Origin of the sequence: Corynebacterium sp. AOP40-4SA-5 (genome assembly GCF_052377355.1) — a bacterium.
Lineage (GTDB): Bacteria > Actinomycetota > Actinomycetes > Mycobacteriales > Mycobacteriaceae > Corynebacterium.
The window spans coordinates 114,374-171,750 of record NZ_JBQSWS010000006.1; the positions used below are offsets into that span (position 1 = coordinate 114,374).

Annotated in this window: 48 protein-coding genes and 3 tRNA genes (2 of these 51 running past the window's edge); 32 read left to right on the forward strand and 19 right to left on the reverse strand. The window is 69.3% G+C overall.

Features of this window, described 5'->3' with window-relative positions; genetic code table 11:
* Positions 1-772: the 3' portion of a TetR/AcrR family transcriptional regulator gene (locus ACT3S3_RS05425; RefSeq protein WP_301444111.1), read on the forward strand. The gene continues 23 nt to the left of window position 1, outside the view; the window shows 772 of its 795 coding nt (coding positions 24-795); its start codon lies beyond the left edge, outside the window; the stop codon is at positions 770-772.
* Between the two features lie 110 nt (positions 773-882).
* Here ACT3S3_RS05425 and ACT3S3_RS05430 read toward each other — a convergent pair whose 3' ends face one another.
* Positions 883-3,288 carry an ATP-binding cassette domain-containing protein gene (locus ACT3S3_RS05430; protein WP_444626407.1) on the reverse strand — a complete coding sequence of 802 codons (2,406 nt, stop codon included), beginning with the start codon at positions 3,286-3,288 and terminating at the stop codon, positions 883-885.
* Between the two features lie 45 nt (positions 3,289-3,333).
* On the opposite strand from ACT3S3_RS05430, the gene ACT3S3_RS05435 reads away from it, so the two are divergent.
* Positions 3,334-4,074 carry an SDR family oxidoreductase gene (locus ACT3S3_RS05435; protein WP_301443824.1) on the forward strand — a complete coding sequence of 247 codons (741 nt, stop codon included), beginning with the start codon at positions 3,334-3,336 and terminating at the stop codon, positions 4,072-4,074.
* A 30-nt stretch (positions 4,075-4,104) separates the two neighbouring features.
* Here the strand turns inward: ACT3S3_RS05435 and ilvD are convergent, their stop codons facing one another.
* The 3 genes from ilvD to ACT3S3_RS05450 form a co-directional block, all read right to left on the reverse strand.
* Positions 4,105-5,952, reverse strand: coding sequence for a dihydroxy-acid dehydratase (gene ilvD, locus ACT3S3_RS05440; RefSeq protein WP_444626409.1), 1,848 nt, complete (start codon positions 5,950-5,952; stop codon positions 4,105-4,107).
* 219 nt (positions 5,953-6,171) lie between these two features.
* Positions 6,172-6,768, reverse strand: a complete 597-nt coding sequence (locus ACT3S3_RS05445; protein ID WP_441578898.1) for a PH domain-containing protein — start codon at positions 6,766-6,768, stop codon at positions 6,172-6,174.
* A gap of 96 nt (positions 6,769-6,864) precedes the next feature.
* Positions 6,865-8,658, reverse strand: a complete 1,794-nt coding sequence (locus ACT3S3_RS05450; protein ID WP_301443545.1) for a mechanosensitive ion channel domain-containing protein — start codon at positions 8,656-8,658, stop codon at positions 6,865-6,867.
* Positions 8,659-9,027: 369 nt separating this feature from the next.
* On the opposite strand from ACT3S3_RS05450, the gene ACT3S3_RS05455 reads away from it, so the two are divergent.
* The 3 genes from ACT3S3_RS05455 (at position 9,028) to ilvC (ending at position 12,569) form a co-directional block, all read left to right on the forward strand.
* Positions 9,028-10,896, forward strand: a complete 1,869-nt coding sequence (locus ACT3S3_RS05455; protein ID WP_301443546.1) for an acetolactate synthase large subunit — start codon at positions 9,028-9,030, stop codon at positions 10,894-10,896.
* Positions 10,896-11,402 carry an acetolactate synthase small subunit gene (gene ilvN / locus ACT3S3_RS05460; protein ID WP_301443547.1) on the forward strand — a complete coding sequence of 169 codons (507 nt, stop codon included), beginning with the start codon at positions 10,896-10,898 and terminating at the stop codon, positions 11,400-11,402. The genes ACT3S3_RS05455 and ilvN overlap by 1 nt, the downstream gene beginning before the upstream one ends.
* A gap of 153 nt (positions 11,403-11,555) precedes the next feature.
* Positions 11,556-12,569, forward strand: coding sequence for a ketol-acid reductoisomerase (ilvC, locus tag ACT3S3_RS05465; protein ID WP_301443548.1), 1,014 nt, complete (start codon positions 11,556-11,558; stop codon positions 12,567-12,569).
* 64 nt (positions 12,570-12,633) lie between these two features.
* Here ilvC and ACT3S3_RS05470 read toward each other — a convergent pair whose 3' ends face one another.
* The gene (locus ACT3S3_RS05470) at positions 12,634-13,326 is read right to left on the reverse strand and encodes an NADPH-dependent F420 reductase (protein WP_444626411.1); all 693 of its coding nucleotides are present in this window, start codon (positions 13,324-13,326) and stop codon (positions 12,634-12,636) included.
* A gap of 204 nt (positions 13,327-13,530) precedes the next feature.
* Between ACT3S3_RS05470 and ACT3S3_RS05475 the strand changes: the two genes are divergently transcribed.
* Positions 13,531-14,505 carry a cation diffusion facilitator family transporter gene (locus ACT3S3_RS05475; protein ID WP_301444034.1) on the forward strand — a complete coding sequence of 325 codons (975 nt, stop codon included), beginning with the start codon at positions 13,531-13,533 and terminating at the stop codon, positions 14,503-14,505.
* Here ACT3S3_RS05475 and ACT3S3_RS05480 read toward each other — a convergent pair.
* Positions 14,502-15,866, reverse strand: a complete 1,365-nt coding sequence (locus ACT3S3_RS05480; protein WP_301444036.1) for a CitMHS family transporter — start codon at positions 15,864-15,866, stop codon at positions 14,502-14,504. The genes ACT3S3_RS05475 and ACT3S3_RS05480 overlap by 4 nt on opposite strands.
* A gap of 280 nt (positions 15,867-16,146) precedes the next feature.
* Here ACT3S3_RS05480 and serA point away from each other — a divergent pair, with 280 nt between their 5' ends.
* From serA to ACT3S3_RS05495, 3 genes are all read left to right on the forward strand, one after another.
* Positions 16,147-17,742, forward strand: a complete 1,596-nt coding sequence (gene serA, locus ACT3S3_RS05485) for a phosphoglycerate dehydrogenase (RefSeq protein ID WP_441578839.1) — start codon at positions 16,147-16,149, stop codon at positions 17,740-17,742.
* A 171-nt stretch (positions 17,743-17,913) separates the two neighbouring features.
* Positions 17,914-18,459, forward strand: a complete 546-nt coding sequence (locus tag ACT3S3_RS05490) for a MarR family winged helix-turn-helix transcriptional regulator (RefSeq protein WP_444626413.1) — start codon at positions 17,914-17,916, stop codon at positions 18,457-18,459.
* Positions 18,456-19,676, forward strand: coding sequence for an MFS transporter (locus ACT3S3_RS05495; protein ID WP_444626415.1), 1,221 nt, complete (start codon positions 18,456-18,458; stop codon positions 19,674-19,676). Before ACT3S3_RS05490 ends, ACT3S3_RS05495 begins: the two co-directional genes overlap by 4 nt.
* 64 nt (positions 19,677-19,740) lie before the next feature.
* Here the strand turns inward: ACT3S3_RS05495 and ACT3S3_RS05500 are convergent, their stop codons facing one another.
* Positions 19,741-21,129, reverse strand: coding sequence for a glycosyltransferase 87 family protein (locus ACT3S3_RS05500; RefSeq protein WP_301443864.1), 1,389 nt, complete (start codon positions 21,127-21,129; stop codon positions 19,741-19,743).
* Between the two features lie 174 nt (positions 21,130-21,303).
* On the opposite strand from ACT3S3_RS05500, the gene ACT3S3_RS05505 reads away from it, so the two are divergent.
* Complete coding sequence (locus ACT3S3_RS05505) at positions 21,304-22,359, forward strand: 3-isopropylmalate dehydrogenase (protein WP_301443863.1); 1,056 nt, start codon at positions 21,304-21,306, stop codon at positions 22,357-22,359.
* 157 nt (positions 22,360-22,516) lie between these two features.
* Here ACT3S3_RS05505 and ACT3S3_RS05510 read toward each other — a convergent pair whose 3' ends face one another.
* Together ACT3S3_RS05510 and ACT3S3_RS05515 are read right to left on the reverse strand one after the other, a co-directional pair.
* Positions 22,517-23,164: a response regulator transcription factor gene (locus ACT3S3_RS05510; protein ID WP_301443844.1), complete on the reverse strand. Its 648-nt coding sequence runs from the start codon at positions 23,162-23,164 to the stop codon at positions 22,517-22,519.
* Entirely contained in the window at positions 23,161-24,162 is a 1,002-nt protein-coding gene (locus ACT3S3_RS05515; protein WP_441582066.1) for a sensor histidine kinase, read from the reverse strand. The genes ACT3S3_RS05510 and ACT3S3_RS05515 overlap by 4 nt, the downstream gene beginning before the upstream one ends.
* A 384-nt stretch (positions 24,163-24,546) precedes the next feature.
* On the opposite strand from ACT3S3_RS05515, the gene ACT3S3_RS05520 reads away from it, so the two are divergent.
* Entirely contained in the window at positions 24,547-25,239 is a 693-nt protein-coding gene (locus ACT3S3_RS05520) for an ABC transporter ATP-binding protein (RefSeq protein ID WP_301443846.1), read from the forward strand.
* Positions 25,236-27,092: a hypothetical protein gene (locus tag ACT3S3_RS05525; RefSeq protein ID WP_444626417.1), complete on the forward strand. Its 1,857-nt coding sequence runs from the start codon at positions 25,236-25,238 to the stop codon at positions 27,090-27,092. The genes ACT3S3_RS05520 and ACT3S3_RS05525 overlap by 4 nt, the downstream gene beginning before the upstream one ends.
* Positions 27,093-27,218: 126 nt before the next feature.
* Here the strand turns inward: ACT3S3_RS05525 and ACT3S3_RS05530 are convergent, their stop codons facing one another.
* The 3 genes from ACT3S3_RS05530 to ACT3S3_RS05540 form a co-directional block, all read right to left on the reverse strand.
* Positions 27,219-28,760, reverse strand: coding sequence for a hypothetical protein (locus tag ACT3S3_RS05530; RefSeq protein ID WP_301444045.1), 1,542 nt, complete (start codon positions 28,758-28,760; stop codon positions 27,219-27,221).
* 64 nt (positions 28,761-28,824) lie between these two features.
* On the reverse strand, positions 28,825-30,888 hold the full coding sequence (locus tag ACT3S3_RS05535; protein WP_444626419.1) for an oxidoreductase: 2,064 nt from the start codon (positions 30,886-30,888) through the stop codon (positions 28,825-28,827).
* The gene (locus ACT3S3_RS05540) at positions 30,885-31,523 is read right to left on the reverse strand and encodes a PadR family transcriptional regulator (protein WP_301443892.1); all 639 of its coding nucleotides are present in this window, start codon (positions 31,521-31,523) and stop codon (positions 30,885-30,887) included. Before ACT3S3_RS05540 ends, ACT3S3_RS05535 begins: the two co-directional genes overlap by 4 nt.
* 134 nt (positions 31,524-31,657) lie before the next feature.
* Between ACT3S3_RS05540 and ACT3S3_RS05545 the strand changes: the two genes are divergently transcribed.
* From ACT3S3_RS05545 to ACT3S3_RS05555, 3 genes are read left to right on the forward strand one after another with little or no spacing between them, the layout of a single operon-like run.
* Entirely contained in the window at positions 31,658-33,655 is a 1,998-nt protein-coding gene (locus ACT3S3_RS05545; protein ID WP_444626421.1) for a DUF294 nucleotidyltransferase-like domain-containing protein, read from the forward strand.
* A 2-nt stretch (positions 33,656-33,657) separates the two neighbouring features.
* Complete coding sequence (locus ACT3S3_RS05550) at positions 33,658-34,329, forward strand: exonuclease domain-containing protein (protein WP_301443890.1); 672 nt, start codon at positions 33,658-33,660, stop codon at positions 34,327-34,329.
* 60 nt (positions 34,330-34,389) lie between these two features.
* Positions 34,390-35,196 (forward strand): fumarylacetoacetate hydrolase family protein, encoded by an 807-nt coding sequence (locus ACT3S3_RS05555; RefSeq protein WP_441578844.1) that lies wholly within the window; start codon positions 34,390-34,392, stop codon positions 35,194-35,196.
* Positions 35,197-35,228: 32 nt separating this feature from the next.
* On the opposite strand, the gene ACT3S3_RS05560 is transcribed toward ACT3S3_RS05555, so the two are convergent.
* Together ACT3S3_RS05560 and ACT3S3_RS05565 are read right to left on the reverse strand one after the other, a co-directional pair.
* Complete coding sequence (locus tag ACT3S3_RS05560; protein WP_444626423.1) at positions 35,229-36,371, reverse strand: isochorismate synthase; 1,143 nt, start codon at positions 36,369-36,371, stop codon at positions 35,229-35,231.
* A 53-nt stretch (positions 36,372-36,424) separates the two neighbouring features.
* Positions 36,425-37,198, reverse strand: a complete 774-nt coding sequence (locus ACT3S3_RS05565) for an SDR family oxidoreductase (RefSeq protein ID WP_301443924.1) — start codon at positions 37,196-37,198, stop codon at positions 36,425-36,427.
* A 75-nt stretch (positions 37,199-37,273) separates the two neighbouring features.
* Here ACT3S3_RS05565 and ACT3S3_RS05570 point away from each other — a divergent pair, with 75 nt between their 5' ends.
* The 5 genes from ACT3S3_RS05570 to ACT3S3_RS05590 all read left to right on the forward strand — a co-directional run bounded on the left by ACT3S3_RS05570 (position 37,274) and on the right by ACT3S3_RS05590 (position 40,805).
* Positions 37,274-38,020, forward strand: coding sequence for a TIM barrel protein (locus tag ACT3S3_RS05570; protein WP_301443923.1), 747 nt, complete (start codon positions 37,274-37,276; stop codon positions 38,018-38,020).
* A gap of 11 nt (positions 38,021-38,031) precedes the next feature.
* A complete protein-coding gene (gene gltX / locus ACT3S3_RS05575; protein WP_441582068.1) occupies positions 38,032-39,531 on the forward strand; it encodes a glutamate--tRNA ligase in 1,500 nt (499 codons plus the stop codon).
* A gap of 151 nt (positions 39,532-39,682) precedes the next feature.
* Positions 39,683-39,754 (forward strand) — tRNA-Gln (locus ACT3S3_RS05580).
* 36 nt (positions 39,755-39,790) lie between these two features.
* Positions 39,791-39,863, forward strand: a tRNA-Glu gene (locus ACT3S3_RS05585).
* Between the two features lie 129 nt (positions 39,864-39,992).
* On the forward strand, positions 39,993-40,805 hold the full coding sequence (locus ACT3S3_RS05590) for a histidine phosphatase family protein (RefSeq protein ID WP_444626424.1): 813 nt from the start codon (positions 39,993-39,995) through the stop codon (positions 40,803-40,805).
* Positions 40,806-40,842: 37 nt separating this feature from the next.
* Here the strand turns inward: ACT3S3_RS05590 and ACT3S3_RS05595 are convergent, their stop codons facing one another.
* A complete protein-coding gene (locus ACT3S3_RS05595; protein WP_301444085.1) occupies positions 40,843-41,862 on the reverse strand; it encodes a winged helix DNA-binding domain-containing protein in 1,020 nt (339 codons plus the stop codon).
* A gap of 117 nt (positions 41,863-41,979) precedes the next feature.
* Between ACT3S3_RS05595 and ACT3S3_RS05600 the strand changes: the two genes are divergently transcribed.
* Positions 41,980-42,052, forward strand: a tRNA-Glu gene (locus tag ACT3S3_RS05600).
* Between the two features lie 141 nt (positions 42,053-42,193).
* Here ACT3S3_RS05600 and ACT3S3_RS05605 read toward each other — a convergent pair.
* On the reverse strand, positions 42,194-42,337 hold the full coding sequence (locus ACT3S3_RS05605; protein ID WP_301443720.1) for a hypothetical protein: 144 nt from the start codon (positions 42,335-42,337) through the stop codon (positions 42,194-42,196).
* A 119-nt stretch (positions 42,338-42,456) separates the two neighbouring features.
* Complete coding sequence (locus ACT3S3_RS05610) at positions 42,457-43,209, reverse strand: IclR family transcriptional regulator (protein WP_301443719.1); 753 nt, start codon at positions 43,207-43,209, stop codon at positions 42,457-42,459.
* 113 nt (positions 43,210-43,322) lie between these two features.
* Between ACT3S3_RS05610 and leuC the strand changes: the two genes are divergently transcribed.
* The 3 genes from leuC to ACT3S3_RS05625 are packed head-to-tail and all read left to right on the forward strand — an operon-like array spanning position 43,323 to position 46,350.
* Entirely contained in the window at positions 43,323-44,825 is a 1,503-nt protein-coding gene (leuC, locus tag ACT3S3_RS05615; protein WP_441582069.1) for a 3-isopropylmalate dehydratase large subunit, read from the forward strand.
* A gap of 7 nt (positions 44,826-44,832) precedes the next feature.
* Positions 44,833-45,420: a 3-isopropylmalate dehydratase small subunit gene (leuD, locus tag ACT3S3_RS05620; RefSeq protein WP_301443718.1), complete on the forward strand. Its 588-nt coding sequence runs from the start codon at positions 44,833-44,835 to the stop codon at positions 45,418-45,420.
* 21 nt (positions 45,421-45,441) lie between these two features.
* Positions 45,442-46,350 (forward strand): VOC family protein, encoded by a 909-nt coding sequence (locus ACT3S3_RS05625; protein WP_301443717.1) that lies wholly within the window; start codon positions 45,442-45,444, stop codon positions 46,348-46,350.
* A gap of 22 nt (positions 46,351-46,372) precedes the next feature.
* Here ACT3S3_RS05625 and ACT3S3_RS05630 read toward each other — a convergent pair whose 3' ends face one another.
* Positions 46,373-47,440, reverse strand: coding sequence for an NUDIX hydrolase (locus ACT3S3_RS05630; RefSeq protein WP_444626426.1), 1,068 nt, complete (start codon positions 47,438-47,440; stop codon positions 46,373-46,375).
* 217 nt (positions 47,441-47,657) lie between these two features.
* Here ACT3S3_RS05630 and ACT3S3_RS05635 point away from each other — a divergent pair, with 217 nt between their 5' ends.
* Positions 47,658-48,695 (forward strand): NAD(P)H-dependent glycerol-3-phosphate dehydrogenase, encoded by a 1,038-nt coding sequence (locus ACT3S3_RS05635; protein WP_301444183.1) that lies wholly within the window; start codon positions 47,658-47,660, stop codon positions 48,693-48,695.
* A gap of 36 nt (positions 48,696-48,731) precedes the next feature.
* Entirely contained in the window at positions 48,732-49,829 is a 1,098-nt protein-coding gene (locus ACT3S3_RS05640; RefSeq protein ID WP_301444182.1) for a D-alanine--D-alanine ligase family protein, read from the forward strand.
* Positions 49,830-50,014: 185 nt separating this feature from the next.
* Here the strand turns inward: ACT3S3_RS05640 and ACT3S3_RS05645 are convergent, their stop codons facing one another.
* Entirely contained in the window at positions 50,015-50,992 is a 978-nt protein-coding gene (locus ACT3S3_RS05645) for a DUF3515 domain-containing protein (RefSeq protein WP_301441859.1), read from the reverse strand.
* Between the two features lie 104 nt (positions 50,993-51,096).
* Here ACT3S3_RS05645 and ACT3S3_RS05650 point away from each other — a divergent pair, with 104 nt between their 5' ends.
* The 6 genes from ACT3S3_RS05650 to ACT3S3_RS05675 all read left to right on the forward strand — a co-directional run.
* Positions 51,097-52,089 carry a thiamine-phosphate kinase gene (locus ACT3S3_RS05650; RefSeq protein ID WP_301441858.1) on the forward strand — a complete coding sequence of 331 codons (993 nt, stop codon included), beginning with the start codon at positions 51,097-51,099 and terminating at the stop codon, positions 52,087-52,089.
* The gene (locus ACT3S3_RS05655; RefSeq protein ID WP_444626428.1) at positions 52,082-52,831 is read left to right on the forward strand and encodes a uracil-DNA glycosylase; all 750 of its coding nucleotides are present in this window, start codon (positions 52,082-52,084) and stop codon (positions 52,829-52,831) included. Before ACT3S3_RS05650 ends, ACT3S3_RS05655 begins: the two co-directional genes overlap by 8 nt.
* A complete protein-coding gene (locus ACT3S3_RS05660; protein ID WP_301441856.1) occupies positions 52,825-54,453 on the forward strand; it encodes a DAK2 domain-containing protein in 1,629 nt (542 codons plus the stop codon). Before ACT3S3_RS05655 ends, ACT3S3_RS05660 begins: the two co-directional genes overlap by 7 nt.
* Entirely contained in the window at positions 54,454-56,751 is a 2,298-nt protein-coding gene (locus ACT3S3_RS05665) for an ATP-dependent DNA helicase RecG (RefSeq protein ID WP_301441855.1), read from the forward strand.
* Between the two features lie 105 nt (positions 56,752-56,856).
* Positions 56,857-57,069, forward strand: a complete 213-nt coding sequence (locus ACT3S3_RS05670; protein WP_301441854.1) for a biotin/lipoyl-containing protein — start codon at positions 56,857-56,859, stop codon at positions 57,067-57,069.
* 6 nt (positions 57,070-57,075) lie between these two features.
* A protein-coding gene (locus ACT3S3_RS05675) for an RsmD family RNA methyltransferase (protein WP_301441853.1) crosses the window boundary here: on the forward strand, positions 57,076-57,377 show its 5' portion. 271 nt of this gene lie beyond the right edge of the window; the window shows 302 of its 573 coding nt (coding positions 1-302); it begins with the start codon at positions 57,076-57,078; its stop codon lies beyond the right edge, outside the window.

Sequence of the window (57,377 nt, forward strand, 5' to 3'; positions counted from 1 at the left end):
CACTGCCGCTGAACCGGACCGCATGCTGCGACTGGTGTGGCGCCACGAGATCGGCGAGGAGTCCGGCGCGCGCGGCCCGCGGAAGAAATGGTCGGTCGACCAGGTCGTGGACACCGCCATCGCCGAGGCGGACGCCGCCGGTGTCGCCGGTGTTGAGGGACTCTCCATGCGCCGGATCGCGGAGAAGCTCGACACCTCCGCCGCCACGCTGTACACCTACATCCCCGGCCGCGACGAACTTCTCGGGCTGATGGTCGACCAGGTCATGGGACGCGTCGACCTCCCGTCGTTCGACGGTGCGGCCACGGATCCGCAGAGCGTGGCCGAGAGACTCCGCATGGTGTCGGCCGTCGCCTGGGAGGAGGTCCACGAGCACCCCTGGCTGCTCAACGCCCAGCGGCACCGGCCCCTGCTCGGCCCGAACGTATCGCGTCGCTACGAATGGCAGCTCACCGCCGTGGACGGGTGCGGACTGGACGACGTGGCCATGGACCACACCATCTCACTGATCGAGTCCCATGCCGTGGCCAGCGCGGCGGCGAGCGTGAACGCCCGGGACCTCGCCCGGGACACCGGGGTCAGTGACGCGGACTGGTGGCGGGTCAACGAGCCGGTACTGTCGCAGGTCATGAGGGACGCGGACTTCCCGGTGTCCGGACGCGTCGGCACCGCGGTGGGCGAGAAGTACCAGGCGGTCACCGACCCGACGGCGGTCTACAGGTACGGACTCGAGGTCATCCTGGACGGCGTGATCCACCAGCTGGCACGCTGACCATCGCAGACTGACGCCTACCGATGCTGGCTCCTGAAACCCCACGCAGATGTTGGTGGGGATCCCGGAGACCAACAACTGAGTGGGGTTATAGGAAGGGGAGGTGCGAGCTACCCGTCCGCACCCGCCACCGCGCGCAGGACCCGGCCGGTGGCGGTGCCGGAGTCGGCGACCTCGGCCGGGGTGCCGTCGGCGACGATGCGTCCGCCCTCCACTCCGGCACCGGGCCCCAGGTCCACCACCCGATCGGCCTGGGCGACCACACGCAGGTCGTGTTCCACCACGACCACGGTGTCACCGGCGTCGACCAGCCGGTTGAGCTCGGTGACCAGCAGGTCCACGTCCGCCGGGTGCAGGCCGGTGGTCGGCTCGTCCAGCAGGTGCACCGTGGGGGTGCCACGGCGTGCCCGGCGGCTGCGCTGCAGCTCGGTGGCCAGTTTGATGCGCTGGGCCTCCCCGCCGGAGAGCTCCGGGGCACCCTGGCCCAGGCGCAGGTAGGACAGGCCCACGGCGTCCAACGCCTGCAGTGCGGTGAGCACCGCGGGCTCGTCGGTGAAGACGTCCAGGGCGTCCTTCACGGTCAGGCCCAGGATCCCGGCGACGGTGTAGCCGTGCCAGGTGACCTGCAGCGTCTCGTCGTTGTAGCGGGCGCCGTGGCAGTCCGGGCAGGTGGTGTAACTGCCGGGCAGGAACACCAGTTCCACCTCGATCGCGCCCTCACCGTTGCACGTCGGGCAGCGTCCCTGGGTGACGTTGTAGGAGAACCGGGAGACCGTCCACCCGCGTTCGCGCGCCCCGTCGGTGCCGGCGAAGAGTTTGCGCACGTGGTCGAACAGGCCGGTGTAGGTCGCCAGGCAGGAGCGGGTGGTGCGGCCGATGGGCTGCTGGGTGATGTGCACGGTGCGGATTCCGGCGTCGTCGAGCACCTGCGGCAGCACACTGGACAGCAACGTCGACTTTCCGGAGCCGGACACCCCGGTCACCGCGGTGAACTGGCCCAGCCCGAGTGACGTGTCGATGTCCAGGGTGCGCTCGGTGCTGCGCACCGGCAGACGGGAGGACGCTGCGCGCGCCGGGTGGCGTCCCCCGGTGAGCGTGGGGGCTGCGGCGGCGAGCGCGCGGCCGGTGGGCGTGTCCTGCCCGGCCAGACCGTCCTGACCACCGTCTTCACCGCCGTCCTCACCACCGACCGGCCCGGACCACAACACCTCGCCGCCGTTCTCCCCGGCGCCCGGGCCCACGTCCACCACCCAGTCCGCCCCGGCGACCAGGGACATGTCGTGCTCCACGAGCACCACACTGTTGCCCGCCTCCAGGAAGCGGGTCATCAGCTCACGCACCGCCACCCGCTCGGTCGGGTGCAGTCCGGCGGAGGGTTCGTCCAGCACGTACACCACGCCGAACAGGCCCGAGTGCAGCTGCGAGGCCAGGCGCAGGCGCTGCAGCTCCCCGGCCGACAGCGTCGAGGCGGCACGGTCCAGGCTCAGGTGGCCCAGCCCCAGCTCCACCGCCGCGCGCACCGTGGGGGTCACCTGCTCCAGCAGCAGACGCTCGGCCTCCGACGGGGATGTGACCCCGGCGACGAGGCCGGCGAGCTCCTCCAACGGCACGGCGTTCAACTCGTCGATGGTCAGCCCCAAGTACGTCACCGACAGCGCATCCGCGGTGAGCCGGCGCCCACCGCACTCCGGACACACCGAATGGTCCATGAAGGACAGGACGCGACGGCGTGTGGCGTCCGACGACGTCGAGGCCAACGTCTCGCGCAGGTAGGTCGCCACCGAGCGCCACGTCCCGTCGTAGGTGCGCTGGATCTGGTGGGCGCCGCGCACCGGGTGCACCGTGACCACCGGCTTGTCCGGGGTGAACAGGATCCAGTCCCGGTCCTCGCGCGACAGCTGCGACCACGGCACGTCCGTGCGGTAGCCCAGGGTGACCAGGATGTCGTGGAAGTTCTTGCCCAGCCACGCGCCGGGCCAGGCCGCGATCGCACCGTCGTCGATCGACACCGAGGCGTCCGGCACCATCGACGCCTCCGTCGGCGCATGGACCGTCCCGGTGCCCTGGCACGTGGGGCACATGCCCGAGGCGGTGTTGGGGGAGAAGCGGTCCGAGTCCAACCGGCCCACCCGTTCCCGCAGCTCCTCCGGGTAGGTGCCCGAGCGGGAGAACAGCAGACGCACCGAGTTCGACACCGTGGAGAACGTCCCCACCGTGGATCGTGCCCCACCGCCGGAACGCGACTGCTCTAGCGCCACCGTCGGCGGCAACCCGTCGATGCGTCCGACCTTCGGGTCCACCGCCCCGGCGATTAGCCGGCGGGCGAAGGGCGCGACCGACTCAAGGTAGCGGCGCTGCGCCTCGCCGTGCACCGTGCCGAACGCCAACGACGACTTCCCCGACCCCGACACCCCGGTAACCGCCACCAGCTTGCCCCGCGGGAACTCCACGGAGACGTGGCGCAGGTTGCGCAGGTGGGCGTCGTGGACACGGACTGTGGAACTTGAGTCGACCATGGCCGCCCATTCTAGGCGGTTGTGCGGGCGCGGTAGCGTGGGGGAATGGACTTCGGGATAGCAGGCAGATGGGCCGTGGTCGGTGCCTCCAGTCAGGGGCTCGGCCTCGGGTGCGCCGACGCGTTGGCGTCCGAGGGGGTGAACCTCGTCGTCAACGCCCGACGCACCGGGCCGCTCGCCGAGGCCGCCGAAAAGCTTCGCACCCACGGGGTGGAGGTGCGTGAGGTCGCCGGGGACATCAGCGATCCCGGTGTCCGGGAGAACCTGCTGGACGCCGCACCACAGGTCGACGTCCTGGTCACCAACGCCGGCGGGCCGCCGCCCGGCGACTTCCGCGACTGGGACGAGGACGCCTGGCTCGCCGCGTTGAAGCAGAACATGCTCACCCCGGTGGAGTTGATCAAGGCCACGGTGGACCACATGGCCGCCCGTGGATTCGGGCGGGTGGTGAACATCACCTCCGTGGCGGTGAAGGCCCCGATCGCCACGCTGGGGTTGTCCAACGGGGCGCGCGGCGGGCTGACCGGCTTCGTGGCCGGGGTGGCACGCCAACCCCGGTTGGCCGCGGCGAACGTGACGGTCAACAACCTGCTGCCGGGACGCTTCGCGACCGCGCGGTTGGCGCGCACCGGCTCGTCGCCGTCCACCGACGGCATCCCGGCAGGACGCTTCGGCGACCCGGCGGAGTTCGGCGCGACCTGCGCCTTCCTGTGCTCGGCACAGGCCGGCTACATCACCGGGCAGAACATGCTCATCGACGGCGGGGCGTACCCGGGCACGTTGTGAGCTGTCGTTGCGGCAGGGCCGCGGCAGGGTCTAGTCGACCTCGCGCACCGCGCCCTTGTCGGCGCTGGTGGCCATCTTGGCGTAGGCGCGCAGCGCCTTGGTGACCTTGCGCTGACGGGTCGCCGGGGACCACGGCTTCCGCGAGGCGTCCATCGCAGCACGGCGACGCGCGATCTCCTCGTCCGGCACGTCGAGGGTGAGCTGACGGTTGTGGACGTCGATGGTCACGGTGTCGCCGTTCTCGACGAGCCCGATCAGTCCACCGTCGGCGGCCTCCGGGGAGATGTGGCCGACCGAGATACCCGAGGATCCGCCGGAGAAACGCCCGTCGGTGATCAGGGCGCACTTCTTGCCCAGTCCGGAGCCCTTGAGGAAGGCGGTGGGGTGCAGCATCTCCTGCATGCCCGGTCCGCCGGACGGGCCCTCGTAGCGCACGACGACCACGTCGCCGGCGGTGACCTTCTTCTTGAGGATCACGTCCACGGCCTCCTCCTGCGACTCCACGACCAGGGCCGGTCCGGAGAAGTGCCACAGGGACTCGTCGATGCCGGCGGCCTTGATCACCGCGCCGTCGGGCGAGAGGTTGCCGCGCAGGATGACCAGCCCGCCGTCGGCGGTGAAGGCGTGCTCCACGTCGTGGATGCAACCGTTCTCGGCGTCCACGTCGAGGTCGTCCCACACGTTGTCCGTGGAGAAGGGCTCGGTGGTGCGCACCCCGCCGGGGGCGGCGTGGTAGAGGTCGATCGCCTCCTGGCGCGGCGAGGCCGCACTGACGTCCCAGTCCTCGAGCCACTCGGCGAGGCTGGGGGAGTGCACGGTGTGCACGCCCTCGTTGAGCTTGCCGCCACGCCACAGCTCGCCGAGGATGCGGGGGATTCCGCCGGCGCGGTGGACGTCCTCCATGTGGTAGTCGGAGTTCGGCGCGACCTTCGACAGGCAGGGGACGTTGCGCGACAGGTCGTCGATGTCCTGCAGGTCGAAGTCGATGCCACCCTCCTGGGCGGCGGCGAGGATGTGCAGCACCGTGTTGGTGGACCCGCCCATGGCCATGTCCAGGGCCATGGAGTTCTGGAAGGCCTCCTTGGTGGCGATGTTGCGCGGCAGCACGGAGGTGTCGCCCTCGCCGTAGTAGCGCTTGCACAGGTTCACGATCGTGCGTCCGGCCTCGCTGAACAGGTCGCGGCGCGCGGAGTGGGTCGCCAGGGTGGAGCCGTTGCCGGGCAGGGACAGGCCGAGAGCCTCGGTGAGGCAGTTCATCGAGTTGGCGGTGAACATGCCGGAGCAGGAACCGCAGGTCGGGCAGGCGGCCTGCTCCACGGTCATCAGGCCCTGGCGGGAGACCTGCTCGCTGGCGGACGCCGAGATCGAGGTGATCAGGTCGGTGGGCGCGTGGGCCACACCGTCGACGACCACGGCCTTGCCGGCCTCCATCGGCCCGCCGGAGACGAAGACGACCGGGATGTTCAGGCGCATCGCGGCGTTGAGCATGCCAGGGGTGATCTTGTCGCAGTTGGAGATGCACACGATGGCGTCGGCCTGGTGGGCGTTGACCATGTACTCCACGGAGTCCGAGATGATCTCGCGGCTCGGCAGCGAGTACAGCATGCCGGAGTGCCCCATGGCGATGCCGTCGTCCACGGCGATGGTATTGAACTCGCGGGCCACGCCGCCGGCCTCGGCGACGGCCTCGGCGACGATGTCACCGACGTTCTTCAGGTGGACGTGCCCGGGGACGAACTGGGTGTAGGAGTTCGCGATCGCGATGATCGGCTTGTCGAAGTCACTGTCCTTCATGCCCGTGGCTCGCCAGAGGGAGCGTGCGCCGGCGGCGTTGCGTCCCTGGGTGGTCACTGATGACCGGTAGGAGATCTCGTTCATGGTGGGAAAAGCGTCCTCTCGTGGGGCCTCGTGCGGCTGCCCGGCCCGTGGGCAGTTGTTTCGGTGGGGTTCGTGCGTGGGGGTTCTTGCGTTGATTTATAGGTGCGGAGCCACGGCGGCGACGGCGGGATCCGGCGGGGCCGGGGGACAGTAGTCAGCTGTCGGCCCCGGTACTCAGTCGGACGCTATCGGACGCACCGCGGCGCGCGGCGCGTCCGGTCAGCTCGCGGCGTCCGGTCTACCGTCCTGCCCGGCGTCCTGGTCGCCGGCAGCGGAGCGGCGGCGTTCGAGTTCCTCGCGCGCCATGCGTCGGGCACGCTGCGCGGCCTCGTACTCGCCGTACTCGTCCTCGTCCATGAGGACGGCCAGACCGCTGTCGCGTTCGACGACCCGTACCTTCTCGTCGATCGCGGAGAGACTCGGGGTCACCGGGTCCGGGATCCTGCCCCCGGTCACTTCCGCCAGGGTCACCAGCGAATTGAAGCTCACACCCGGGAGCGGGAATGTCGTCTCGTCCTTGCTCACCGCAAGGGCCTTGCCTCCACGGGTGAATCGTAACGCCTCGAAGTCGTCCCACGCCAATGACTTTGTGGGGCGAAGGAGGTAACGGGCGGTGATGCCGCCCTCGGTGAACTCCGTCCGGGTGCGCAGCACACCCACGATGAACAGGAGGGGCAGGAGCGGGAGCCAGAAGAGCACGCCCGGGGCATAGGCCACACCGACGATCGACATCGCCACCATGAGGAAACCGGCGATCAGGTGGGCCTGATCCGTGCGGACCTGGTACGGCAGGGCGGGCGACTCCACGGAACTCATGGTTGTCCATTTAATCAGCACCGGTGGCCCACGCACACATCGCCCGGACCATGTGGTCCGGGCGATGTGGTGGTGCGGTGGTGCAGGGGTGGGACGTCAGGGCGTGGTGGTCTGGTCGCCGGAGGTGCCGTCCTGCTGGGTCGTGCCCTGGTTCTGGCTCTGACCCTGGTTCTGCGTGGAACCGTCGGACTCGTTGGTGCCGTCCGTGGTGCCGGTGCCCTCGGTGCCGTCGGTGCCCGACGTACCGGAACCGGAGTTGTTCGAGTTGCCGGAGTTGCCCGAGTTACCGTTGCCGGAGGTGTTGCCGCTGTTGGTCGAGCTGTCGCCGGACCCGTCGGACTCCTCGGTGTCGGTGACCTCACCGGAGTTGTCGGACTCCTCGGTGTCGGTGGGCTGCGTGTCCTCGGTGGGCTCGCTGTCGGTGTTCTCCTCGGTCTCGGTCGGGGTACTCGACACGCTGGTCTCGGTGGACTCCACCTCGGTACCTGCGTTGCGGTAGCGGTCCGGCGACAGGATGCCGGGGTTGCCGTCGTCCGGGTTGCTGGAGAACAGCGCGAGCATCGCCACGATCACCAGGGCGATGAACAGGCCCGAGGTCGAGGGACGGAACCGGCCGCCGAAGCTCAGCAGGTTCTTCGTCTTCGACTCGTAGGGGCCGTCGACCAGGTCGGCGAGATCGGACTTGTCGTCCTCTGCTCCGGCCTTACCGTCCTTCCCCGCCTTGCCGTCCTTCGCGTCGGGGTCCTCCTCCGGTGCGGGGGAGGGCAGCACCTGGGTCGCCGGGTCGTCCGGGTCAGGCTGCGCCGCACTGTCCGGCTCAGCCGAGGCGTCCTGCGCGTCCTCGACCTTGTCGGCGTCCGCGGCGGCGTTGTCTGCACCCTCGTCGCCGTCGGCGCCGTCGTCCAACGACATGTGGTCGGGGCCGGACGCCGCGGCCGCCACGACGCGGGACGTGTCGTCCTCGGACGTGTCCTTCGCCGCGATTTTCGACGGCGCCTGGGTGGTGTCGGTGGAGGGGGCCTGCGCGGCCCCTGCCGTGCCGAGCACGTCGCCTCGGGACTGGTAGCGGTCCCAGAACGTGTTGACCAGGTTCGCGCGGATCGCGCGCTCCACCAACCACTGGTCGGCGGGGCCGGTGTCCACGCCCACGCGCATGCCCACCGACCAGGGCTGGCCGGCGGCGGCGGGCGGGGTGATGCTGCGGGCCGGCTGGACCTCGATGTCACCGAGGATGCTCGCGTCCACCCCGGCGGACTCCACGGCCTTGGCCGCTGCGGTCTCCACCTTGGTGAGCAGGTCCGCCATGGACTCCTCGTCGACCATCGGGATGTCGAGGTCCACCACGGCACGCGACCAGCGCTGCGAGTAGTTGATCGTCACGCTGGCCTTGCTGTTCGGCACGGTGACGAGCTCGCCGGCGACGGTGCGGATCTGCGTGGAACGCAGGGTCAGCTTCACGACCGTACCGGTGATCTGCCCGGAGGTGTCGTCGAAGGTCACCACGTCGCCGACACCGTAGTGGCGCTCGGAGATGATGAAGAAGCCGGTGAGGAAGTCACCGATGATGTTCTGCGAGCCGAAACCGATGGCGGCGGAGACCACGGTCGCCGGGATGGCCGCGCCCATGGCCGGTACGCCGAGGTTCGTCAGTGCGAGGAGCACCAGGACGAAGTAGGCGACGATCTCGAGCATGTACACCAGGGCGCCGACGAGGGCGAGCTTGGACTTCGTCTCCTCCTGGCCGCTCTCGAGACGGTCGGTGAGGACACGGACGACCTGGCGGCCGACCCGGGGAATCAGGATTGCCGCGATCAACAGGGCCGACAGCGGCAACCCGTGCTGAATGATCCATTCCCAGAGGGAGAACAAGAGGTACTTGACGTCGAACATGAGACTCACCATAGACCGTGTTTCTGGGGATTCGCTGGATCATTCGACACGCGAAACAGCGTCTCCGCCGGGACCGACGCGGGGCGTTCATGCAGTGAGACGGGGGGTATCAGCGGGTGGGAAAATTTCCTGAAATCCATTGACCGGGGGGTGGTGCTCCGCTATGGTCGTGGGTTATGACGACGTTCCTGATTCTTGTATCCGCCGGGCGCTAGAGCCCCTGCGGTCACTTCGCGGAACAATCTGGCGCCCCCGCCCCGAACCACGGGTAGCGGGGGCACAGTCGGTTCTACGGCGGAAACCACACACCTCGAGACCTCGATCGTCGGACATCCACAACACATGACCACCCAAAGGAGTGCACGGACGGTGAATGACACCTCACGCCCACACCCCAGTCCTGCGACAGTCGCTGCCTCAGGACGCAGCCGTAAGCCCGAGCGCATCAACGGTGCCCAGGCGGTAGTCCGCTCCCTCGAGGAACTGGGTACTGACGTAGTCTTCGGCCTCCCCGGTGGTGCGGTGCTCCCGCTCTACGAGGCTCTCTACGGTTCCGAGAAGCTCAACCACATCCTCGTCCGCCACGAGCAGGGCGCAGGTCACGCCGCCACGGGCTACGCCCAGGTCTCCGGGGAGGTCGGCGTGTGCATCGCCACCTCCGGTCCCGGTGCGACGAACCTGGTCACCCCGCTGGCGGACGCCAACATGGACTCCGTGCCGATCGTGGCGATCACCGGTCAGGTCGGCAGTCACCTGCTGGGCACCGACGGCTTCCAGGAGGCCGACATCCGCGGCATCACGATGCCGATCACCAAGCACAGCTTCATGGTCACCCGTCCCGAGGACATCCCCGCGGCGATCGCCGAGGCCTTCCACGTAGCCGTCACCGGGCGTCCGGGCGCGGTGCTGGTCGACATCCCCAAGGACGTGCAGAACGCCGAGCTCGACTTCATCTGGCCGCCGAGCTACCGGCTGCCCGGCTACCACCCGGTCACGACCCCGCACTCCCGCCAGATCGACGAGGCGGCCCGCCTCATCGCCGAGGCCAAGCGCCCGGTCATCTACGCCGGCGGCGGCGTCCTGAAGGCCAACGCCCACAAGGAGCTGCTCGCCTTCGCCGAGTCCACCGGACTGCCGGTGACCACCACGCTGATGGCGCTGGGTGTGTTCCCCGAGTCCCACCCGCAGTTCCTCGGCATGCCGGGCATGCACGGCACCGTGCCGGCCGTCGCCGCGCTGCAGAAGTCCGACCTGATCCTCGCCCTGGGCGCGCGCTTCGACGACCGGGTCACCGGCGACGTGGACTCCTTCGCCCCGGGCGCCAAGGTCATCCACGCCGACATCGACCCGGCGGAGATCGGCAAGATCCGCGAGGTCAACGTGCCGATCGTGGGCGACGCCCGTGAGGTCCTCCTCGCGCTGCGTCGTGCGGTGGAGGACCGTGAGGGTCGCCAGGACACGTCGCGCTGGACGACCTACCTCGACGGTCTGAAGACCGACTTCCCCCCGGGATTCGACGAGCCGGCCGACGGCAAGCTCGCCCCGCAGTTCGTCCTGCAGGAGCTCACCCAGGCCGCGGGCCCCGACGCCGTCTACGTCGCCGGCGTCGGCCAGCACCAGATGTGGGCCGCGCAGTTCCTGCGCTTCGAGAAGCCGCGCACCTGGCTGAACTCCGGTGGGCTGGGCACGATGGGCTACGCCGTGCCCGCAGCGATGGGCGCCAAGGCCGCCGCCCCGGACACCGAGGTCTGGGCCGTCGACGGCGACGGCTGCTTCCAGATGACCAACCAGGAGCTCGTGACCTGTGCGGTCGAGGGGCTGCCGGTCAAGATCGCCCTGATCAACAACGGCAACCTCGGCATGGTCCGCCAGTGGCAGACCCTGTTCTTCGACGGCCACTACTCGCACACCAACCTCAAGCCGGGCGAGAACTACCTCCCGGACTTCGTGGGACTCGCCGAGTCCATGGGCTGCGCGGCCTTCCGCGTGACCGAGAAGGACGGACCGGAGGGCGTGGCCGCCACGATCGCCAAGGCGCGGGAGATCAACGACCGTCCCGTGGTCATCGACTTCATCGTCGGCGAGGACGCCCAGGTGTGGCCCATGATCTCGGCCGGGGCCTCCAACGACGAGGTCCAGTACGTCCGCGACCTGCGTCCGCTGTTCGAACAGGAGCAGTCCGCGGCGGAGGAACCCGACGACATCCGTAAGATCATCGAGGAAGGCGAGGAGAACTAATGTCTCAAGTCCACACTCTGAGCGTCCTGTGTGAGGACGTCGACGGAATCGCGTCGCGTATCACCGGCATGTTCACCCGCCGCGCCTTCAGCATCATCTCGATCGCCTCGGGTCAGACGGAGGTGGCCGGGGTCAACCGGTTCACCATCCAGGTCGAGGGCGAGGACCACGTGATCGAGCAGATCACCAAGCAGCTCAACAAGCTGATCCCGGTGATCAAGGTCAGCCGGCACGAGCCGGACTCCATCGTGTGCCGCGGCCTGATGCTGGTGAAGGTCTCCGCCGACAACTCCAACCGCACGCAGGTCGTGGAGTCCGCCAAGCTCTTCCGCGCCCACGTGGTCGACGTCGGACCCGAGTCGCTGGTCATCGAGGCCACCGGCACGCCCACGAAACTCAAGGCGATGCTGGAGGTCCTGGAGCCCTTCGGCATCCGTGAACTGGTCGAGTCCAGCGTGACCGCGGTGAGCCGCGGCCAGAAGGCGATGTACCCCGCCAAGCTCTGATCGGCCTCTTCAGTCCCTCCCCGTGGCCATTCACGGGGTGGGATACCCAGTCTCACACTCTGATAATCCTTGCTGGTACGATAGCGGCACAGAACGCAGTTCCCGGTTCGATGAACCGATCCACACCCGTTTTCCCACGAAAGGCTTCACCTCATGGCAATTGACGTTTTCTACGACGACGACGCCGACCTGTCGATCATCCAGGGCCGCAAGGTTGCCGTGCTCGGCTACGGGTCACAGGGCCACGCCCACGCCCAGAACCTGCGAGACTCCGGCGTCGAGGTCGTCATCGGTCTGCGCGAGGGCTCCAAGTCCGCCGCGAAGGCCGAGGAGGCGGGATTCAAGGTCCTGTCCAACGCCGAGGCCGCCGCCTGGGCCGACGTGGTCATGGTCCTGGTGCCCGACACCACCCAGGCCACGGTCTACACCGAGGACATCGCCCCGAACCTGGAGGACGGCAACGCCGTGTTCTTCGGCCACGGGCTGAACATCCACTTCGAGCTGATCAAGCCGGCCGACAACCTCACCATCGCGATGGCCGCCCCCAAGGGCCCGGGCCACCTGGTGCGCCGCCAGTTCGTCGACGGCAAGGGTGTGCCGTGCCTGATCGCCGTGGAGCAGGACCCCAAGGGCGAGGGCCGCGACCTGGCCCTGTCCTACGCCGCCGCCATCGGCGGTGCGCGCGCCGGCGTCATCCCGACCACCTTCGAGGCCGAGACCGTCACCGACCTCTTCGGTGAGCAGGCCGTGCTGTGCGGTGGCACCGAGGAACTGGTCAAGACCGGTTTCGAGGTCCTCACCGAGGCCGGCTACGAGCCGGAGATGGCCTACTTCGAGTGCCTGCACGAGCTCAAGCTCATCGTGGACCTGATGTTCGAGGGCGGCATCGCCAACATGAACTACTCGGTGTCCGACACCGCTGAGTTCGGCGGCTACCTCTCCGGCCCGCGCGTCATCGACGCCGGCACCAAGGACCGCATGAAGGACATCCTGTCCGACATCCAGGACGGCACCTTCACCAAGCGCCTCATCGCCAACGTCGAGGGCGGCAACAAGGAGCTCGAGGGTCTGCGTGCCGACTACGCCAAGCACCCGATCGAGACCACCGGCACCAAGCTGCGCGATCTCATGAGCTGGGTCAAGAACCCGCTGGACGCCACCGCGTAGGCGTCACCGCAACACCGGGGAAGGCCCCACGGACCGAAGAAAAGGTCCGTGGGGCCTGTCTGTGTCAGCGCTCTGCGGCGGTCAGCGCCTCGCGCAGCTCCTCGTCGGAGGCGGCCTTACCAGGCCCCATGTCGTAGATGGAGGTCGGTGTGGCGTCCGGCGAGATGTACGGCCTGCCGTAGGCGGGCTCGCCGTTGTCGAAGCGCCAGCCCTCGGCCAGCACACCGGCGTCGAGGGTGCCGTACCCCAGGGAGTCGAGGAAGGACGCGACGTCCTGCTTGGCGGCGTCGTCGTCACCGGCGATCACCAGGGAGGTGCGGGCGGCGTCGCCGGCCGGGCGGGCGAGCTCACCGAGGTGGGCGAAGTTGATGTTGTTGAAGCCCTTGACCACGTGGGTGTCCGGCAGGTGGTCCTGCAGGATCTGGGAGGTGGTGATCTCCCGGGCGTCCAGCACGTCGATGTGGCCGTCACGCTGCCAGTAGTAGTTGGACGTGTCGATCACGGTCTTGCCCGCCAGCGGCGCCACCGGGACCTCGGTCAGCGCGCCGAGCGGGATGGTGACGACGACGATGTCGCCGGCCGTCGCCGCGCCCTCCGGGGTGTCCACCCGGGCCTTGGGGCCCAGCGCGGCGGCGAGGGGGAGGAGGGTCTTCGGGTCCCGGGAATTGCTCAGGACCACGTCATGACCGGCCAGGACGGAGAGCCGGGCGACGGTGGCCCCGATCAGTCCCGCGCCGATGAATCCCACTGTGCTCATATGTCTTCAGGTCCTTGCTGCAGATCGACGGTGTGTTACCTCAGGGCCAACCGCACGCGGCGCCGCGGTATTCCGCATCCGCAGCCGCGCCGCGCCGGCGGAGCGCTTAATGATAACGATTACGCTACCCAAAGATCGCCCTTGACCTGCGCCAAATCTCGTTCTACTGTGAGCACTTACCGTTAATGAAAATGGAGGTTCGCCATGGCGCACGATCACGACCATGATCACTCACATACCCAGGTCCGCGGCAGGGCACTGTGGATCGTCATCGCGATGACCTCGACGATCTTCGTCGCCCAGGTCATCGGCGGGGTGGTGTCCGGCTCGCTCGCGCTGCTCGCCGACGCCGGACACATGCTGTCGGACGCCGGGGGCCTCGTCGTCGCGGCCTTCGCGATGATGGTCGGGTCGAAGCCGGCCACCGCGCGTTCGACCTACGGCTTCCGTCGTGCCGAGGTGCTCGCCGCCGCGGTCAACGCCGGTGCGGTCGCCGTGATCGGCGTGTGGATCGCCGTGGCGGCGTTCCGGCGGATGGGGGAGGGGCCCGCGGAGATCCAGACCGGGCTGATGCTCACCGTGGCGGTCGTCGGTCTGCTGGCCAACGTGGTCTCGGCGGTGATCCTGCGCCGCAGCGCAGGGGAGTCGCTGAACATGAAGGGCGCCTACCTGCACGTCCTGGTGGACCTGCTGGGGTCGGTCGCCGTGATCGTCGCTGCCCTGGTCATCGGTGCGACGGGCTGGTACTGGGTCGACGCGGTCGCGTCGCTGATCATCGCGGCGATGATCCTGCCGCGGGCGTGGTCGCTGATGAAGGAGGCGGGCACCGTGCTCATGGAGCAGGTGCCCGCCGGGGTGGACCCGGTCGAGGTCCAGGAGGCCGTCAGTGCGACGGACGGGGTCTACGGCTCACACGACCTCCACATCTGGTCGGTGGACGGCGAGTCGTCGATGGCGACCGTTCACGTGGTCACCACCGGTGACGAGCAGGATGTCCGGAAGGACGTGAGGAGAGTGTTCGCCGACCGGGGGATCGGTCACGTCACCGTGCAGACCGAGGCCCTGGCCGCACCCGCCAGGACGCCGCGCGCGCAGGCGTGCGACTCCGGGTGCGGCGAGGAGTGCGTCCTGCCCCGAAAGGACGGGCAGGACGGGCAGGGCGCTGGCAGCGCCGTCTAGGCGGTGAGGCCCAGCGCCAGGGCGATGAGCACCATGATGATGCCGAAGCCCCAGGCGATCGGGAAGGTCAGCTTGATGTGCTTGCCGATCGTGCCGCCGGACAGGCCGATGGCCAGCCACAGGGCGGGGGAGAAGGGGCTGACGAAGGTACCGATGATGTTGCCGATGATCAGGGCGGCCGCGGCGCCGGAGCCGGAGACGCCGAAGGACGCCACCGTCTCCTGCACGACCGGGAGCACCGAGAAGTAGTACGCGTCGGTCGAGGTCAGCAGGTCCAGGGGCACACCGAGCAGGCCGACGATGACGTGCAGCTGCGCGCCGACGGAGTCGGGCAGGATGTGCAGCAGGCTCAGCGCGATCTCCTCGAGCATGCCGGACTCGTTCAGCACACCGAGGAACATCGCGGCGGCGAGGATGACGCCGGCCATGGACAGGGCGTTCGGGGCGTGACGCTTCAGGGTCTCGGCCTGCTCGCCGGACAGCGGGAAATTCACGACCAGGGCGATCGCGGTACCGACCAGGAAGACGGGGCCCGGCTCGATCCAGCCGGACATCAGCAGCGCCAGCATGCACAGCGACATGACGATGTTGACGATGGTGACCCAGCGGCCGGTGCGCATCTGCGCGCCGATCTCCTCCTGCTTCTCCTTCTCACGTTGCACGAAGTCCGCGGCGAGGGTCTGGACGTCCACGTCGCCGGTGCCGACGAACTCGGGGGTCTTGCGCAGCTTGGCGATGCGGCGGGACTCCTTGAGGCCGAGGAGGCCGGCGATCACGAAGACGAGGACGAGGGCGATTCCCTGCAGCGGCAGGATGTGCTGCCACAGCTCAACGGGGGTCTGGTTGACCACGGAGGACGCACGGCCGATCGGACCGGCCCAGGGCACCATGTTCATCACCGACGCCGCGGTGGCCACGATGGCCAGCAGGACGTAACGCGACATGTGCAGCGCCTTGTACAGCGGCAGCAGCGCCGGGATGGTGATCAGGAAGGTCGTGGCGCCGGCACCGTCCAGGTGGACGACCATGCCGATCGCGGCGGTACCCAGGGCGACGAGGATGACGTTACCTCGGGTGGCGATGATCAGCCCCTTGACCAGGGGTGTGAACAGTCCGGTGTCACTGAGGATACCGAAGTAGATGATCGCGAAGATGAACATCACCACGACGTTCATCACGGATCCGAGCCCGGACTCGTAGAAGTCTCCGATGCTCTTGATGCCGTAGCCGGCGACGAAGGCGCCGAGCACCGGGACGAGGGTCATGACGACGGTCGGGTTGCTCCTGCCGCGGAGCAGGATGCCGACGGTGACGATGATGATTCCCAGGCCTATGGCTGTTAGCCCGCCCGGGGACTGCATCGTTTCAGCGAACGAGTCCATTGTTGGGTCTCCTCAAGAAAGATAGGTGAACCAACACATTATGGCAGGGTGAGGTGCGCCCTGTCACAACGGCTGCTTATGGCGCCCCCGGCCACGATCTCGGGGGTTTCCGAGCCGTGCGACAAAAGACGTACTAAGCTGTCCATGTCGCACGTCACCCCTGGGCTTATTTCGGTGTGGGGAGTCAGGCGTGGGCCCTGACCTCTTCGACGCGGTCGTGCCGGAGGGGCCGGGACATGCACAGCTGTCAGGAGTATCCGTGAGTCAGAATTCCCGTCCCGTCGTCCTCATCGCCGACAAGCTCGCCCAGTCCACCGTGGACGCGCTGGGGGACTCCGTCGAGGTCCGTTGGGTCGACGGTCCGAACCGTCCCGCACTGCTGGAGGCCGTCGTGGACGCCGACGCGCTGCTGGTGCGCTCCGCGACCACCGTCGACGCGGAGGTCCTGGAGGCTGCCCCGAAGCTGCAGATCGTGGGACGCGCCGGCGTCGGCCTGGACAACGTCGACATCGACGCCGCCACCGCCAAGGGTGTGATGGTCGCCAACGCCCCGACGTCCAACATCCACTCCGCCTGCGAGCACGCCATCTCGCTGCTGCTCTCCGCCGCACGTCAGATCCCGGCGGCGGACAAGACCCTGCGTGACCACGAGTGGAAGCGCTCCTCCTTCCAGGGCGTGGAGATCTTCGGCAAGACCGTCGGCATCGTCGGCTTCGGCCACATCGGCCAGCTGTTCGCCCAGCGTCTGGCGGCCTTCGAGACCGACATCGTCGCCTACGACCCCTACGCCAACCCGGCCCGTGCCGCACAGCTCGGCGTGGAGCTCGTGGAGCTCGACGAGCTGGTCGGCCGCTCCGACTTCGTGACCATCCACCTGCCGAAGACCAAGGAGACCGCGGGCATGTTCAATGCCGAGCTCCTGGCCAAGGCGAAGGAGGGTCAGATCATCATCAACGCCGCCCGCGGTGGACTGGTCGACGAGGCCGCCCTGGCCGAGGCGATCAAGAACGGTCCGGTGCGCGGCGCCGGCTTCGACGTCTACGCCTCGGAGCCCTGCACCGAGTCCCCGCTGTTCGAGCTCGACGAGGTCGTCGTGACCCCGCACCTGGGCGCCTCGACCGTCGAGGCGCAGGACCGCGCCGGCACGGACGTGGCCGCGTCCGTCCTCAAGGCCCTGTCCGGCGACTTCGTGCCCGACGCCGTGAACGTCACGGGCGGCAAGGTCAGCGAGGAGGTCGCGCTGTGGCTCGGCCTGGCGACCAAGCTGGGCAAGGTCGCCTCCGGTCTGCTGGACCAGGCCGTGACCGCCGTCAACGTCGAGGCCCGCGGTGAGCTGTCCTCGGAGAACGTCGACGCCCTGGGTCTGTCGGCACTGCGCGGCGTGTTCTCCGGCGTCGTCGACGAGCAGGTCACCTTCGTCAACACCCCGCAGATCGCCGCCGAGCGCGGAGTGGACCTCTCGGTGACCACCGCGGACGAGTCCGTGACCCACCGCTCCGTCCTCGAGGTCACCGTCGTCACCGGCGACGGCACCTCGGTCTCCGTGATCGGTGCGCTGACCGGCCTGGAGCGCGTGGACAAGATCGTGCGCATCAACGGCCGCGGCCTGGACCTGCGTGCACAGGGGCTCAACCTGTTCCTCAACTACGACGACCAGCCCGGTGCCCTGGGCACCGTGGGCACCTTCCTGGGCCGTGCGGGCATCAACATCGACGCCGCCGCGCTGACGCAGGACGCCGACCAGGGTTCCGCCACGCTGGTGCTGCGCGTGGACAAGGACGTCCCGCAGGACCTGCAGGAGCAGATCGCCGACTCCCTGTCGGCGTCGCGCACCGTCCTGCTCGACCTGAGCTAGACCCCACGGGGGACGGGACTGCCACGGGGACGGGACGGCGAGGGGGCCGTCCTGCCGGTGGTCAACGACGGGGGAGCGTCGACCGCCGCAAAGTGGTGGGGGTAGGTGGTGGGGGTGATAACACTTCGGGGAGTTATGTAAATAACTGTCTTATGGGTTAGGGTCGTTGCCGTGACTGACAACAATGCTGCCAACCACACGCCTGCCCCCGTCCCCGCGGACAAACCCGCGAACAACCCCACGGACGAGGACAACCAGCTCGCCGACGAGTTCCGCGACGCCCTCCGGGAAGGTCTGCACATGGTGCGCCTTCTCGACCACCGGGGGAGCCACACGCTCACCCAGTTGGGCATCCTCAACACGCTGACCGAGGAGCCCCACTCGATCGGGCTGCTCGCCAGGATCAACGGCATGACCCAGCCGGGCATGACGCAACAGATCGACAAGCTGGAACGGGCAGGCGTGGTTCGCCGGGTCCGGAGTCCCAAGGACGCCCGGGTCACCCTCGTCGAGATCACCGACGAGGGACGCGCCACACGTACGCGGGACAACAACCTGCGTAACCGGGCGCTGGCCGAGCACTTCGACCTGCTCGACGACGACGCACGACGGCGCATTGCCGACGCACTGGAACCTCTGACGGCCTTCGCCAGCGCGTACATCCGTCGGGTCGGCGAAGACACATCGAGAAACTTGGAAAGGCACGACCGCGAATGAGACAGGACACCCAGGAGGCCACGCTCAACGGCGCGACACTCGAATCAGAGAAGACGTCGATGATGCGGCAGCCTGTCGCAGTGTGGGCCACGGCCCTGGCCTGCGTCTTCGCGTTCATGGGGATCGGTCTCGTCGACCCCATCCTCCCCGCGATCGCGGAGAACCTGGACGCCGGCGCGTCCAAGGTCTCCCTGCTGTTCACCAGCTACTTCGCGGTGACCGCCGTGATGATGCTGGTCACCGGCGCCGTCTCCAGCCGCATCGGCGGCAAGAAGACGCTGCTGACCGGCCTGGCGCTGATCGTGGTCTTCGCCGGCCTCGCCGGGACGTCCAACAGCGTCGGTGAGCTCGTCGGCTACCGGGCGGGCTGGGGACTGGGCAACGCCCTGTTCGTCGCCACGGCCCTCGCCGTGATCGTGTCGGTGGCCAGCGGCGGACGTGCCGTGGCCATCATCCTCTACGAGGCCGCACTCGGCCTCGGCATGGCCGCCGGCCCGCTGCTCGGCGCGGCCCTGGGTTCCCTGAACTGGCGCGGACCCTTCTTCGGCACCGCCCTGCTGATGCTCATCGCCCTGGTCGTCCTGCTGTTCAAGCTGCCGGCCACCCCGCCGCCGGCCGAGAAGACCAGCGTGACCGCCCCGCTGAAGGCCCTGAAGCACCGCGGCCTGTTCGGCGTCTCCTTCTCCGCCCTGTTCTACAACTTCGGCTTCTTCACCGTGCTGGCCTACACCCCGTTCGTCCTCGGCTTCGGTGAGATCGGCATCGGTGCGGTGTTCTTCGGCTGGGGCTGCTGCCTCGCGGTGTTCTCCGTGTTCATCGCCCCGCTGATCCAGAACCGTATCGGTGCGGCGAACACCACCATCGCCACCCTGGTCGGCCTGCTGGTGATCTACGCCCTGCTCGGCGTCTTCCACGACACCACCCCGGTCGTGGTCGTGCTGGTCGTGCTCTCCGGCGCCCTGCTGGGCATCAACAACACGATGTACACCGAGATGGCCATGAGCGTGTCGGACGCCCCGCAGCCGGTGGCGTCCGCCGGGTACAACTTCGTGCGCTGGATGGGTGGCGTGATCGCCCCCTTCGCCGCCACGAAGATCGGTGAGGGTGTCGGCGTCGCCGTGCCCTACTACGTCGCCGCCGTCGTGGCCGTCGTCGCCATCCTCGTGATGATGGCGTCCCGCGACCACGTCGAGGTCCACGGCCCCGAGGCCGTGTAGCCCGCGAACCCTCCCCGGCGCCGTGCCGGCGCCGCCCGCGGGTCCACAACCCCGCAGGACGCTCTCAGCGTCCTGCGGGGTTGCTGTCTGTCGGCTCCTCCGCGGGGACGGTGCCGGTCTCGGTACCCGTCTCGGTGCCCGTCTCGGTGCGACGCGAGCGCACCGCGTCGACCAGACCGACCGCGGCGAAGGCCACGAGGATCAGCACGCCCCACAGCACCCACATGCTGTTCCACGGCACGGACATGTACTGCTGGCCGATGAACGACCAGTGCACCGACACCTGGTGGCTGACGAACGGGATCATCGCCACCCACACCACCAGCAGAGCCAGCAGCGCGCCGACCTGCGAGGAGAACCAGGACCGCACCCGGTGTCCCGGCCACGCCGGCGCCGCGCGCACCCCGAGGTCCACCAGGCACACCACCAGCGGCACCAGCCACACCCAGTGGTGGTGCCAGGAGAACGGGGAGATCAGGCACGCGGTGATCCCGCCGAGGGCCATCACCAGCGCCTGGTTGCCCCGACGCGTGGCCCAGCGCACCGCCACGTACAGCAACGCCACCACGACCACGCACGACACCAGCCACACGGCGGTGCCCGTCGTGTCGCTGTCGAAGGTGCGCTCGGTGAAGCCTTTAAGCGACTGCGAGGCGGACACCGTGTCGCTGCCGATCCGGGAGGAGTCGAAGATGGCGGACGTCCAGAAGCGCATCGCGTCCGGCACCGTCAGGAACCCGATGCCCACCGTGACGGCGAAGGTCGCCGTGGCCGTCGCCGCCTCGCGCCACCGCCGCTGCATGAGGAAGACGAGGATGAAGAAGGCCGGCGTGAGCTTCAGACCCGCGGCGATACCCACGCCGATGCCGGTCAGCCGGTCACGCGTGCGCAGGAAGTCCAGGGCGACCAGGAGCATCAGCAGCATGTTGATCTGGCCGTAGAAGAAGCTGTCGCGCACCGGAGACAGAGCCAGTGCAGCCATGGCGGCGGCCACGCCCAGGGCGATCGTCCCGGTGTCGAGCCGGTATCCGCGCTGCACCAGCGTGCCGAGGACCACCGCGACCAGTGCGCCGACGCAGGCGAGCTGCCAGAACGTCGCCGACATCTCCGCCGGTGCGGAGGCCACGTAGCGGAAGATGCTGCCGGCGAACGGCGGATAGGTGAAGGGCAGGTGACCGTAGAGCGGGCCGTCGTAGATGCCCTCGCCACAGGCCAACGCCTCACCGGCACGGAAGTACACCATGAAGTCGGTGGGCACCTTGTAGAGGTCCAGGGTGCGTTCGAAGACCACCGGACGGGTCTCGCGGTAGGCGACCACGGCCAGGACCAGGGCCAGACCTACGGTCAGGACGGTGCGTCCTGCGAGAGGACGGCCCGCCGCCGGCGGGGACGGCGGGGCTGCCGTGACCGGTGACCCGGTCGGGGTGGTGTCGGTGGGGTGGTGCGAGGTCAAGGCAGCTGCCTTCCGGGGACAGGTGGTGGACGCGACGAAGGAACGTCCGTCGGAGTAAGTAAAGTGTAGCTCCAGTCGTGTCCCGCGGCGAGTTAGGCCCACGGCGCGGCGTGGTAGCCTGTGGAAGGATTTTTCCAACGATGTGAGACAGAAACGCCAGAAAGGGTCCACAGAATGAAACTCGCGGTCATTGCCGGAGACGGAATCGGTACCGAGGTCACCGCGGAGGCCCTGAAGGTCCTCGACGCGGTCACCGGCGACGAGACCATCGACACCACCGACTATGACCTGGGGGCGCGCCGCTACCTGCGCAACGGTGAACTGCTCACCGACGCCGACCTGGACTCCCTGCGTGCCCACGACGCCATCCTGCTCGGCGCCATCGGCGACCCCCGCTCGGTGCCCGCCGGCGTGCTGGAACGAGGTCTGCTGCTGCCGCTGCGCTTCCGCCTCGACCACGCGGTGAACCTGCGTCCCGCGAAGCTGTACCCCGGGTCGTCCTCCCCGCTGGCCGCCCCCGGCGAGATCGACTTCGTGGTCGTGCGGGAAGGCACCGAGGGCCTGTACTGCGGCAACGGCGGCACACTGCGTGAAGGCACCGACAACGAGGTCGCCAGCGAGGTCAGCCAGAACACCTGGTACGGCGTGCAGCGCGTGGTGCACGACGCCTTCACCCGCGCCCAGGCCCGCTCCGGCAGGCTCACCCTCGTGCACAAGACCAACGTGCTGGTCAACGCCGGTGGGCTGTGGTCACGCGCGGTGGAGACCGTGGGCGCGGACTTCCCGGACGTCATCGTGGACTACTGCCACATCGACGCCGCGACGATCTACATGGTCACCGACCCGGGACGTTTCGACGTGATCGTCACCGACAACCTCTTCGGCGACATCCTCACCGACCTGGCCGGCGCCGTGACCGGCGGGATCGGTCTGGCGGCCTCCGGCAACATCGACCCGTCGCGCCGCAACCCCTCGATGTTCGAACCCGTCCACGGCTCGGCGCCGGACATCGCCGGGCAGGGGATCGCCGACCCGTGTGCGGCGATCCTGTCCGCCGCGCTGCTGCTGCGCCACCTCGCCGACGACGAGGGGGCCACCGGGGAGGACGCGGCCCTGCGCGTGTCGCAGGCGGAGCGGATCGAGGCCGCGGTGCTCGCCGAGGCCGGCTCGCGTGACGGGTCCCCGGTGCGCACCGTGGAGGTCGGCGACCGGATCGCCGCCGCGGTCTAGCTGTGGTCTGGCTGCAGTCTGGCTGAACCTCCGCGTTGCCGCACCATTGCGGAATAGTCGCCCGCCCAGGAAGGCGATCGGGCGATTCGGCTACCTGGGAGGGTGATCTGGCTACATCGGGGTGGGCCGGTGCAGCGAGGGGTGGGGGAGGCGCCGGTTACCGACCTGCGTGACGTAGCCAGGTCAGCACCGCCCGTACCCGACGGTTCTCGTCCGAAGGCAGCATCCCGAGTTTCATGAACACGTTGGCCACGTGTTTGCTCACGGCACCAGGGGAGAGGAAGAGCTTCTCGCCGATCTGAGAGTTCGAGTCGCCGGCCGCCATGTGCTCCAGGACCTCGCGTTCGCGCGCCGTCAGATCGCCAATGCCGCTGCGCCGGGAACTCACCAGGGCGCGCACCACCTCCGGATCAACGACTGTCCCACCGTCTGCGACGCTCGCTATGGCGGTGAGGAAGTTATCGACATCGGCGACACGTTCCTTGAGCAGGTATCCGAAGCCGTCGTGCTCCAGGAGGTCGTCGAGGTAGGCGGCCGCCACATATTGGGACAGCATCAGCGCGGGGACGGACAGTCGGTGCTCGTCCGCGTCCTGACGAAGCCGGTGCACCATCGCGAGCCCGTCATCCGTCATTGTTGGTGGCATCCGGACATCGCTGACGATGAGATCGGGGGATGCCGACTGAGCAGCAGCCAGCAGTGAGTCGGCGTCGACGACCGCGGTGACCTCGTGCCCGGCGGACTCCAGAAGTCCGACGAGGCCTTCGCGAAGCAGTGTGGTGTCCTCGGCAAGCAGTATCTTCATGGAAGCCTCGTTTCCAGTCGTGTGGTCCATCGTCCTTGTGACGTACCAAGATCTGACAACTGCACGGTCCCTCCCAGCGCGGCGGCGCGCTCGGTGAGTCCGGCGATGCCTGTGCCTCCTCCGTCGGAGGCGGCGGCTACCTTCGCAGAGCCCGTGCCGGTGCCAGTGCCGTTGTTGTCGACCGCGAGGACGGTGTGCCCGTTGTCGTCGGACAGGGTGACCCGTACGGCGTCGGCATCCCCGTGTTTCACGGCATTCGTCAGAGCCTCTGCGGTGCAGTGGTACAGCAGGAGGGCGGGGGTGTCGGTGAGGCGGAAGTCATCCTCGGCTCCGTCGAGGACGAAGCGGTGATCGAGCCCGGAATGGGAGACAAGTTCGTCCACCGCGGCCACCAAACCCTTGTCGGCCAGCACCTGAGGGTAAATGCCGCGGACGGTGGCCCGTAGCGATTCGAGAGCTTGCCGTGCATTGACCTTCACCTTGTCCATGGGCTCAGTCAGCTCTTGTCCCGTCCGCGCAGTCATTTCCAGCGCGGCCACATTGAGCTGCAGCGCCGTGAGGTATTGCTGGGCACCGTCGTGGAGCTCGCGTTCGATGCGGCGACGTTCGCCTGTGAAGGCATCTGCCAGGACGGCCCGTGACCGGGTGATCTCGGCGACGTCGGGGGAAACCGTCGAGTTCGAGGCGACGGTAACAGCGACCGAGCAGCCGGTGATGACCCAGCTGGCGTACAGGAAAGCGAGGGCGCAGACTGCAGCTCCGGCCCCGACGATGGCGACGAGAGCCCCGGTGTCGTGGATCTCCAGGACCCCCAGGTCGATTCCGGTGCCTCCCGGGAAGCCGCGGCTGGCCCACATGAAGGGGGTTGCGGCAAGTACACAGGTGAGGAGACCGAGGCTCAGCGACAGCAGGAAAGCGGCGAAGGACAGTAGTAGCTGGGCGCAGAGCTCAGCTGTCTGCCGCCAGTCGAACCACCGGTTGACCGGGCGGTCGGGCACGGAGACCCTCATCCACCGGGAACCGAGACGACCGACTGAATCCGATGCTCGGGCACTCAACGGCAGCCACGGCAACAGGATGAGCGCCGTGACAAGGGCTGGGAGGAAGAGGGTTGCAAGGAGGAGGGTCCAGGGCAGGGCCCGCCACGGACCTCGGTCAGCGAGGAATCTCCACGGTCGGACGTCGAACCCCGCCGGCCAGTACCTGGGTGCCTGAGGGGCGTTCGATGGATCGTTCGCTGAAAACTCCACGGTCAGTAAGTGTAGTGGTCAGGGGCACGCGTGTCGGTGGACTCACCTCCACCGTTCTTCCGGGGGTGGAGCCAGCTCCCGACGTTCCGGGTTCCTCTCGATCCTGAGCCCTCACTACCGCAGGGTGGGGACATGGACATCACCGCGCATGCATTGACCAAGACCTACCGGGAGCAAGACGGACCGGTCATCGGCGGCGCGGCCGGCGCAGGTGTGGACGTCAGCATCCCGGCGGGTTCCTTCCTCGCTCTGATGGGCCGGTCGGGGTCTGGGAAGTCGACGCTCCTGAACCTTCTCGCCGGTATCGTCCGACCGGATTCAGGAGTCGTCAACTACGGTGACACCGGCCTCTGGGATCTCTCGGACGGGAGGCGGTCGCGTCTCCGGGCCACCACCACAGCGACCGTGTTCCAGGAGTACAACCTCTTCGACTTCCTCTCCGTCCAGGAGAACATTGCGCTGGGGATACGCATGGCAGGCGGTCACGCGAGCCGTGACCGCATCGCTGAAGCGCTGTCGAGGGTCGGGATGCAGGACTATCTGAGGTCACGGCCGGATGAGTTGTCCGGCGGGCAACGTCAGCGGATCGCGATCGCCCGCGCGGTGGCCGTGTCCCCGCAGGTCATCTTCGCTGACGAACCCACGGGTGCACTTGACGAGGCGAACGGCCGTGTCGTCGTGGCGCTGTTGCGTGAGCTCGCGGCGGACGGTACGAGCATCCTCATGGTCACCCATGATGCCGACGTTGCCGCGGTGACGGACAGGACGCTGGAACTCCGGGACGGAACGATCGTCAACGCGATGTCTGCGGGTGATCCGGCGTGACGATGTTCCGACTGATGCTGGCCGGTCACCGCACCGTCTGCCTTGGCTTTCTCACTGTCGTTACCCTGCTCACCGGCCTGGCCGGCGGTGTCATCGGCACCGCGGTTCGTGCCACCCAGGTGGCCGACGGCTACCGAGCGTCGGACGTCGTGACCACCGAGGTGTCCGCGACGTGGGCGAACTACCAGGGGACCGCGACGTTCGCGTTCATGGTTTCCGCGATTGCCTGTGTGGTCGGGGTCATTCTCCTCCCCTCGGTCGCGCAGTTCCTCGTGTCCAGCCTGGCACCGACCTCGAGGACACTGCGACTGCTGGGGGTTTCGCGGAGGTTGGTCCGGCTACGGATTGCCGGGGCCACCTTTGCCCTCGCTGTGGTGGCGGTTGTCCTCGGACTCCTGCTGTCGCCGGTGGCAGGGTTGGCCTACAGGTGGTTGCTGGGCCGGATCGGGCTGGTGACAACCGAGCTCGGCTCGTTGTGGATGCCCGGCCCCACGGTTCTGGCCGGAATCTGCCTGGCCGCATGGGGCATCGTGACCGTGTGGTGGCAGGGGCGCCACCTCGCAGGAATTGAGGCGGACGCACGGCGCCCGGGCAGAGGCCGTCGCATCCTGCGGGTACTGGCTACGCCGCTCCGCTACGCCGTGGGCGTTGGCGCGGCGATGGCCCTGTGGGCACTCCACGACGCCACGACGACCATGGACAACTTCAATGAGATGTCCTTCGGAATCGCTCTGTGCACCCTCCTTCTCATGTGGGGACTCGCCGTGCCGGTGCTGCGTGTGGTCAGTTGGCTGCTGCGGCGCGGAGGGACCGGACGCATGCTTATCGGCGGCGTCGTCAACGACCGGGCCCGTCGCGTCGCAGGGATGTCACTGGTCGCCTCCCTCCTGGTGGTGCTCGGGGGCACGGCGGCCCTTGCTGCACTGACCAGCACGATCGGGGACGCGAACCGGAGCGCGGCCTCGCTGCAGGCCACGGCGGTAACCGCTCGAGACCTGACTGAAGCGCAGTCAACCGCGGCGCGTGAGGCTGGTTTCACCGTGTCTCCGTTGGACACGGACCCCGGGTGGTTGGAGGGTGTGAACTCCGTCGACCAGCTTCCCGTGCACCGGGTCGATCCCGTCTCGATCGGCCAGTTGTCGGTGGAGGGGATGGTTCTCGCCGGATCCCTCGCCGAGATCGGAGGCGACGACGTCGCTGCAGACGAGCGCTGGGAACTCGGTGAGAAGATACTGGTCAGGGACGATGACGGTGTCCGCCGTGAGGTGACGGTGGTCGCCGTCGTCGACCGCGACTCCGCCCTTGGTGGAGGGCTCACGGTGGACGGGACGTCCTTCCCTCTCAGCGTGTCAGCGGTTGAGGGGGAGATGAGTGAGCGCACCTTCGTCGCCGGCGCAGCAGACGTGAATGAGGTGGTCCCGGACGTGCGTTGGCTGGCCCCGCAGGAGGTCGTCGAAGAGCAGATCGACTCGGAGCAGCAGGGGCAGATGGACTCGTTGGCCGGCATGGTCGGCGGAATCGGGCTGATCGCCGTCGTCGCCCTGGTGCATGCGGTGGTCGGGTTCGCCGGGGACCTGCAGGGGACGCGCACCGGGATGCGTCGTCTCAGCTTCTCCCGCGCCCGGGTCAGCGGTGTTCTCGGCGGCATCGGCCTAGTAATCGGCCTGGCTGCGGGTGTGATGTCTGCGGTGTCGCTCTGGGCAGCGCAGTTCGCCCTGTCTGAGATGTTGGTCGGCACGGGGGTCACGACAGCATTGGATGTGCCGTGGTCGTTGCTGCTGGGATTGTGGGGCGTGGTCGTCCTGGCCGCGGTCGCCGGCATGCTTGCTCCCCGGGGTAAGACGGCGAAATAGTCGCCCGCCCAGGAAGGGATTCGGGCGATTTGGCTACCTGGGAGGGTGATCTGGCTACATCGGGGCGGGGTAGGGGCCAGGGGAGCAGCGTAGCCCCCCGCCACCCGACCACCACCTGCACGCCACCTACTGGTAGCTGACGATGTCCGGGGTCGGCGAGATCGCGGCGGTCTGGGCGGGGTCGAGCATCGGCTCGTCCTCGTCGATGAAGTTCTTCCAGCCCAGGGCGATCGCGGGGTCGAGGTCCTGGCGCACCACGTTCCAGGTCTCCATCTTCACACCCTGCGGTCCGTGCCCGTCGCAGTGCACGGCGACGCTCACGTTGTCGGTGCCGGTGGTCATGTTCTCGCGGTTGCGGATCATCTGGAGCTGGAACTGGTGGATCATCAGCAGTTTCTGCGGCAGCTTCTCGGCGACCACGAGCCCCTCGAGCCAGTCGGCGACCTCGTTGATCTCGGAGGCGTCGACGTGGCCGACCTCGACCATCGGCTGGTCGTCGGGGCCGAGCCGCCACTCCGGGTCCAGGGCGAGGCCGACCGAGGGGTTCTTCAGCAGGTCGGCGTAGTGCTGGGCCTGCTGCAGCAGGGTCTCGCGTCCGGGCTGGATGTCGATGATGGCGTAGCCGCCGGCGTCGACGATGGCGTCGATCCAGGGCACGACCTCCGCGGGGTCGCTGTAGTTGCTGAAGTTCCCGGAGGGGCCGGGTTCCGCGGCGGCGACGGTGACGATGATCTCGAAGGAGGGGATCACCGGGACGTCGCTGGTGGCGTCGTACTCGGCGGCGAGGCGGCGGGCGCGTTCCACGGCGTCCTTCGGGGGTTGTTCGCCCATCACGCCGAGCAGGGGTTCGGCGGCGTGGCCGTAGAGGGCGATGATCTTGCGCCCGGGGAACATGACCTGTCCGCCGCCGGGAAGGTTGCCTTCCACGGTGGCGGCGAGTTCGGCGCGTCGGCGCAGGTCGTCGGCGGTGCCGAAGTGGTCGCCGAGGGCGATGAGGTTGCCGTCGCCGGTGATCGCCTCGACGCTGGCGGCCACGGACTCGTCGGTGGAGCGTGGGTCGGGGGCGATGACGCGGGTCAGCGAGTATCCGGCGGCGACCGTGGTGGCGACGCTGACGGGGGAGGACGTGCTGGCGGCGAGTGCCACTCCCGCGGACTCCAGGTCCTCGCCAGCGACGCCGGGGTCCAGGTCCTCGGGCCAGTTGTCTGCATCGCCGGTGTCGACGGTGTGAACCGTGATGTCGTTGAGGTCCCCGAGGCCGTCGACGTCGTCGGCACTGCCGCCGACGAGCACGACGTCGGTGGCACCGAGCCGCGACAGCTCCTGGATGACGGGACCGGAATCGCCACCGGCACCGTCGAGCAGGACGGGCACGCCGTTGTCCCGGGCCAGGGTGCAGGCGGTGCCCACCTGTTCCGGGGTGGGGTCGGACGCCACGAGCACCGCGGTGCTCGCGGAGGCGAAGAGAGCCGCGCTCGTGGCGACGCCGGACGGGTCGTCGGGAACGACGGCCACGCCGACGCCGTCTTCGGCGGTGGCCTGGCTGTCGCCGGACGTGGCGTCCTGCGCTCTACCGGAACCGTCGCGCGAGCAGGCGGCGAGCGGGACGACGGCGGCCAGGGAGAACGCTCCGGCGCTCAGCAGGAACTTGCGGCGGGACAGGGACACGTTGTCTGGCCTTTCGGACGATGTCAGGCGGGGGGAGGGGACCGTCCCGACCCTATCGCGGAACTCAGGCGATCGCGGCGGCGGCCTCGGTTCCCTGCCGGATGGCGCGCTTGGCGTCCAGCTCGGCGGCGAGATCGGCGCCCCCGACGACGTCGAAGGTCACCCCCGCCTCCCGCAGCGGTGCGACGAGTTCGGTGACGGACTCCTGGCCGGTGCACAACACGATGGAGTCGACCTCCAGCACGCGACGGTCGGTGAGGGTGCGGGTGCCGTCCTTGTCCTCGTAGAAGGCGAGGTGCAGGCCGTCGTCGTCGATCTTCTCGTAGGTCGCCCCGCTGATCTGCTCGACCTCCTTCATCTTCACCGCCGCACGGTGCACCCAGCCGGTGGTCTTGCCCAGCGACTTGCCCTGCCGGGAACTCTTGCGCTGCACCATGTACACCTTGCGCAGCGGCGCGGAGGGACGCGGCTTCGTCAGTGAGCCGACGGCGGCCGGGTCGCTGTCGACACCCCACTCCTGCTCCCACTCCTTGAGGTTCAGGGTGGGGGAGTCGGGCCCGGTGGGGGTGGTGAGGAACTCGGAGACGTCGAAGCCGATGCCACCGGCGCCGAGCACGGCGACGCGGTCGCCGATCTCGCGGTCGCCCAGGACGGCGTCGGCGTAGGTCATCACGCTGGGGTGGTCCACGCCCTCGATGTCGGGGATGCGCGGGGCCACGCCGGACGAGACGATGACGTGGTCGAAGCCGCCGTCGACGAGGTCCTGCGCGCTGGCGCGGGTGTTGAGGTGGACGTCCACACCCAGGGTGTCCAGCCGCGTGGAGAAGTAGCGGATGGTCTCGTGGAACTCCTCCTTGCCCGGGATCCTCGCGGCGATGGAGAACTGTCCGCCGATGGCGTCGCGGGACTCGAATAGCTCCACGTGGTGACCACGCTCGGCGGCGGAGACCGCGGCGGACAGACCCGCCGGTCCGGCACCGACCACGGCGATCTTCTGCGCATGGCGCGTGGGGGAGAGCACCAGCTTCGTCTCACGCCCGGCACGCGGGTTGACCAGGCACGAGACGCTCTTGCCCACGAAGATGTGGTCCAGGCAGGCCTGGTTGCAGCCGATGCAGGTGTTGATCTCGTCGGCGCGGTCCTGCTGTGCCTTGGCCATGAAGTGGGGGTCGGCGAGAAGCGGGCGGGCCATGGACACGGCGTCGACCTTGCCGTTGGCCAGGATCCCCTCGGCGACCTCGGGGGTGTTGATGCGGTTCGAGGCGATCAGGGGGATGGACACCTCGTCGCGCAGCCGTTCGGTGAACTTCACGAACGCACCGCGCGGCACGGAGGTGACGATGGTGGGCACGCGGGCCTCGTGCCAGCCGATGTCGGTGTTGATGGCGTCGACCCCGTGGCGCTCGGCGCGCCGGGAGAGCAGGGCGATCTCGTCGAAGGTCTGGCCGTTCTTGACGAAGTCGGCGATGGACTGGCGCAGGATGACCGGGAAGTCGCGGGGGACCTGCCGGCGGATCTCGTCGATGACCTCGATGAGGAAGCGCTGGCGGTTGGCCGTCGAGCCGCCCCAGCGGTCGGTGCGGTCGTTGGTGTGCGGGCACAGGAACTGGTTGACCAGGTAGCCCTCGCCACCCATGATCTCCACGGCGTCGTAGCCGGCCTTGCGGGCCAGGCGGGCGGCGCGTCCGAAGGAGCGGATCGCCCGACGGATCATCCGCTCGGTCATGCGCATGTGCTTGAACGGGTGGATCGGGGAGGGCTCGGAACCGGGGGCGGCCTTGAAGGGGGTGACCCCGTAGCGTCCGGCGTGCAGGATCTGCATGGCGATGCGCCCGCCCTCGCGGTGGACGGCGTCGGTGACACGGCGGTGGTGCAGCACCGCCAGGGGGGTGGCCATCCGTCCGCCGAAGGGCATGAGGTCACCGCTGCGCAGCGGGGCGATGCCGCCGGTGACGATGAGGCCGACACCGCCGCGGGCGCGTTCGGCGTAGAACTCGCCGAGTTCGTCGGCGTGCCAGATGCGGTCCTCCAGGCCGGTGTGCATCGACCCCATCACCGACCTGTTCGGCAGGGTGAGGCCACCGATGGTGAGGGGGCTGAAGAGGTGGGGGAACGGGGAACTCGTCATGATCCGTCGTCTTCCTTCTCGTGTGTGGTCGCAGTTGTGGTCGCAGGTGTGGTCGGTTCTGTGCCGGTACTGCCGAGGGCGTCGATCACCTCGGCGCACCAGTCCACGAAGCTGGTCTCCAGGCGGATGCCCAGGCGCAGGACGAGGTGCTGGTGCAGGCGGCGTCCGGTCAGCGCGGTCCTGCCGCCGTCTGTGGCGTTCCCGCCGTTCCCGGCGAGCTCGGGGAACTGGCGCGCCTCGTAGCTGCGGTAGAGCCGCAGCGTCTCGGTGTGGGCGTCGCGGTGCGCGGCGACGTCGGCGAGCAGGTCGCGCAGGTCGCCGTGTTCGGCGCCGCGGATCTTGACCGACAGGTCGTCGCGGATCTTCATGACCTCGGACGGGTCGGCGATCCAGTCGTGCAAGGCGGTGCGCCCGGCGGGGGCGAGGGTGTAGATCTTCTTGTCCGGCCTGCCGTCCTGGGCGACGTCGCGACACGTCACCAGTCCGTCGTCGTGCAGGCGTCCGAGCGTCCGGTAGATCTGCTGGCGGGTGGCGGGCCAGAAGTGGCCCAGGGATGTGGCGAACTGTCGTCCCAGGTCATAACCGGTCCCCGGGCGTTCCGCCAGGGAGATCATGATCGCGTGTTCCAGTGCCATGCCCGTCAGGGTAATCCACGTCACAGTGGAATACAGCACTATGCCACGAATTGATGTGAAACTCGTTGCCTATACCCCCACTTCGGGGTTGGGGGTGTCCGGTGCCCCGCGCCCACCCCATACACTTGCCGACCATGAGCGTGGAACTTGACGAGGTCCGGCGGTTCCTCAGCGGCCACGAGCCGTTCAGCCACCTGCCGGACGAGGAACTCGACGACCTGCCGGCCAAGATGGAGATCATCTACGTCCGCCGCGGGGAGACGGTGATCACCGCCGGGCAGCCCAACGACGTCCTCTACGTGATCCGCTCCGGCGCCGTCGACGTCCTGGACTCCCAGGACGTGCTGCTCGACCGCCGCGGCGCCGGCCGCTTCTTCGGCCACTCCACCATCGTCACGAAGGGCGGATTCGGGGTGGACCCGGGTCCGTCGCACTACACCATGATCGCCGTCGAGGACAGCCTCCTTCTCACCATGGACCGCGAGGAGGTCCGCGGCCTGATCGAGCGCAACCCCGAGGTCGCCCGCTACTTCGCCGGGGTGTCCGAACGCATCCGCGCCGCTGCCGAGCGGCTCAGCGTGCGCTCCGGGTCGGACGCACTGCGCACCCACGTCGCCGAGCTGGTGGACCGTGACCTGGTGTCGGTGAGCTGTGAGGCGAGTGTGCGCGAGGCCGCCCAGCTGATGAGCGAGAACAGCATCTCCTGCCTGCCGGTCCTCGCCGACACCGCCGATACGGGGGACACCGCCGACACCGGGGACTCCGGGGACACGGGAGGAGCCGCCGACCCCGCCGACACCGCAGGCCCCGAGCTCCCGGACGTCTCCGGCAATGAGCTGGTCGGCATCATCACCGACCGCGACCTGCGCACCCGCGTGCTCGCCGCGGGCCTGGACACCGAGACCGCCGTGTCCGGGATCATGACGCAGAACCCGTTCTCCACCTCCTCGGACACCACCGCCTTCGAGGCCATGCTGATGATGAGTGAGCAGGGCGTGCACCACCTGCCCGTCGTCGGCGGGCTCGACGGCGGCGGCGACGGTGTCATCGGGGTGATCTCGGCCTCCGACATCATGCGTGCGCTGCGCAACGACCCGATCTACCTCACCGCGGACCTGGCCAAGGCCACCGACACCGAGCAGATGCGCAGCATCATCAACGACACCGCCGAGATGACCAGCGGGTTCATCACCCGCGGTGCCTCGGCCGAGGAGGCCAGCGAGATCCTCACCGTGGCACTGGACTCCCTGGCCCGCCGGCTGCTGGTGCTCGCCGAGGAGGAGCTCGGGCCCCCGCCGGTGCCCTACGCCTTCATCGTCATCGGCTCCCAGGCGCGCCGGGCGGTGGGCTTCTCCTCCGACCAGGACAACGGCCTGGTGCTGCACGACTCCTATGACGAGGAACTGCACGGGGAGTACTTCGCCGAGTTGGGCCGGCTGGTGTGCACCGGGTTGGACGAGGCAGGCCAGCGGCTGTGCCCCGGCGACATGATGGCGATGAACCCGAAGTGGCGGATGACCGTGGACCAGTGGAAGGACTCCTTCCACACCTGGGTCACCGCGCCGAACCCGGACGCGCTGCTGCACGCCCAGACCTTCTTCGACATGCGCCCGGTCTACGGTGCGCGCGAACTCGCCGACCGGGTGCACCGCTACTCGGTGGCCCTGGCACGCAGCTCCTCGCGCTTCCACGCCCGGCTCGCCGCCCTGGTCGCACGCAAGGAGACGCCGCTGGGCATCTTCCGCGGCCTGGTCGTCCAGCGTGGCGGCGACTACCGCAACACCCTGGACGTCAAGGCCGGCGGCACCGCGCCGATCGTGCAGATCGCCCGGTTGTACGCCCTGATGGGCGGGGTGAAGGCGGTGGGCACCCACCAGCGCCTGGCGCAGGCGGCGTCCACCGGGGCGTTGACGCACAAGGCCGCCCGCGACCTGACGGAGGCCTTCAACTTCCTCAAGGCGCTCTCGCTGCGCCACCAGGCCGGCCAGCTGCGCAGCGGGGAGGTCGCCGACTACCGCATCGACCCGGACAACCTGGGCAAGCTCGACCGGGAGAACCTGCGCGACGCCTTCGGCATCATCAAGAGCATCCAGACCTCCCTGGCCGTGAAGTACCCGGTGAGGAACACGTGAGCATGCTGCGCAGGACGTGGAACAGGCGTCGGGCGACCGGGGCGTTGGCGGACTTCTACGCCGAGCGTCCCCCGGCCGGCTCGACGCGCCTGGAGGACCTGCCGGTCCTCGCCGTCGACGTCGAGGCCACCGGGCTGGACCTGTCGTCCGACCGGCTGTTGTCGATCGGCTGGGTGCCGATGGAGGGACGGCGCATCGTGCTGTCCGGGGCACGCGAGGTGGTGATCGCCGGACCGCAGGACGACGACGAGGGCGTGGGCCAGTCGGCGACCGTGCACGGGCTCACGGACGACGTAGTCGACGCCGGCATGCCGTTGGAGGACGCGCTGGGCGAGCTCCTGGAGGCCCTGCAGGGCCGGGCGATGCTCGCCCACTTCGCGATGATCGAGCAGGACTTCCTCTCCGCGGCGTGCCGGACGGCCTTCGGCACCGGGCTCACGGTGCCGACCCTGGACACCTACGCACTGGAGCGCCGGCGCATGCAGCGCAGGTCCGTGCACCCCCGGGGGGAGGACCTGCGCCTGCCGCGCATCCGCGAACGCTACGGACTGCCGACCTACCCGCCGCACCGGGCGGTGACCGACGCGCTGTCGTGTGCGGAGCTGTTCCTGGCGATGACCTCCCCCTCCAACGGCCGGTCACCCTACTCGACCCTACGGTCGGCACAGGTGTAACTGCCTGGAATCCGGGGGCGCCCACAGCTAGTCCAGTTTTCCACTGTAAGCTAACCGACCATGAGAATTTCGCGAATCGCACATCCGGAAGGCATGGCCTTCGTGGCATTGGAGGGCGGGGAGGCCGACGGAACCGGCGCGACCTGCCGTGAGATCGCCGGGCACCCCTTCGGGGAACCCGAGTTCACCGGGCGCAGCTGGGCCTTCGAGGACGTCCGCCTGCTTGCACCGATCCTGCCGTCGAAGGTCGTGGCCGTGGGCCGCAACTACGCCGACCACGTCAAGGAGGTGTTCAACAAGTCCGCCGAGCACCTGCCGCCGACACTGTTCCTGAAGCCGCCGACAGCCGTGGTCGGCACCGGCGCGCCGATCCGCAAGCCGGAGTGGGCCACCCGCGTGGAGTTCGAGGGTGAGCTCGCCATCGTCATCGGCAAGCCCTGCAAGGACGTCAAGCGCGACGACTGGAAGAACGTCGTCCTGGGCTTCACCATCGTCAACGACGTCTCCTCGCGCGACCTGCAGTTCGCCGACGGCCAGTGGTCGCGCGCCAAGGGTCTGGACAGTTTCTGCCCGCTGGGCCCGTGGATCGAGACGGACCTGGACTTCGCCGACCTGACCGACCTGCCCATCAAGGCGCACCTCACCCACGACGGGGTGACCGAGACCAAGCAGGACTCCAACTCCGACCAGATGATCAAGGCCATCCCCGAGATCGTGGAGTGGGTCTCCCAGGCGTTCACCCTGCTGCCCGGCGACGTGATCTGCACCGGCTCCCCGGCCGGCACCGCCGAGATGGTCCCCGGCGACCGGATCGACATCGAGATCCCCGGCCTGGGCCACCTGGTCAACCCCATCGAGGCCTACTAGAGCCTCTACCTGGAGCCTCTTACAGGGGGATGTCAGACCGCCCGCATCGCGGCGGGCACGTTGAGTGCCCGCAGTGCGGTCTGCAGTTTGGCGGTCGTCTCGGCGGCCTCGGCCGAGGGGGAGGACGTCGCGATGATCCCGCCGCCGGCCCACGCCCTGGCGGTGGCACCGGCGATCTCGGCGCAGCGGATGCTGACCATGTACTCGCCGTCGCCGTCCTCGTTGCACCAGCCCACGAAGCCGGCGTAGAAGCAGCGTGGTTCCTCGACCTCGTTGATGATCCCGATGGCGTCGTCGGTGGGGGTCCCCCCGACGGCGGGTGTGGGGTGCAGCATCAACGCCAGGTCCAGTGCGGAGAAGTGCAGGTCCGGCAGTGTGCCGCGCACCGGGGTGGCCAGGTGCCACATCTCGTTGGTCTTGATCAGCTCGGGGGTCCGGGGGATGGACAGTTCCGAGCACACCCCGCCGAGCACCTGCCGGTAGTGGTCCACGACCAGCTGGTGCTCGGTGAGGTCCTTGGTGGAGTCGCGCAGCGTGCGTCCCACGGCCTCGTCGGCACCGCGGTCGGCCAGCCGGGCGGCGGAGCCGGCCAGCGGACGGGCCTCCACGGTCGTGCCGCGTCGGCGGATGAGCACCTCGGGGGAGGAGCCGACGAGCATCGTGCCACGGTCGTCGGAGCGTCCGGTCGCCGAGAGGTCCACGGCGAAACCGTCGCGGTGGGCGGACAGGTCGATCAGCCGGGCGGCGATGAGCAGCGGGTCGACCTCCTCGGCGAACTCGATGTCCACCGCGCGGGCGAGCACCACCTTGCGCAGGGTGGTGGTGCGCATCGTCTCGATGGCGGCGGCCACCGTGGACTGGTACTCCTCGGAACTGCTGGTGGGGTGCACGTTGAGCACCTCGAGCAGCTCGCCCAACTCACGGCCGCGGTAGTAGGCCGGCGGCTCCAGCGGCCCCTCGGTCTCGACCACACTGCCTGGCACGGTCAGTGCGGCCCGGTTGGCGGTGTCGAAGGGGACGGCGCCGACGACGAGCCGCGCACTGCCGTCGCGCAGGGCCGTGGCGGCCTCGAACGGGTCGGGGAAGGACGCGCGTGTCCCCTGGGTGCGGATGCTGCCCGACGCGCGGGAGAGCAGGAAGTCCGGCGCAGTTGACGGGCGATCGTTGTTGATCACACCGTCACCGTACTCAGGGGTGGGAAACAAACTGAAATTATCGCCGGTCGTCCCTATCCTCTCCCGAGGTACGGCATGCCTGCGGCGGTGACGGTGACCCGGTCCACGGACACGCCGGTCGGCATGTCGGCCACGCTGACCAGCAGACGGGCGGCCTCGGCGGCGTCGAAGGTGGGTTCGGCGGCAGGGTCGGCAGCCGTGAAGGTGCCCAGCAGCTCGGTGGCGGCGTTGCCGATGTCGAGTTCGGTGGCGGTGATACCCCGGCCCCGTCCGTCCAGCGCGGTGGAGACCGTGAGGGACGCGACGGCGGCCTTGGACGCGGCGTAGGCCGCCGCGCCGGCACGCGGGGCGTGCGCGGCGATGGAGCCGTTGTTGACGACGCGTCCTCCGCCATGGGCGGCCATCCAGGAGAAGGCCGCCCGGGTGCACAGGAAGGTGCCGGTGAGGTTCGTCGCGATGGTGGCCTCGAAGGCGGCGGCGTCGACGGTGTCGATCCGCCCGGTGGCTCCGGGGACGCCGGCGTTGTTGACCAGCAGGTCGAGGCCTCCCAGGGTGCTGGTGACCTGGTCGAATGCGGCGGAAACGGAGGACTCGTCGGTGACGTCGCAGACGACGGCGAGATGGTCGGCAGAACCGCCCGCCGTGTCGCCTGCCGTGCGGCACGCCTCGACGGTGGCCTCCAGCGTGCCGACGCTGCGTCCCAACGCGGCGACGCTCCAGCCCTCCTGCGCCAAGGCGGTGGCGAAGGCACGGCCCAGCCCGCCGCCGGCACCGGTGACGACTGCGACCCTGGGGGCGACCCTGGGGGAGTGTGGGGATTCAACCATGGGGCTCATTATGGCCGATGCGCCTCCGGCGGGTCGCGTAGATTGGGGACAATTCCGACGTGAGGGACGGCAGGCATGACAGGTACAGCAGGCACGACGGCGGTGAACTGCTCGATCGGCAGGCCCGCCGGGCACCCCGACCTCGACAGGGCGGGCGCCCTGGGGGTCGACAGGATCGAACTGTGGTGGCCGTGGACCACCCCGGAGCCGGACGACACGGAGGTCGACGACCTCGTCGCGGAACTCGCGCGCCGCGGGCTCACGCTCGTCGCCGTGAACTTCTGGGCGGGTGACCTCGCCGCCGGCGACCGCGGCGTCCTGCACGAGGAACCTCTGAGCCGGCGCCACGTCGACGCGATGTCCCGGCTGGCCGACGCCACCGGCGCCGGCCGCTTCAACCTTCTGCTCGGGCGGGGAGGACGCCGGTTGAGCCCCATGCAGCTCGACAACACCGCCGCCCTTGCCAACCTGGTGCAGGGGCGAGGCCACGGCACCGTGCTGATCGAACCCAGCTCCGGGGTCGAGGACTACCCCGTGCAGACCGTCGTCGACGCCCGCGCGGTTACCAGCAGCTTCCCCGGGACCGGGCTGCTGGCCGACCTGTGGCACCTCAGCCGGACCGACGACGTGGCGGCGTGGTTGGACGGTCTGGACGGCGCAGAAGGGTCCGGCGACCCGTTCACCTTCCCCGCCCACGTCCAGATCGCCGACGACCCCGGACGCGGCGCACCGGGCAGCGGCGGCCTCCCGCTGGACGATTGGGTGGGTGCGCTGCGGGCCGCCGGGTACTCCGGGGACGTGGCGGGGGAGTGGATGTGGTGAAATAGTGCACCATGAGTGATGTTCGCGTTCGTTTCTGCCCCTCGCCGACCGGGACCCCGCACGTCGGCATGGTCCGCACCGCACTGTTCAACTGGGCCTACGCCCGGCACACCGGCGGAAAGCTGGTGTTCCGGATCGAGGACACCGACGCCGCCCGGGACTCCGAGGAGTCCTACGAGGCCATCGTCGAGTCCCTGACCTGGCTCGGACTGGACTGGGACGAGGGGGTCGGCGAGCCCGGCGGCCCGCACGGCCCGTACCGCCAGTCGCAGCGCATGGAGATCTACGTCGAGGTGCTGGAGAAGCTCAAGGCGTCCGGCGACGTGTACCCGGCGTACTCCACCGCCGAGGAGGTCGAGGAGCGTCACCGCGCCGCCGGCCGTGACCCCAAGCTGGGCTACGACAACTTCGACCGGGACCTGACCTCCGAGCAGGTCGCCGCCTTCGAGGCCGAGGGCCGTTCGCCGGTGTGGCGTCTGCGCATGCCGGAGAAGACCTGGACGTGGAACGACCTGGTCCGTGGCGAGATGAACGTCGACGGGTCCACCGTGCCGGACTTCGTGGTCGCCCGTTCCAACGGGCAGCCGCTGTACACCCTGGTCAACCCCGTGGACGATGCGCTGATGAAGATCACCCACGTGCTGCGCGGCGAGGACCTGCTGCCGTCCACGCCCCGCCAGCTGGCCCTGTACGAGGCGCTGGTGCGCATCGGCGTGGCGGATGCGACCCCGACCTTCGGGCACCTGCCGTTCGTGATGGGCGAGGGCAACAAGAAGCTCTCCAAGCGTGACCCGGAGTCCAACCTCTTCAACCACCGCGACAACGGCATCATCCCCGAGGGCATGCTGAACTACCTGTCGCTGCTGGGCTGGTCCCTGTCCGCCGACCAGGACGTGTTCGGCGTGGACGAGCTGGTGGCGAACTTCGACGTCGCCGACGTGAAGCCGAACCCGGCCCGTTTCGACCAGAAGAAGCTCGAGGCGCTCAACGCCGACCACATCCGCCTGCTCGACCTGGCGGACTTCACCACCCGCCTGCGCAGCTACCTGGAGGAGTACAAGGGCTTCCCGGCCGACTACCCGGCCGACAAGTTCGCCTTCGCCGCGGAACTGGTGCAGACCCGCATCAAGACCCTCGGCGACGCCGACGGCCTGCTGCGCTTCCTGGTCACCGCCGACGCGGACCTGGAGCTGGACGAGAAGGCGGCGAAGAAGAACCTCAAGGAGGAAGCCGTGGAGGTCCTGGACGCCGCGATCGAGGAGATCGAGGCGCTGGAGTCTCTCGGTGACGCGGGGTTCGTCACGGAGAAGATCGAGGCGGCCCTGTCGGCGCGTCTGATCGACTCGATGGAACTCAAGCCGCGCAAGGCCTACGGGGCCCTGCGGGTGGCGGTCTCGGGCGCGGCGGTGTCCCCGCCGCTGTTCGAGTCGATGGAGCTGCTGGGACGCGAGTCCACGCTGGCACGTCTGCGTGCCGCACGGGCGGTCACGCTGTACGTCGCCGCCGAATAACAGGGTTGTAGCCGGCGTACGCCGGTCGCAGCGGGCGCAGGACGCCGCGATCGGCGTCCTGACCTGGCAGTTTGCGAGTGTGCGAGCGCTCTGGTTATAGTATCCACCGTTGCAAGGCAGCGCGGGGAACACCGCGGAGCACAGCAACGATTGGCCTATGGTGTAATTGGCAACACAGCGGTTTCTGGTACCGTCGTTCTAGGTTCGAGTCCTGGTAGGCCAGCGGAAACGCTGAACATGATGTGCACTTCGTTTTCTTGCCCCGTTCGTCTAGCGGCCTAGGACGCTGGCCTCTCACGCCGGTAACACGGGTTCAAATCCCGTACGGGGTACAAGGTATGTGAAACGGCAAAGCCCGGTCTTCGGACCGGGCTTTCCGCATGTCCGGGGTCGGGGTATCCCCGGAGCAGAAGGGGGTGCAACTGTTCCTAGGCGAAAGGTCTAGGGTGGGTGGGGTGACCATGCCGAAGAACCTGATCCTCGTCCGCCACGGCCAGAGCGAGGCCAACGTGATCCAACGCGCGGACAAGGCCGGCGACCAGGCACTCTTCAGCGAGGAGACGATGCTGGTCGCCGACCGCTCATGGCGTCTGACCGACGCCGGTGTGGCCCAGGCGCACGCGGCGGGACGGTGGATCACCGACAACGTCGACCCGCTGGACCGCTGCATCACCTCCCCGTACGTGCGTACCCGGGAGACCGCGGCGAACCTCCAGCTCGACGGTGCGCTGTGGGAGGAGAACCGGGTGGTGCGTGAACGCTCCTGGGGTGAGATCTCGCCCTTGCCGCGCAAGGTCTTCGAGGAGCAGTACGCCCACAACGCCCTGCTGCGCCGCAAGGACCCGCTGTACTGGGCGCCGCCGGCGGGGGAGTCGATCGCCAACGTCGCGGAGAACCGGGTGCGCAACATGCTCAGCACCCTGCACCGTGAGAGCAGCGAGGACAACGTGCTTGTGGTGACCCACGGAGACTTCATGTGGTCCACCCGCCTGGTCCTGGAGCGTTGGAGCGACGAGGTGTTCCTGCGCTACGACAAGGACAAGGAGATGACCATCTTCAACTGCACGGTCCTGCACTACACGCGCATCGACCCGGACACCGGGGAGATCGCCCCGTGGATGCGCTGGGTGCGTGCCGCGCACCCGTTCTGCGACCGGACGACCGGGGTGTGGCGCATGGTGGAGCAGCCGTGGCAGCGCTTCGACCGCGACTACCTCAGCAACGAGGACCTGGCCGCCGTCGCCGAGGAGCAGTCGCGCCTGCTCTCCGAGTAGGCGGCTGTCCTTGACTGTCCTTGACCGTCCTCAGTTGTCACAGCCGGCCGGTGACGGCCCCGGCCTCGACGCGGCAGGGGTGGAACAGCCCGTTCTTCGTGGGGCCGACCTCGCCGGCCACCGCGTCCGAGATCACGTCCGAGCGCTCGGCGTAGCCGAGCAGGTACTCATCGAACGCGGGTAATTCCAACGTCAGAGCCAGAGCCTGGGTGATCTCAGCGGCGGTGACGTCGACTTGCCAGTCGGCCAGTAGGACGCTGCGTCCGTCCTGCGTGGAGCCCTCCATGACCGTTCCTGTGGCGAGCGCGAGGGCGGTGGCGGCGCGGGCGTCGCGCACGGTCAGTCCCGACCACCACGCCAGGTCCTTGACGCCGGCCGGGCCGCGCGAGCGGTAGTAGCGGCAGGCGAGCTCGCGCAGTGCGTCCTCCCCGTCGAGGTTCCGCGGGTCGGTCACCACGCTGTCGTGCAGCACGAAGGTGTCCTCGGGGCGTCCTGCGGCCGAGGAACGCGGGCCCTGGACGATGTCGCCCTCCCCGCCGAAGTGGCGCAGCATGTGCGGCCCGCGGCCGCCCTCCGGGTCGATGCCGGCGCGGGCGAACACCTGGTAGGCCTCGCTGCGGGCCAGGGGAGTGCAGGACGCCGCCAGCGCGTCCAGCAGAGCGGTGCGGCATACGTCGACGTCCTCGTCGGACAGGCCCAGTTGTCCACGTCGCTTCGCCGAGGCCTTCTGTACCCGCGGGGTGCACAGGCGAGTGAGCCAGCGGACGTCCTCGGCGGCGAGCAGGTGGTGGGTGCCGCGCTGCGACCAGCTGCGCACCACGTGGGCGACGGTGAGATCCTCCTCGGTGAGCATCGGGGCACCGGCACGCAGTCCCAGTGCGCGGACGCCCGCGGGGAGGTTCTGCGCCTGGCTGGCGAGCATGTGCGCGGCGACGGCGTGGACTGCGGCGTCCTGCCCGTGCGGGGAGTCCGGCAGTGGGGGACGAGCCGCGGCGGGGGCGAGCAGCTGGGCGGTGAGGCGCAGGCCCCGCAGCTGCGTGGTGGTGAGCGGGTTCATGTCACCATCATTGCACGTCACGGCGGTGATTAGGTGCCGATGTGGATCGTCATATATAGTTCTCCCCGTTGCACAGCGCGGCCACGGTGCCCTGCTGGACGACATACGTTAGTTCCTGCCCCGTTCGTCTAGCGGCCTAGGACGCTGGCCTCTCACGCCGGTAACACGGGTTCAAATCCCGTACGGGGTACAAAGTAGTAGTCGAAATGCCCGGTCTTCGTGACCGGGCTTTTCGTATGTCCGGGGTCGGGTACCCGGCCCGTCGCTGATACCTCACGCTATTGTTGGTCTGCTTTCAGAAGGCCACCCGTAGCGCGGGGTTGTGGGACCGTCAGGAGAGGTACTTGATGACCTTCACCACGGCCCAGACGACGACCGCGATGAACGCGACGGCCAGGACGATGACGGCGAGTTCGTTGATTCCGAAGCTACCGAGGATGATGGGTCTCCATTCGTTGGTGCCGGTGTGAGGCACGGCGGTATTGTCCGTGTCAGCGTAGGACACCCCTGCGCATTGCGCAGGCTATATCGGAAACACGGGCATGGGAGCCGCCCCAGACCGCCCCGTATCACCCCCAGGCCATCATCTCCCGATCAACGCAGGTAGTGCTCCAGCTCGGCGGCGCTGTGCTGCAGGGCCTCGCGGTGGCGGGCGGCGGGCGAGGGGCCCATGCGCTCGGCCGGCCCGGAGATCGACAGGGCGGCGATGACGCCCGAGGCGTCCCGCACCGGTACAGACACGCTGGCCAGGGCGGCGTCGCGCTCGCCCACGGACTCGGCGATCTGGCCGGCGCGCACCAGTTCCAGGTCCTCGGCGGTGTAGTGGGCCGAGGTCAGCACGTCGTCCTGGAAGACCTTGGGGGAGTAGGCGACGAGCACCTTCGCCGCGGAGCCTGCGGTGAGGGTCAGCCGGTTGCCCACTGGTACCGTGTCCCGCAGGCCCTGGCGCGGTTCCGCCGTGGCGATGCACACGCGCTCGTGGCCCGAGAGCTTGTAGATCTGCACGGCCTCGCCGGTGCGCTCCACCAGGTCGGGCAGCACGTGCTCGGCCGCCTCGTCCAGACGGGTCGAGGACTTCGGTGCCAGCTCGGCCAGTGCCGGTCCGGCGGTCCACTGGCCGTCCTCCAGCCGCGTGACCATGCGGTGCTTCTCCAACGCGACGGCGATGCGGTGCGCCGTGGCGCGGGGCAGGCCCGTGGTCTCGCACAGTTCGGAGAGGCTGTGCGGGCGCCGTGCGACGATGCCCAGGATGAGCAGGGCACGGTCGAGGACCTGGATACCGCTGGTGGTCGCGGTCGCCGCAGTAGGCGTGGGTGAGGGCGTCTCGGTGACGAAGGGGTTTCCCATGATCTGATACTATACATTCCAACCAGTGGAACTTCCAGGTTGCCCCGCAGTGACGGGCGGGCGACGACCGGAACCTCCGGACGACTGCAGCGAGCAAGCACGAGGAGAGAACTGTGAATGCTGTGACCCGGCAGACGCACCCAGACGACACCACCACGCACGCCCCGCGCACCCTCGCACAGAAGGTGTGGGACGCCCACGTCGTGACCAGGGGGGAGAACGGTGGGCGCGACCTGCTGTTCATCGACCTGCACCTCATCCACGAGGTCACCAGCCCCCAGGCCTTCGACGGACTGCGGCAGAACAACCGGCCGCTGCGCCGGCCCGACCTCACCCTGGGTACCGAGGACCACAACGTGCCCACCCTGGGCGTGCACTCCGGCAACCTTCTCGAGATCGAGGACAAGGTCTCACGCCTGCAGGTCGAGACGTTGCGCAGGAACTGCGAGGAGTACGGGGTCGTCCTGCACTCCATGGGCGACGGCGAGCAGGGCATCGTGCACACTGTCGGCCCGCAGCTCGGCGCCAGCCAGCCGGGCATGACCATCGTCTGCGGCGACTCGCACACCTCCACCCACGGTGCCTTCGGCTCCATCGGCATGGGCATCGGCACCAGCGAGGTCGAGCACGTGCTCGCCACCCAGACCCTCCCGCTGGCACCGTTCAAGACCATGGCCATCGAGGTCTCCGGGGAACTGCGTCCCGGGGTCACCGCCAAGGACCTGATCCTGGCGATCATCGCCAAGATCGGCACGGGCGGCGCCCAGGGCCACATCATCGAGTACCGCGGCGAGGCCATCAGGAAGCTGTCCATGGAGGGGCGGCTCACGATGTGCAACATGAGCATCGAGGCCGGCGCCCGCGCCGGCATGATCGCCCCCGACGAGGTCACCTTCGACTACCTCAAGGGACGCCGCTACGCGCCCACCGGCCAGGATTGGGACGACGCCGTCGCCTACTGGCGCTCGCTGCCCACCGACGACGGGGCGTCCTACGACACCGTCGTCGAGATCGACGGTGCCGCGCTGACCCCGTTCGTCACCTGGGGCACCAACCCTGGCCAAGGCCTGCCGCTGGACGCCGCGGTGCCGTACCTGGAGGACATCACCGACGAGACCGAGCGCATCGCCGCCGAGTCCGCCATCGAGTACATGGGCCTGGAGCAGGGCACCCCGCTGCGCGAGATCGGCATCGACACCGTCTTCCTCGGCTCCTGCACCAACAGCCGCATCGAGGACCTGCGCGCCGCCGCCGACGTGCTGCGCGGACGCCGCGTGGACCCGTCGGTGCAGATGATGGTCGTGCCGTCCTCCACCGCGGTGAAGACCCAGGCCGAGCAGGAGGGACTGGACAAGGTCTTCCTCGACGCCGGGGCGGAGTGGCGCACCGCCGGCTGCTCGATGTGCCTGGGCATGAACCCCGACCAGCTCGCCCCCGGCGAACGCTCCGCGTCCACCTCCAACCGCAACTTCGAAGGACGCCAGGGCAAGGGAGGACGTACCCACCTGGTCTCCCCGCCCGTCGCCGCGGCGACGGCGGTGCTCGGCCACCTCGCCAGCCCCGCCGACCTGCCTGAAGCGTCCGGAGCGTCCGAGAACCTCGAGAAGGGAGCGTAAGCGCACCATGGAGAAGTTCAGCACCCACACCGGCGTGGCCTGCCCGCTGCGCCGCTCGAACGTGGACACCGACCAGATCGTGCCCGCCGAGTACCTCAAGCTGGTCACCAAGACCGGCTACGAGTCCGGGCTGTTCAAGTCCTGGCGCCGTGACCCGGAGTTCGTCCTCAACCAGGAGCCGTTCGTGGCCTCCTCGGTGCTCGTCGCCGGACCCGACTTCGGTACCGGCTCCTCCCGCGAGCACGCCGTGTGGGCGCTACTCGACTACGGGTTCCGCGTGGTGTTCTCCCCACGCTTCGGCGACATCTTCCGCGGCAACACCGCCAAGAACGGGCTGCTCGCCGCCACGATGACCGCCGAGGACATCGAGCTGATCTGGAAGCTCATCGAGCAGCGCCCCGGTGTGGAGATCACCGTGGACCTGCAGGCGCGCACCGCCAGCCTGGGAGAGCACGTCTTCGCCTTCGAGGTCGACGACGACACCCGCTGGCGGCTGCTCAACGGCCTCGACGACATCGGCATCACCCTGCAGGACGAGGCGGCGATCAGCGACTTCGAGGCCACCCGCCCCGGATTCAAGCCGCTGATCGGCTGAGATGTCGTACCCTCGGAGGGCATGACCCAGCACACCACCGGCAACCACCAGCGCATCGTCCCGCGGTTGCGCCTGCAGGTCGGCGACCACGGGGTCGTCGGGGCGGCCCGGTTCTACACCGACGTCTTCCGCCCCTTCGAGGAGGCGGGCCTGGAACTCGGGGCGACCGGGGGCACGGCCACCGACGAGGGCGTGGACCTTTTCGTCGCCGGCATGCGACTGCACCTCACCGACGCCGCCGACGCCGCCGATACCTCCGGCGCCGAGGGGATCTCTCCTGCGACCAACATGATGGTCAACGTCGACCCGTCGTTCTTCGGCTGGTCACCGGACGCCACCCCGGAGGCGCAGCAGGCGGCGCAGGCGCGCGCACGCGCGGTCCTCGACACCATCTGGGAGGGACTCGCCGAGGACGCCCAGGCCGTACTCATGCCCTTGGACGAGTACCCCTTCAGCGCCCGCTACGGCTGGGTGCTCGACAGGTACGGGATGAGCTGGCAGGTCATGCTCACCGATCCGGCCGGGGCCCCACGCCCGGCGTTGATCCCGTCCTTCCTCTTCGGCGGGGAAGCACAGAACCGGGCCGGTGAGGCGCGCGAGCTGTGGACCGGGGTGTTCGCCGAGGTCTTCGGTCCTGACGGGGCCGGAGGCACCGGAACCGGCACCATGGTCACCTACCCGCAGGACAACGGCCCCGCGGTCGCCGGCTCGGTGATGTTCGCCGACGTGCGACTGCTCGGGACCTGGTTCTCGATGATGGACTCGGCCACCGAACAGCCCTTCACCTTCACCGACGCGGTGAGTTTCCGGGTGTACTGCGACACCCCGGTGCAGGCCGAGGTGCTCGGCCGTGAACTGGGGCTGGACGGTCACACCCGCCGCGGGGTGGACCGCTTCGGCGTGAGCTGGGAGATCCTGCTGCAGGGCTGAGCAGGACTGAAGCGGTGCAGCCTCAGCGCACCGGCAGCGGGGACGCCAGGTAGTCCGCGCCCAGCAGCGTGTCGCCCTGCCCGAAGTGCAGCACCCACACGCTGGCCTTCTTGGCATGCAGGTCCTCGACCTCGAAGCCGGCGTCCTGCGCCAGCCCGGAGACGACCGCCGGGATGATCTCACCCTGGGCGCACACCACGCTCACCGGCGCGGAACTCGCCCTGACCAGGGCCTCCATCACGGTACGAGGGGAGTGCGCCAGGGCGGCGTCGCCGAGGTTCACGTCCGTCTCGATGTCCAGGTTCAACCAGGCGGCCGTGGGCTCCACCGTGGCGCGGCAGCGCTCGGGGGTGGCCGAGGACACCGTGCGCGGACGGTAACCCTCCAGCACCGCCGGCAGGGAGGTGGCCTGCAGGTAGCCCTTCTTCGTCAGCGGTCGCAGGTTGTCGTCCTGCTTCCAGTTGTCCCGCGACATCGCCTTGGCGTGGCGCACGTAGAGCACCCGTCGGGTGCAGCCCAACGCCAGGACCTCCAGCGCAGCACCGATCACGTCGCGGTCGGCGTCGTAACTGACCTTCGCCTTCGCGTCCTCCGGGGAGAGCCAGTGCAGCTCGTCGACCTCGTTGTTGTCCTTGAAGTCGCCGCCGGTGACCTCGGCGGTCCAGTAGTAGACCACCTTCGTCTTGTTGCCCAGCGGGTAGTGCACATGGCCCAGCAGCCAGCCCAGGGTGGGGGAGTAGCCGGTCTCCTCGGCGATCTCACGGGTGGCGGTCTCCACCAGGTTCTCGCCGGGGTCGACCTTGCCCTTCGGCAGCGACCAGTCGTCGTAGTGGGGACGGTGGATCACCGCGATCTCGATCGCGTCCTGCCCCTCCGCGCTGCCGGCGGTCTCCGGGGCACCCGGGCCCTGGGGCACCGTGCGCCGCCACAGCACCGCACCGGCGGCGAAGACGGGGCGCTCGAACTCGTCGGCGGGGGTGCTGCCGATCCGGGCGACGTGACCGGTGACGGGGGCGGCGGGGGAGTCGTCCTCGAGGTTTCTCGAAGCCAGCGAGGTGGACAGGTCTCCGGTGCCGGTGTGGCTGATCAAGGGTGACGCCTTCCCGAGCGCACCGGTCCGGTCGTGCCGTCACCACGGACCGGGTGCGTCATGGTTCAATGTTGGGGAGCAGATACGGCGGAATCTCTTCCTCTCACCCACATTAGCGGTGACCGGTGTGGGGCACGTAGTCGGGAAGTCCCCGGCATAAGGCGACACCACCCGATGACGGCGACCGCCACCCACGACACAGAGGAGCACGGCAGATATGGTTCGCGTAGCGGTGATGGGCTCCGGCTCCTGGGGGACGACGGTGGCCAAGGTCTGCGCGGACACCGAGGCAGGTGCGCGCTCGGCACCGACCGGCTCGGCGGCACGTCCGGCGGTCACGCTGTGGGCCCGTCGCCCGGAGATCGCCGAGGAGATCAACCGGGACCACACCAACGGTACCTACCTGCCGGACACCGTCCTGCCGTCCTCGATCGGCGCGACCACCGACGCCGCCGAGGCGCTGGACGGCGCCGACGTCGTCTTCCTCGGCGTCCCTTCGCAGTCGCTGCGCGCCAACCTGGAGCAGTGGCGGGACCTCATCCCGTCCGACGCGACGCTGGTCAGCCTCGCCAAGGGCATCGAGCACTCCACCGGACGACGGATGAGCGAGGTCATCGCCGAGGTCGCCGAGGTCGACGCCTCACGCGTGGCGGTTCTCTCGGGGCCGAACCTGGCCGTGGAGGTCGCCCGCCAGCAACCCGCCGCCAGCGTGGTGGCCTGCACCGACGACCGCCGCGCCCGGCTGGTGCAGTCCGCCCTGGCCACCGCCTACTTCCGCCCCTACACCAACGACGACGTCATCGGCTGCGAGGTCGGCGGCACGTGCAAGAACGTCATCGCCCTGGCCTGCGGCATGGCCGCCGGCATGGGCATGGGGCACAACACCATCGCCACCGTGATCACCCGCGGGCTCGCCGAGATCACCCGCCTGACCGTGGCCCTCGGCGGCCAGGAACGCTCCATGGCCGGCCTGGCGGGCATGGGCGACCTGGTGGCCACCTGCAACTCCCCGCTGTCGCGCAACCGCACCTTCGGCGAGCGCCTCGGCATGGGCGAGTCCCTGGACCAGGCCTCCGGTGCGACGAAGGGACAGGTCGCCGAGGGCGTGATCTCCAGCATGTCCGTCGCCGAGCTCGCCGAGGCACACGGGGTGGAGATGCCGATCACCCGCCAGGTCGTGCGGGTCTGCCACCACGGCGGGGACGTGCCGACCGCCATCCGCGACCTGATGGGACGCACGAAGAAAGCCGAGTGACCGCCGGGGCCGCCCCGGGCGCTACACTTGGTCCCCGTGAATACCCCCACGAACCAGGCGAAAACCACCGTTGCCGTTGTCTACGGAGGTCAGAACACCGAACACAGCGTGTCCTGCATCTCCGCCGGTGCGGTGATGGCCCACCTCGACCCCGACCGTTACGACATCGTGCCGGTCGGCATCACGCGCGACGGCGTGTGGGTCAAGGGAACCACTGACCTGGACGCCCTGAGCGTCCACGACCGGGAACTGCCGGAGGTCACCGGCGGCCGTTCGGTGAACTTCGACCTCGGCGGCAGGGGAGGCCGGGGAGGACGCCGCGGCGGGCAGCTGCGCTTCGGCGACGGTTCCCTCTACGCTGAGGTGGACGTGGTCTTCCCCGTCCTGCACGGGGTCAACGGCGAGGACGGCACCGTCCAGGGCCTGTTCGAGCTCGCCCACGTGCCCTACGTGGGCAACGGCGTGTTCGCCTCCGCGGCGTGCATGGACAAGCAGTACACCAAGGCCGTCGCCCGCCACGCCGGCGTGCCCGTCGGCGACGAGGTCGTCGTCACCGAGCGGCGCGTCCTCACGCCCGAGGAGCAGGACGCCCTGGGGCTGCCGGTGTTCGTGAAGCCGGCACGCGGCGGCTCGTCGATCGGCATCTCGAAGGTCGACGACTGGGCCGACTTCCCGGCTGCCCTGGAGACCGCGCTGGCCGCCGACGACAAGGTGCTCGTGGAGTCCATGCTGCAGGGACCGGAGGTGGAGTGCGGTGTGCTGCAGTACCCGGACGGCACGATCCAGGCGTCCTACCCGTCGATGCTGATGGGCACCGGTGACGGGCCGGAGGGCTTCTACGGTTTCGACACCAAGTACCTCGACGACATCATCACCTACGAGATCCCCGCGCCGCTGCCCGACGAGCAGGTCGCCGAGGTGCGCCGTCTGGCGGTGGAGACCTTCCGCGCCCTGGGCTGCTCGGGCCTGGCGCGCGTGGACTTCTTCGTCACGCCGGACGGTCCGGTGCTCAACGAGCCCAACACCATGCCGGGGTTCACCCCGATCAGCATGTACCCGAAGATGTTCGCCGCCAGCGGGGTGGAGTACACCGACCTGCTGGACATCCTCATCGCTCACGCCCTGGCGGGGTAGGCCCGGGTAGCGCGGGGCGGCACGCCACTAGCGTCGTCGCCGGGTCGCCGGGTCGCAGGGGGGCAGAGGGGGCAGAGGGGGCAGAGGGGGGCACTGTCATCTGAGTCATGCCCCAGGGCAGAAAACCGCCGGGATCTGGCCTGGGGCATGACTGAGATGACATGTGGTCGAGAGGAGCGCCCGGCCTAGCGCTCGGCGGTGCGCTCCAGATGCCCGTCGATGGCCTCGGACACCGCGGTGAGCACACTGTTGCCCGCGTCCAGCGGCAGCGAGACCGCCACGGTCTCGGCGTAGCCCAGCGCGTACCAGACTCCGGCGGTGGACCCCTCGGCCAGCGCGGTGTCCTGGAACCACGGCACCTCGTCGATCTGCGTCAGCTGTGCGCCGGCCTCGTAGCTGTCGGGCAGCTCCACGCCACAGCGCAGCACCACCGGTTCGCGGGCCTCGGCGACCCACACCAGCGAGCCCTCCGGTTCCCCGGATCCCATGCGACGGTACTCGCCGAGGGAATCGGGCAGGGCGTCCTCGAGGGCGGTGCAGGACGCGGCGTCGGCGTCGTCCTGCTCGGCGAGCCCGGCCAGCGGTACGTCGCCGGGGGTGGGGGCGTCGGTGTCGTCGCCGTGGGCGCTGATCGACTCGCCGACACCGGAGAGGTCGGCGGCGGTGAGCCGGCCGTCGGTGGTCACGGCGACCACGGGGGAGTGCCCCACGGCGTACCAGGTGGTCAGCCCGGATCCCGGGGTGGCGTCGGCGATGGGCAGCCACTGTTCGCCGCCGGACTCCTCGGTGGAGCTGAGTTCGGTGTACTGGGCGGGGGCGCCGACCCCGCAGCGCAGGGAGAGCTCGGTGCCGCCGCTGTCGCGGTAGCCGGCGGACCCCTCGGGGGCGGGGTCGGCGACCCCGACGTCGCGGTAGTCGCCGATGCGGTCGGGCAGGTCGCCGGTGATGTCGGCGCAGGCGGAGCTGTCGGCGTCCGGCGCGTCGACCGGGCCCATGGCGACGAGGGTGTAGACGCTGCGGTCCACGAGGATCTTCGCTCCGACGAGGACGAAGACCACGAACACCACCGCGATCAGCAGGGCGAGGGCGACACCGCTGCGTCGTGGCATTCCGTGTCCGGAGGTGCTGCTACCCTGATCGGTGACCTTAGACCGTGAAGACATGCGGATGATTCTACGGCCCCGCGGGTGCAGGACCCGACCGCCGGGGCCGGTGAACCGTTCCGGCAGTCGTGTCACCCACGGTGTGTGATGATTCGAGGAGACCGATGACGGCAGACACCTCCGGCAAGCTCACCGTGGCGCAGGCCGGTGAGGCGGCGACGATCGCCGCCATCCGTGAGGCGGCGCCCAGCGAGATCAACGGTGACGACGCCGCCGTGCTGGACCCGGCCCCGCCGAACTCCCGGCACCTGGCGACCACGGACGTGCTGGTGCAGGGCGTGCACTTCCGTTTCGACTGGTCCACCCCCTTCGAGGTTGGTGCCAAGGCGGTGACGCAGAACTTCGCCGACATCCAGGCGATGGGCGGACGTCCGACGGCGGTGCTGATGTCGCTGGCCACCCCGCCGGACCTGGAGCTGGAGATGGTCTCGGAGATCGCCCGCGGTATCGGGGAGACCGCCGCACCCTGGGCGGTGGAACTTGTCGGTGGCGACGTGGTGTCCTCCACACAGCTGGTGGTCTCGGTCACGGCGGTCGGTGTGCTGGCCGGCCCGGACCCGGCGATGACGATCACGGGGGCGGAGCCCGGCCACGAGGTGATCGCCAGCGGGGTCATCGGGCATTCTGCGGCCGGTGAGGCGATCCTGCGGTACTTCGGTTCGCGTGAGGCGGTGCCGGACAACGCCGTGCTGCAGGACCTGGTGCGCCGTCACTGCGCCCCGGAGCTGGTCGTGGGCCGTGGTTCGGTGGCCAGGGCGGCGGGGGTGTCGTCGATGACGGACAACTCCGACGGGCTGCTGCGCGACCTGACGACCCTGGCGGAGCGTTCCGGCGTGCAGCTGGACCTGGACGGGGCGTCGTTGACGCCGGACGCGCAGCTCTACTACGCCGGTGAGGTTCTCGGCGTGGACCCGTGGCAGTGGGTGCTCACCGGTGGGGAGGACCACACGTTGGTGGGCACCACGGCGAAGGACGTGCCGGCGGGCTACCGCAGGCTGGGTGTGGTGCACGAGGTGTCCGGCGGGTCCGACCTGCCGCGGGTGACGGTCGACGGCCAGCCGCCGATCTACACGGGAGGCTGGGACTCCCTTGGCTGACACGGGTACAGGTACAGGCACAGGTACAGGCGAGCCGCAGGACGAGCTGGCGGGTCGCATCCTGGCGACGGTGCACCCGTCGTGGCGCAACGAGCTCGCCGCGTCCGGCCTGCGGGCCGGCGCGCTGGAGTCGATGGCGCAGTGGACCGCCGGGCGTATCGCCGAGGGCGAGGACGTCCAGCCGGCGCCGCAGAACATCTTCCGCGCGCTGGCGGGTCCGGCGACCGGCACACGGGTGCTGATCCTCGGCCAGGACCCGTACCCCACCCCGGGGCACGCGGTGGGCCTGTCGTTCTCCTCGACGGCGGACACCTCACCGGTGCCGAAGTCGCTGGTGAACATCTTCACCGAGTACGAGTCGGACCTGGGGCTGCCGCGGCCGCGTACGGCGGACCTGTCGCCGTGGACGAACGCCGGGGTGATGCTGCTCAACCGGGTGCTGACCATGCGCGCGGGGTCGGCGAACAGTCACCGCGGCCAGGGCTGGGAGGAGATCACCGCGGCGGTGGTGCGCAGTCTGGCGTCCCGTCCGCTCGTGGCGGTGCTGTGGGGTCGTCAGGCCCAGGACATGGCCGACGTCGTGGGGCGCGATCGCTGCATCCTGTCGCCGCACCCGTCGCCGCTGGCGGCCTACCGCGGGTTCTTCGGCTCGCGCCCGTTCACCCGCGCGAACGACCTGCTCGCCGAGCAGGGTGCGGACCCGGTGGACTGGGACCTGTCCGGTCAGGAGCAGGCATGCTGACCGGGGCACACGTCGCCAGCTGGGCGGAGCAGGCCGCCGCGGGCCTGGCGGAGCACAAGGACGAGATCAACGAACTCAACGTGTTCCCCATCCCGGACTCCGACACCGGGTCGAACATGACCGCCACGATGGGTTCGGCCGTCGACCGCATGCACCAGGACCATGGTCGGGCCGGGTCGCAGGCCGTCGCCGCGACGAGTGTGGCGGACGTCGCGGCCTCGCTGGCCGCCGGTGCGGTCACCGGTGCCCGCGGCAACTCCGGGCTGGTGCTGAGCCAGTTCCTGCGGGCGTTGGCGGACTCCGCCGCCGCCTCGGGCAAGGACGCCCTGTCGGCCGGTGCGATCCCCGGGATGCTGCACCGGGCGGAGAAGCTCGTGCGTCGGGCGGTGTCCGCCCCGGTGGAGGGCACGATCATCTCGGTGCTGCACGCCGCGGCGGAGGCGTCCTCGGCGATCGTCGCCGAGCGTGAGGGCACCGGGCAGGACGCCTCGGAGGTCAGTGCGGTGGACATCGCCTGCGCCGCGCGCGACGCCGCGGCCGAGGCCCTCACCGAGACCACCGCGCAGCTGCCCGCCCTGGCGTCTGCCGGGGTCGTCGACGCCGGTGGCAGGGGACTGGTGGTCATCCTCGACGCTCTCGTCGACGCGCTCACCGATGCTTTCGCCGACACCCCGGCCGACGCCGGCCGGACCACCGCGTCCCCGCAGGACGGCTCCCGGCCGGCCGACGAGGCCGACGAGAGTGGTGCGCAGTCGTCGCAGCGGACGCCGGAGGGCGCCGCCAGGGCCGAGATCGAGGTGATGTTCACCCTGCGCGCCGACGAGGAGCACCTCGACACCCTGCGCGGCGAGCTGAACACCCGGGGCAACAGTGTGGTCATCGTGCCCGGCGAGTCCGACGGCACCTGGCGGGTCCACGTGCACACCACCGCCGGTGGCCCGCTGATCGAACTCGCCTTCGCCACCGGGGAGGTCACCGACCTGTCCCTGGAGGCCCTGCCCCTCGTCGAACCCGCCGAGGAGGAGCGTCCGAGCGCACCGGTGCTGGCCCTGGTCCCGGAGGGCGGACTGCGCGGCATGTTCGCCACCGCGGGTGCGACGGCCGGCGACACCGCCACGGTGATCGCCGAGTTCGAACGACGTGGCACCGGCTGCATCGTGCTGACCAACGGGCAGGACACCGCCGAGCTTTTCGGCCGCCTGGCGTCCTCGGACTGGGAGGCCACCGTGGTGGACACCGAGTCCTTCGTCGGAGGGCTGGCGGCCATGGCCGTCTACAGTCCCACCGCGGACCTCGACGAGAACGCAGAGGAGATGGCGGACGCCGTGTCCGCCCAACGCTGGCGTCAGACCGACGGGGCTGACGGGGCTGACGGGTCCGACGTCGCCGACCTGGTGGCCACGATGGTCACCGGGCTGCTTGCCGACGGTGGCGAACTGGTCACCGTCCTGTACGACCTCGCAGGAGAGGACGGCGAGGTCGGGACGGGGGAGGACGGCGCAGGGGGCGCCGACCCCGTCGCGTCCGCCATCGAGTCCCTGCGCGCCGAGCACCCGGGTGTGGAACTGCACTCCTACCGCGTCCGCGGGTTGGGGACCGGCGTGCAGGTGGGGGTGGAGTGAATGCTCGGGTGGGATGATCCGCGGCCCTTGAGCCTGGTGGTCTCGCCCGAGCGCGCCCGCAAACTCGCGGGCAAACCCGGGCTGTCGACCCTGGGACAGGCGTTGATGAACTTCCCGGTCAGCTACGTGCACACCAGCGGCACCGGGGCCATGACAGATGGGACAGACGGGCCAGGCGCGAGCGCCGGGGAGGTGTGGACGGACGCCCTCGTCGAGGGCGAACTGCTGACCTGCCTCGGCGAGGTCACCTGGTCGCAGCTGCAGGACAACCGTGGCCGCAAGGGCCCGCGGGAGATCCTCGCCTTCCGTGTCCGGGTCAACGGGGAGGACTTCTCCTCGGCCCTGTTCGGTGCCGCGCGCAGCCACCAGCCGTTCATCACCGTGGGCGCCAAACTCATGCTGTCGGGCAAACTCAAGCTCTTCCGCGAGGAGTGGCAGCTGCGCAACCCCAGCTACATCACCCTGCACCCCGGGCCCGGCCCGGACGGGCGCCCCCTGGAGGGGGAGGCCTACGAGGCGGCGTTCGGCGCCTTCGGCCCGCTGGAGACCATCGTCGAGGTCGCCGGGGGCATGCGCGCGGCGCAGGAGATCCTCTCCGTGCCGTGGCTGCCCACGTATCCGCGGCGCACCGGGACCACCGGTGCCGAGGTCATGGCGGTGACCGCCCACGTCCTCGACGCGATGGGACGGCCCGCCGACATGCTGCCCGCGCCGTCCGACGCGACAGGCGCACCGCGCTGGCCGGCGGTGCAGGGCCGGGCGCTGGTGGACTTCGCCACCGCCCTGCACGACATCCACCGTCCCCCGGAGGAGACGTCCGGCCTGGGGTCGGAGGTACCCGCGCAGGACGCCCGCACCCGGCTGAAGTTCAACGAGGCTCTGGCGTTGCAGCTGGTCATGGCGTTGCGTCGGGCCGACACCACCGCCCGCCACGGGCGTGCCGTGGTGGCGATCGAGGACGAGTCGCGCTACTCCACGCTGGTGCGCGCTCTGCCCTACGAACTCACCGAGGCCCAGCAGGCGGCCCTGGACACCATCGGGCAGGCCATGGGCACCGAGTCGCCGATGAGCATGCTGCTGCAGGGCGACGTGGGCTCGGGCAAGACGATCGTCGCCCTGCTGTCGATGCTGCGCGTCGTGGACTCCGGCGCCCAGTGCGCCTTCCTGGCGCCCACCGAGGTCCTCGCCGCCCAGCACTACCGCACCCTGACGGGACTGTTGGCGGGCACGGGTGTGACCGTCTCGTTGCTGACCGGGTCGCAGCCGGTGTCGGAACGCCGTGACACCCTGCTCGACGTCATCTCCGGCACCACCGACATCGTGGTCGGCACCCACGCGGTGATCCAGGACGCCGTGGAGTTCTACGACCTGGGCATGGTCGTCGTCGACGAGCAGCACCGCTTCGGCGTGCGCCAGCGTGACAAGCTGCGCGAGGAGTCCCCGGTGGAGCGCACCCCGCACCTGCTGGTGATGACCGCCACACCGATCCCACGCACCGTGGCGATGACCATGTTCGGCGACCTGTCGATGTGCACCCTCGACACCTCCCCGGCAGGGCGTGGCGTGGTGCACACGCACGTGGTGCCGATGTGGAAACGCTCCTGGGTCGAGCGGCTGTTCGCCGTGATCCGTGAACAGGTCGCCGACGGGCACCGAGTGTTTGTGGTGGTGCCGAAGATCGAGGGGTTCGGCGGGGTCGACGACGTGGCCGACCGGTTGGAGGCCGGCCCGCTGCAGGGTCTGCGCATCGGCCGGCTGCACGGACGCATGACCGACAAGGCCGAGGTGATGGACGAGCTGGCCAGCGGCGCGGTCGACGTGCTGGTATCCACCACCGTCGTCGAGGTCGGTGTCGACATCCCCGACGCCACGGTGATGGTGATCATGGACGCCGAGAACTTCGGCGTCAGCCAGCTCCACCAGCTGCGCGGCCGGGTCGGGCGAGGCACGGCCGAATCCCTGTGCTTCCTGACGACCACGGTGAACCCGGAGGCGGAGGAGACCACCCCGGTCGCCGCGGCGTCCTACCGGCGGCTGGAGGCCGTCGCCGCAACCACCGACGGCTTCGCACTGGCAGAACTCGACCTGCGTACCCGCACCGAGGGCGACGTCCTGGGCGAGCACCAGTCCGGTGCCCGGGACCGGCGGGCCCGGCTGCTCGACCTCGCCGAGGACGGCGAGACCGTCGCCGAGGCACGCCGCTACGCCGAGGACCTCGTCGCCTACGACGAGCCCCTGGCGCGCACCCTGGCGGCAGACTTCACCGAAGGCGACCAGGAGTACATCGAGCGCAGCTGACCGGAGCTGGCTGGAGTCGGCTGGAGTTGGCTGGAGTCGGCTGGAGTTGGACGGCAGTGGAGTTGGGCGGCGGGTGCGAACCCCGGCACGATAGAATCAGCGACCATGGACATTCACGCCCCCTTTGCCGGGATCGTCAGATTCGCCGTCGAGGACGGCCAGACCGTCGCCACGGGAGACCGACTCGCCGTGGTCGAGGCCACCAAGCTCGAGAGTGCCGTGGACGCCCCGGGGCCCGGCGTGGTCCGCCGTGGGGCCGTGGAGGACTACGCGCGCGTCGACGGCGGGGACCTGATCCTCGTCCTCGGGGAGGCCTGATCCGCCGTGACACGCATCATCTCCGGCACCGCACGCGGCCGGAAGATCAAGGTTCCCGCCGACGTCACCCGTCCCACCGCCGACCGGGCGCGTGAGGGACTGTTCTCCTCGCTGCAGGTCCGCTTCGGCTTCGAGGGCGAGGTCGTGCTCGACCTGTTCGCCGGTTCCGGTGCCCTGGGCCTGGAGGCCGGTTCGCGCGGCGCCGCCGAGGTCACCCTGGTCGACGACAACCACCAGGCCTGCGAGACGATCCGTGCCAACGCCGCGACCGTCGGACACCCGAACGTGCACGTGGTGGAGGCCAAGGC

Excerpts from the sequence above, each read along its gene's own strand:
- ACT3S3_RS05540 (WP_301443892.1), bottom strand. The coding sequence starts at position 31,523 with ATGGCACTGGAACACGCGATCATGATCTCCCTGGCGGAACGCCCGGGG.
- ACT3S3_RS05565 (WP_301443924.1), bottom strand. The coding sequence starts at position 37,198 with ATGGTTGAATCCCCACACTCCCCCAGGGTCGCCCCCAGGGTCGCAGTC.
- ACT3S3_RS05570 (WP_301443923.1), top strand. The coding sequence starts at position 37,274 with ATGACAGGTACAGCAGGCACGACGGCGGTGAACTGCTCGATCGGCAGG.
- ACT3S3_RS05475 (WP_301444034.1), top strand. The coding sequence starts at position 13,531 with ATGGCGCACGATCACGACCATGATCACTCACATACCCAGGTCCGCGGC.
- ACT3S3_RS05535 (WP_444626419.1), bottom strand. The coding sequence starts at position 30,888 with ATGACGAGTTCCCCGTTCCCCCACCTCTTCAGCCCCCTCACCATCGGT.
- ACT3S3_RS05450 (WP_301443545.1), bottom strand. The coding sequence starts at position 8,658 with ATGTTCGACGTCAAGTACCTCTTGTTCTCCCTCTGGGAATGGATCATT.
- ACT3S3_RS05430 (WP_444626407.1), bottom strand. The coding sequence starts at position 3,288 with ATGGTCGACTCAAGTTCCACAGTCCGTGTCCACGACGCCCACCTGCGC.
- ACT3S3_RS05635 (WP_301444183.1), top strand. The coding sequence starts at position 47,658 with ATGGTTCGCGTAGCGGTGATGGGCTCCGGCTCCTGGGGGACGACGGTG.
- ACT3S3_RS05650 (WP_301441858.1), top strand. The coding sequence starts at position 51,097 with ATGACGGCAGACACCTCCGGCAAGCTCACCGTGGCGCAGGCCGGTGAG.
- ACT3S3_RS05495 (WP_444626415.1), top strand. The coding sequence starts at position 18,456 with ATGAGACAGGACACCCAGGAGGCCACGCTCAACGGCGCGACACTCGAA.
- ACT3S3_RS05545 (WP_444626421.1), top strand. The coding sequence starts at position 31,658 with ATGAGCGTGGAACTTGACGAGGTCCGGCGGTTCCTCAGCGGCCACGAG.
- ilvC (WP_301443548.1), top strand. The coding sequence starts at position 11,556 with ATGGCAATTGACGTTTTCTACGACGACGACGCCGACCTGTCGATCATC.
- gltX (WP_441582068.1), top strand. The coding sequence starts at position 38,032 with ATGAGTGATGTTCGCGTTCGTTTCTGCCCCTCGCCGACCGGGACCCCG.
- leuD (WP_301443718.1), top strand. The coding sequence starts at position 44,833 with ATGGAGAAGTTCAGCACCCACACCGGCGTGGCCTGCCCGCTGCGCCGC.
- ACT3S3_RS05445 (WP_441578898.1), bottom strand. The coding sequence starts at position 6,768 with ATGAGTTCCGTGGAGTCGCCCGCCCTGCCGTACCAGGTCCGCACGGAT.
- ACT3S3_RS05670 (WP_301441854.1), top strand. The coding sequence starts at position 56,857 with ATGGACATTCACGCCCCCTTTGCCGGGATCGTCAGATTCGCCGTCGAG.
- ACT3S3_RS05520 (WP_301443846.1), top strand. The coding sequence starts at position 24,547 with ATGGACATCACCGCGCATGCATTGACCAAGACCTACCGGGAGCAAGAC.
- ACT3S3_RS05645 (WP_301441859.1), bottom strand. The coding sequence starts at position 50,992 with ATGTCTTCACGGTCTAAGGTCACCGATCAGGGTAGCAGCACCTCCGGA.
- ACT3S3_RS05435 (WP_301443824.1), top strand. The coding sequence starts at position 3,334 with ATGGACTTCGGGATAGCAGGCAGATGGGCCGTGGTCGGTGCCTCCAGT.
- ACT3S3_RS05555 (WP_441578844.1), top strand. The coding sequence starts at position 34,390 with ATGAGAATTTCGCGAATCGCACATCCGGAAGGCATGGCCTTCGTGGCA.
- ACT3S3_RS05610 (WP_301443719.1), bottom strand. The coding sequence starts at position 43,209 with ATGGGAAACCCCTTCGTCACCGAGACGCCCTCACCCACGCCTACTGCG.
- ACT3S3_RS05510 (WP_301443844.1), bottom strand. The coding sequence starts at position 23,164 with ATGAAGATACTGCTTGCCGAGGACACCACACTGCTTCGCGAAGGCCTC.
- ACT3S3_RS05660 (WP_301441856.1), top strand. The coding sequence starts at position 52,825 with ATGCTGACCGGGGCACACGTCGCCAGCTGGGCGGAGCAGGCCGCCGCG.
- ACT3S3_RS05590 (WP_444626424.1), top strand. The coding sequence starts at position 39,993 with ATGCCGAAGAACCTGATCCTCGTCCGCCACGGCCAGAGCGAGGCCAAC.
- ACT3S3_RS05480 (WP_301444036.1), bottom strand. The coding sequence starts at position 15,866 with ATGCAGTCCCCGGGCGGGCTAACAGCCATAGGCCTGGGAATCATCATC.
- ACT3S3_RS05550 (WP_301443890.1), top strand. The coding sequence starts at position 33,658 with ATGCTGCGCAGGACGTGGAACAGGCGTCGGGCGACCGGGGCGTTGGCG.
- ACT3S3_RS05595 (WP_301444085.1), bottom strand. The coding sequence starts at position 41,862 with ATGAACCCGCTCACCACCACGCAGCTGCGGGGCCTGCGCCTCACCGCC.
- ACT3S3_RS05470 (WP_444626411.1), bottom strand. The coding sequence starts at position 13,326 with ATGAGCACAGTGGGATTCATCGGCGCGGGACTGATCGGGGCCACCGTC.
- ACT3S3_RS05665 (WP_301441855.1), top strand. The coding sequence starts at position 54,454 with ATGCTCGGGTGGGATGATCCGCGGCCCTTGAGCCTGGTGGTCTCGCCC.
- ACT3S3_RS05505 (WP_301443863.1), top strand. The coding sequence starts at position 21,304 with ATGAAACTCGCGGTCATTGCCGGAGACGGAATCGGTACCGAGGTCACC.
- ilvD (WP_444626409.1), bottom strand. The coding sequence starts at position 5,952 with ATGAACGAGATCTCCTACCGGTCATCAGTGACCACCCAGGGACGCAAC.
- ilvN (WP_301443547.1), top strand. The coding sequence starts at position 10,896 with ATGTCTCAAGTCCACACTCTGAGCGTCCTGTGTGAGGACGTCGACGGA.
- ACT3S3_RS05625 (WP_301443717.1), top strand. The coding sequence starts at position 45,442 with ATGACCCAGCACACCACCGGCAACCACCAGCGCATCGTCCCGCGGTTG.